The following is a 45482-nucleotide window of genomic DNA, read 5'->3' on the forward strand; positions in this document are numbered from 1 at the left end:
GCCACCGTCGCACCAGCCACCGTCACGGCGGTCCCTCGGGAAGGCGGCTGATGCGGTACCGCCGGACACGAGGCGGCCAATGGTTCGTCCGCCACCTCGCCTTCCATGCATTCGATCATATGTTCGAGTGCTCCCATGCGCAAGGCACGGATCAAGGAATGGCCCGCTGACCTGCGAGGTCATCGGGCGGGAGGCGCGGCGGCGGCTCCGCACCCGGCGCGACACGCGATCCGGCGCATGCCGATCGGGCCCACGGCTCCCCGCGGACAGGCACCGTGCGGCTCGGTGGATGGCCGGGTCGCCCGCGCCGGCCGCCACCCGGCCAGCCGTGGCGGGACGGGTGCCCCTACCAGCCGTGGCGGGACGGGTGCCCCTACCAGCCGTGGCGGGACGGGTGCCCCTACCAGCCGCAGCGGGACGGGTGCCCCTACCAGCCGCAGCGGGACGGGTCCCCCCCACACCGGCCGCGGCGGACGGGTCCCCCCCACCGGCGGCGGCGGGCCGGTGGCCCTCACCGGCCACGGCGACCCCGGTCAGCTGGCCTTGCGCCGGCTGCGCTTCTTCGCCCCGTCGGCTGCGGCGGCCACGGCGTCCGGGTCGAGGATCTTCGCCAGGTACCGGCCGGTGTGGCTCTCCGGCACGGTCGCCACGAACTCCGGCGGGCCCTCGGCGACGACGGTGCCGCCGCGGAAGCCGCCCTCGGGGCCCATGTCGACGACCCAGTCGGCGCTCTTGATCACGTCGAGGTTGTGCTCGATGACGACCACCGAGTTGCCCTTGTCGACGAGGCCCTGGAGCACCAGGAGCAGCTTGCGGATGTCCTCGAAGTGCAGGCCGGTGGTCGGCTCGTCGAGGACGTAGATCGTCCGGCCGGTCGAGCGCCTCTGCAGCTCGCTGGCCAGCTTCACCCGCTGCGCCTCGCCCCCGGAGAGCGTCGGCGCCGGCTGGCCGAGCCGCACGTACCCCAGGCCCACCTGCGTCAGCGTCGTCAGGTGCCGGGCGATCGCCGGGATGGCGGCGAAGAAGTCCGCGGCCTCCTCGATCGGCATGTCGAGGACCTCGGCGATCGTCCTGCCCTTGTAGTGCACCTCCAGGGTCTCCCGGTTGTAGCGGGCCCCCTTGCACACTTCGCACGGCACGTACACGTCCGGCAGGAAGTTCATCTCGATCTTGATCGTGCCGTCGCCGGAGCACGCCTCGCAGCGGCCGCCCTTGACGTTGAACGAGAACCGCCCGGGCTGGTAGCCCCGGATCTTCGCCTCCGACGTGCTGGCGAACAACTTGCGGATGTGGTCGTAGACGCCGGTGTACGTGGCCGGGTTGGACCGCGGCGTGCGGCCGATCGGTGACTGGTCGACGTGCACGACCTTGTCGAGCTGGTCGAGACCGGTGATGGTGCGGTGCCGGCCGGGCACCAGCCGGGCGCGGTTGAGCTCGTTGGCCAGCGACGTGTAGAGGATGTCGTTGACCAGAGTGGACTTGCCCGAGCCCGAGACCCCCGTGACCGCTAGGAAGCAGCCGAGCGGGAAGGTGACGTCGACGCCCTTGAGGTTGTGCTCCCGGGCGCCCTTGACCACCAGCTCCCGCCCCGGCTGCGGCGCCCGGCGGACCGTCGGGACGACGATCTCCTTGCGCCCCGACAGGTACTGGCCGGTGAGCGAGTGCTCGCTGGCCAGCAGCTCCTCGACCGTGCCGCTGATGACGATCTCGCCCCCGTGCTCGCCGGCGCCGGGGCCGATGTCGACCACCCAGTCGGCCACCTTGATGGTGTCCTCGTCGTGCTCGACGACGATCAGCGTGTTGCCCATGTCGCGCAGCCGGACGAGCGTCTCGATCAGCCGGGTGTTGTCGCGCTGGTGCAGCCCGATGGAGGGCTCGTCGAGCACGTACAGGACGCCGACCAGCCCGGAGCCGATCTGCGTGGCCAGCCGGATCCGCTGCGCCTCGCCGCCGGCGAGCGTGGCGGCGGGCCGATCGAGCGACAGGTAGTCCAGCCCGACGTCGACCAAGAAAGAAAGCCGGGCCTGGATCTCGCGGAGCACGCGGTCGGCGATGGCCCGCTCCCGCTCGCCCAGTTCGAGCGCGCCCAGCCAGGTGGCCGCCTCGCCGATGGAGAGGCTGGTGACCTCGGCGATCGACCGGCTGCCGAGCTTGACCGCGAGGATCTCCGGCTTGAGCCGCGTGCCGTGGCACACGGGACAGGGCACGTCGCGCATGTAGCCCTCGTACTTGTCCCGCATGTAATCGCTGTCGGTGTCCTCGTGCCGCCGCTCGAGGAAGGGCAGCACGCCCTCGAAGCTCGCGTAGTAGCTGCGCTCGCGGCCGTACCGGTTCTTGTAGCGGACGTGCACCTGGTCGGGCGACCCGTGCAGCACGGCCTTCTGCACGCGGGCCGGCAGCCGCTCCCACGGCGTGTCCATGGAGAAGCCGAGCTGGTCGGCGAGGCCGCTGAGCAGCCGGGTGAAGTACTCGTTGCTCATCGAACCCGCCCACGGCGCGACCGCGCCCTGGCCCAGGCTCTTCCCCGGGTCGGGGACGACGAGGTCGGGGTCGACCTCCTTGCGGGTGCCGATGCCGGTGCACTCCGGGCAGGCGCCGAAGGGCGAGTTGAAGGAGAACGATCGGGGCTCGAGCGCCTCGAACGACAGGCCGTCGTCGACGCAGGCGAGGTGCTCGGAGTAGGTCCGCTCGCGGTGCGGGTCGTCCTCGGGCAGGTCGACGAAGTCGAGGACGACGAGCCCGCCGGCCAGGCCGAGTGCGGTCTCCACCGAGTCGGTGAGCCGCCGCTTGTTGCTCTCCTTGACGGTGAGCCGGTCGACGATCACCTCGATCGTGTGCTTCTCCTGCTTCTTCAGCTTCGGTGGGTCGGTCAGCTGGTGCACCGTGCCGTCGACCCGGACGCGGGAGAAGCCCTGCGTCTGCAGCGAGCTGAACAGGTCGACGTACTCGCCCTTGCGGGCCCGCACGACGGGGGCGAGCACCTGGAAGCGGGTGCCCTCCGCCATGGCGAGCACCTGGTCGACGATCTGCTGGGGCGTCTGGCGGGCGATCGGCTTGCCGCAGTTCGGGCAGTGCGGCTGCCCGGCGCGGGCGTACAGCAGCCGGAGGTAGTCGTAGACCTCGGTGATGGTGCCGACGGTCGACCGCGGGTTGCGGTTGGTCGACTTCTGGTCGATCGAGACGGCCGGGCTGAGGCCCTCGATGAAGTCGACGTCCGGCTTGTCCATCTGGCCGAGGAACTGGCGGGCGTAGGCCGACAGCGACTCGACGTACCGACGCTGGCCCTCGGCGAAGATCGTGTCGAACGCCAGGCTCGACTTGCCGGACCCGGACAGGCCGGTGAAGACGATCAACGCGTCGCGCGGGAGGTCGAGGTGGACGTCCTTGAGGTTGTGCTCTCGGGCGCCGCGGACGACGAGCCTGTCCATGTGATCCCTGTCGGTCGCTGTGGCTGGTGCGCGGTGGTGCGGTACGGCGGCCGGGACGGCCGGGTCGTGCGCTCCCGGTGCAACACCGGGGCCCGCGACGTCGTCCGCCGTGCGGCGGTGAGCTGGACCCCGCGCCGGGCGGGCGCCCGGCCGGCGGTCGGTCGGGTGCTCAGACGGGTGTTCCGGTCGGTGCCGCGGTGGGGTCGAAGACCGGTGCGTGGCGGCGCCACGGCTGCCGGCGCTCGAGCTCTCCGGCCAGCCAGAGTAGTCGCCCCTCGGCTCCCGGGGGGCCGACGAGCTGGACGGCGACCGGGGCGCCGTCGGGTCGCCGTCCGGCCGGCAGCACGAGCGCGGGCAGGCCGGCGAGGTTCCACGCCGCCGTCCACGGGGCCCACCGGGCGTTGGCGGTGACGTTGGCCAGCCACGAGCGCTCGTGCCACGGGCGCGCGGGAAGCGGCGGGCCGGTGGTGACCGGCGTCAGCAGCACGTCGGAGGCGGCGAAGAAGCCCGTCATGCGGGCCCGGAAGCGCTCGGCGGCGGCGGCGCGCGGCCCGCCGGCCGCCCGGACCAGCCGGCCGAGCCGGGCGTGCGTCCGGATGCGCGGCTCGAGATCGGCCACGGCGACCCCCAGGTGCGCCGCGTCGTCGCGCGCGCCGGCGAACCAGCGCGCCAGCACGGCTGCAGTCGCGCCCGGCCCGGCCGGCGGGTGCCGCCGCACGACGACGTGGCCGGCCGCGGCGAGCGAGCCCGCGGTGGCCTCGACCGCCGCCCGGGTGGGGCCGTCGGCGATCGCGCCGGGGAGCGGCGAGCGCGTCGACACGGCGATCCGGAGCGGCCGCCCGGGCGCGGCCGGCGGCGCCGGCTGCTCGTCCGCCAGCACGGCGTGCGCCAGGGTGAGGTCGGCGACCGTGGTGGCGAGGACGCCGTTCTCGGCCATACCCGACCAGCTGTCGGCACCGATCCCCGCCGGGACGACGCCGCGCCCCGGCTTGAGCGTCACCAGCCCGCAGGCGGCCGCCGGCAGGCGCAGCGAGCCCAGGCCGTCGTTGCCGTGCGCCAGCGGCACGCACCCCGCTGCGACCGCGGCTGCGCTGCCGCCGGAGCTGCCCGCGGGCGAGCGGGCCGTGTCCCACGGGTTGCGGGTGACGGCGCCCGGACCGTCGGTCGCGGCGAAGACGCACAGCTCCGGGACGCGGGTGATGCCGATGACGACGGCACCCGCCCCGCGCAGCCGGGCGACCACCGGGTGGTGGCGGCGCTCGGCGGCACGGCCGGACGCCGGCACGCCGTCGGTGCACTCCTCGCCGGCGACGGCCACGTTGTCCTTGACCGCGACCGGCACCCCGGCCAGCGGGAGCGCGAACCGGGTGAGTGCGGTGTCGACCGCCCGCGCCTCGGCCAACGCGGCCTCGGCGCGCACGACCCGGAAGGCACCGATCCGGCCCTCGACGGCCGCGATGTGGGCCAGGTGGGCCCGGACCACGTCGACCGCCGGGACCTCCCCCGCCCGGACCAGCGCCGCGATGTCCGTGGCCGGCAGGCCGACCAGGTGAGTGCCGTCGGGAGCTCGGCTAGCGTCCACCCCCGGACCGTATCCGCGTCCGACGACACTTTCCGATGGAGGTCGGGATGGCCGGATCCCCCGGCGGCTACACCGGCGACGTCGAGGTCGGTGGCCCGGCCGACGTCCGCGACCTGCCCGGGCTGACCCTCAGCAAGCTCGCCGTGAGCGAGATGGCGAACAACGTCTACCTGCTGCGCTGCACCGCCACGGGCGACGCGCTGCTCGTCGACGCGGCCGCCGAGCCGGACGCCGTCCTGGCCCTGGTCGGCGACGCCCCGCTGCGGACCGTGGTGACCACCCACGGGCACTGGGACCACCACCGCGCGCTGCCCCAGGTCGTGGAGGCCACCGGGGCGACCACCGTGGCGCACCCGGACGACGCCGCGGACCTGCCGGTGCCCGTGCAGCGCCCGGTCGAGCACGGCGACACGGTGACCGTCGGCGAGCAGTCGCTGGAAGTGGTGCACCTGCGGGGCCACACCCCCGGCTCGATCGCGCTGGTCTGGCGCGGCCCGGGCGACGCCGGGGTGCACGTCTTCACGGGCGACAGCCTCTTCCCGGGCGGCGTCGGCAACACCCGTGGGGACGCCGAGCGCTTCACCAGCCTCATCGACGACGTCGAGCAGCGGTTGTTCGACCGGCTCCCGGACGACACCTGGATCTACCCCGGCCACGGCAAGGACACCACGCTCGGCGCCGAGCGTCCCCATCTCGGGGAGTGGCGCGCTCGCGGCTGGTGACCAGGTGACCTTCGGGGCCGACGAGATCGAGTTCCTGCGGTCCCACGGGATCGCGCGGCTGGCGACGGTGGGTGAGCACGACCAGCCCGACGTCGTACCGGTCGCCGTCGAGTTCGACGGTGCCTTCTTCTGGGTCGGCGGCACCGGTGAGAGCGTCCTGCGGACCCGCAAGGTCGGCAACGTGCGGGCCGGACGTCGCAAGGTCGCCCTGGTGGTGGACGACCTGCCGTCCCTCGACCCTTTCGTCGCGCGTGGGATCAGGGTCTACGGCGTGGCCGACGGTCCCGTGGAGCGGGTCGGGATGGTGGGTCCGGGTCCGTACCTACGCATCACCCCCCGGATCTCCTGGAGCTGGAACATGGCCGGCGAGCCGGTCGGCGCGACGTGGTACGAGACGAGACGGGCCGTCCACGACCGCTCCGCGACCGGAGCGGATGGCTGAGATGACCCCTTCGACCCTCCCAGGCGGTCCAGGCGCTGGTCAGCGGGGCCGGGGTCGCCCGACCCCGGCCTCTCCCCCGGACGGTCACGCCATGGCGCCGGCCGGGGCCTCCTGGCGCGGGATCGAGAGGATCAGCTCGCGGCGATCCCGACGCGGGCAACGCAACGCGCTCGTCTAGGAACCCTGCGTGACGGACGGCAGCCGCTGCGGGTCCCGACGTGGGATCCGGCGACGGCTCGACTTGCGCAGGGCGCGAGCAGGGCCATCCTCACCGTGACCGCGCGATGCGGTTCCGGTGGTCACCGTCGCCCACCGGACGACGAGGAGGTCGGCATGGCAGTTCGGCGCACGACGCCCAGGCGGACGACGCCCAGGCGGACGACGCACCGCGCGGTGGCCGCGGGGTCGGGAGCCCTGCTGCTGGCCGCGGTGCTGCCCGGCGCCGCAGCGTCCGCCCAGCCGGAGGCCTGCGCGGACCGGGTCAACGACAGCTACGCGGCGCTCCTCGAGTGCGTCACGGTCGAGGGCGTGCGCGAGCACCAGGCCGAGTTCCAGAAGATCGCCGACAACAACACCGACTCCGACTACCCGGGCAGCCGCAGCGCGGGGACGCCGGGCTACACGGAGAGCGTCCGCTACGTCGCCGACCGGCTCCGCGAGGCCGGCTACGTCGTGACGCTCGACCCCGTCGAGTTCGTGTACAACTTCCCCGCCACCCTCCGGCAGCTGGCCCCCGCCGAGGCCGACCTGGAGACCGGCGTGTTCACCGGGAGCGGCTCGGGCGAGGTCGAGGGGCCCGTCGTCCCGGTCGACATCAACCTGACCGGCGACCGCGCCTCGACCAGCGCCTGCGAGCCGGAGGACTTCGCGGGGCTGGACCTCAGCGGCCCGGCCGACATCGCACTGGTCCAGCGCGGTACCTGCTTCTTCGGCGACAAGGCGCAGAACGCGGCCGAGGCCGGCGCCGAGGCGGTCGTCGTCTTCAACCAGGGCGACGCGCCCGACCGCGAGGGGCTCATCGTCGCCGACGCGAGCTCGGTGACCGGCGTGGACGGGCCGGTGCAGCAGCCGATCCCCGTCGTGGGCGCCAGCTTCGCCGACGGCGAGGCGCTGGCCCAGCCGGGCGCGACCGCCTACGTCAACGTGCTGCCACCGGAGGACCGCACCGACTACAACGTGGTCGCCGAGCTGCCGGGCGAGGACTTCGACAACGTCGTCGTGGCCGGTGCCCACCTGGACAGCGTCCCCGAGGGCCCGGGGATCAACGACAACGCGTCCGGCTCGGCCGCGCTGCTCGAGACGGCGATCGCGCTGGCCGACCTCGAACCGCGGAACACGCTGCGCTTCGCCTGGTGGGCCGTCGAGGAACTCGGCCTGATCGGCTCGACCGACTACGTCGCCGGCCTGCCGCCGTGGGAGCTCGAGCGGATCGCGCTCTACCTCAACTTCGACATGATCGGCTCGCCCAACTACGTCCAGCAGGTCTACGACGCCGACCAGTCGACCTACCCGGCTCCCGAGGGCGTGCCGATCCCGGCGGGATCGGAGGCGATCGAGGACCTGTTCGAGGCCTGGTACACCAGCGTCGGCGAGCCCTACGACGACACCGAGTTCTCCGGACGCAGCGACTACCAGGCGTTCATCGGCGCGGGCATCCCGTCGGGCGGCCTGTTCACCGGGGCCGAGGAGGTCAAGACCGACCAGCAGGTGGCCATCTGGGGTGGCACCGCGGGCGAGCAGTTCGACCCGTGCTACCACGAGGCCTGCGACGGCAACGACAACGTGGCGCTGCACGCGCTCGACGTGAACAGCGACCTCATGGCCTTCGCCCTGCTGACGTACGCGTATTCCACGGAGTCGGTGAACGGCGTCGCGGGCGTGCCCGTGCCCGGCGGGGACGCCGAGCTGCCGGCGCCGGCGGGTCCCGAGGGCACCTTCACCGCCGGGGGCGGCGGCCTGCACCCGTCCGCGGCGTCCTAGCGGACGGCGGACAGCCACCACCGCTGCCACGGCACCTCGACCGCCCGGGGGGCGTAGCAGCGGCGGACCCAGCGGACGGCGTCGCGCGGCGAGGCCCCGTCGAGGACGGCGAGGGCGGCGAGCGCGGTCCCGGTGCGGCCGACGCCCCCGCGGCAGCAGACCTCGACGCGCTGCCCCGCGCCGGCGCGGTCGCGGGTCTCGCGCAGGGCCGCCAGGGCGTCGGCCCGGTCGGTCGGCACCCAGAAATCGGGCCAGCGGACGCGGCGGTGCGGCCACGGCGGGGCCGGGCCCCGGCCGAGCACGAGCGCGAAGTCGACGGCCGGCGCCGGGCGGTCCGTCCGGCGGCCACGAACCCGCACCCCGGAGGGCAGGGTCACGACGCCGTCGCCGTCCCACGGGACGGCAGCCGGGCCGGTCACCCGGCCTCGAACCGGACGTCGGCCGCGCGCTCGGGCGCCAGGAAGGCGAGGAGGACCCGCCCCTCGGCCTCGACGTCCGCCCGCTCCGCCGGGGTGAGCGGGCGGGAGGGGCGCACCGTCAGGACCATCGCCGGGCCACCCGGCCGGGCCGCCCACGTCGCCGAGACCAGCCCGTCGACCAGCACGCTGCCCACCCAGCCACCCGCGCCGCGGCGCAGGGGCCGGTGGTCGCCCTCCACCACCACGCGCGACCGGTCGGCGTGCGAGAGCGTCACGTTGTCGTACTCGGCGAGGAAGCGCACCGGCGCCGGGATGTCCGGATCGGGCAGCGGCGCGTCCGGGACGTCGAGCAGCTCGGCACCGTCCTCGCCGCGCAAGCGCCGCAGCCGGTCGCCCAGCCGGTCGGTCACCTCGCGCAGCCGGGTCAGGCCGCACCAGGCCTGGACGTCGCGCACCGTCGCCGGGTCGAACGCCGCCAGGTACCGCCGCACCAGCTCCTCCGCCGTCATCGGGACCGGCAGGTCCGCCGGATCGGCGGGCACCCAGGAATCCAGCGGGACCATCACGGCCGCGCCGGTGCCCGACCACAGCCCGCGCGGCGGCGGCTGCACCCACGGCACCCGGTAGCTCACGGCGAAGGCGACCGATTCGGCGTCGAGTCCCGGGTGCCGGCCGGCCAGTTCCCGGGCCAGCGCGGCCCGGCCCATCGGCCGCCCGGCCAGCAGGTCCCGCGCCTCGGCGACGACGTCGTCGAGGTCCTGACCGCGGAGCCGCTGCCCCCAGGCGGTGCCGGCGAGCACCCGGTCGAGCACGGGTTGCAGCAGCGGCCGCAGCGCTCGGGCGTCGGCGGTGGTGACCGTGTGGATCGTGGTGCGCATCAGCGGTGTCCGCACCACCGCCCGGCCGGTCATGAGCGCGTCCAGCGAGGCGGGGTCGTAGCCGGCCAGCCGGTTCCACAGCGACAGGTGCGGGATACGCGGCTCCTGCCCCTGCAGGCCGACGACGTGCTCGAGGGCGTCGGGCACCGGCCGCGCCACCCGCTCCAGCAGCAGCTGCCGGGCCAGCGTCGCCCGGCCCAGCGCGCGGCGGCCGAGCACGCGGGTAGGCGGTCCCGCCGTCACCCGGCCCGCCCTCCCGTCGGCAGCCAGCGCGCCCACCAGCGCAGCAGGTGCTCCAACCGGGCGAGCCGGTGCCGGGGCCGGCCGCACCGCGCGAGCCCGCGCCCCTCCCCGGGGAACAGCAGCAGCTCGGCGGGCACGCCGCGCCGCCGCAGTTCGGCGTGCAGCCGGGGACCGAGCTCGGGCGGGCCCGACCAGTCCGCCTCGGCGTGCACGACCAGGGTCGGGGTGCGGATCGGCGCGGTGTCGAGCGGCGCGCCGGCTGCGCCCTCGGGCCCGGGTGCTGCCCGCTCCACGACGGCGGCGGTGAACCGCGTCGTCCGGGTCAGCAGGCGGGCGGTCAGCCAGCCGCCGTGACCGGCGCCGTGGACGCCGACCCGCTCACCGTCCAGGGCCGGGTCGGCGAGGGCGGCGTCGAGGAGGGCGAGGAGGTCGTCGGCGTCCCGTTCGGCGTCCGAGGAGCTCGGGGAGCTGCGGACGACGGCGTAGCCGGCCGAGACGGCGACCTGCGTCTCGTCGAGCAGCCGCCAGCCGGGCTCCGACGGCCCGTCGTGGAGCACGAGCAGCACCGGGTGCGGGCCCGGGCCGTCGGGGAGCGCCACCCAGCCGTCCACGGTCGCGCCGCCGGCGGCGGTCGTCGTCCGCTCCCGCACCGGGTGCAGCCGCCCGGTCTCCCCCAGCGCCCGGCCGAAGCCGGTCAGCAGCCGGCGGCGTCCCGGCGTGATCGCGACCAGCTCGCCGGCGGACCGGTCGTGCGCCACGGTGGCCACCACCACCCCGCCGCCGGCGCCGGTACCGGAGACCGTGAACGGTCCCTCCACCAGCGGCTCGGCCGCTCCGCCGTCCAGGGGGACGCGGACCAGCTGCACCGCACCGCGCCACCGGACCCCGACGAGCACCGCGCCGTCCACGACCACGGGAGCAGGCGTGGGGCAGCCGCGGGAGTGCGGGCCCGGGTCGAGCAGCGGCTCGAGGGCGCCGTCGGCGCCGACGAGGCAGGGCACCGGGCACCCGTCGTCGACGGTGACCAGCAGGCGCCCGTCCGGCGCGTACGCCGGCAGTGCGCATGCCCGGCGGCCGGTGGTGACCCGCCGCGGCCCGCCGCCGCCGGCGGGCACGACGTGCACGGTGCGCGCCGAGTCGTCCTCGGCCCGGACGAAGGCGAGCTCGGCGCCGTCCGGGCTCCAGGCGACGTCGGCGTCGTCGGCGTCGCCATCCGTCCGTTGCACCGGCGCGGGCGGCGGTCCGTCGTCGTCCCCGTGCGGATCGGGCAGGTGGAGGACGAACACGTGGCTGCGCCCGTCGTCCGGGGAGCCGCCGTCGTCGAACGGGTCCGGCAGCGTGGTGATCAGCCGTGGGGCGCCGGCGTCACGGGGAACCGCCCCGGGCACCCGCGCGGTGTAGGCGAGCCGGCCGGAGTCCGGCGCCCAGACCGGGCGGCCGGCCCCCAGCGGGTGGCGGGTCAGCCGGCGGGCGGCCCCGCCGGCGGTGGGCAGGACGGCGATCTGCGGCCGGCCGTCCTCGCCGGCGTCGAGGTAGGCCAGCCAGCGCCCGTCGGGCGAGAACGCCGGCGCGGTGTCGCGGTGCCCGGCGGTCAGCGGACGGGCGGGCGCGGAGCCGTCCGTGGGCACCGCCCACAGCCGGCTGCGGTAGGCGTCGGCCGCCAGGTCGAGCCGGGTGACGGCGACGACGGCGATGCGACCGTCCGGGGAGACCGCCGCCGCACCCGGAGTGCGGAGCAGGGCCAGGTCGTCCGGGCGCATGGCTCGCGACGCTGTCCGGGGCGCCGCGGCGGGACGGGGACGGTGCGGCGCACGGTCCCCGTCCCGCCGGGGCGACGCCGATCAGCGGCGGCTGCGCTCCTCGTCGGAGGGCGTGCCGGGCGCGGCGGCCTCGGCCTCCCGCTCCAGACGGGGCTCGACCTCGGCCTCGGCCTGCGGGCCCAGCGAGGAGGAGGCCCGGGCCTCCTCCGGCGTGACGACCGGCTCCTCGACCGACACCAGCTCGCCGCGGGTCTTGAGCAGGCTCGCGACGGTCGCGACCAGCAGGACGCCGAGGATGATCGACAGCGACAGCCAGATCGGGATCGTGGGCACGGCGTCGATGTGCTCGCCACCGTTGATGAACGGCAGCGTGTTCTCGTGCAGCGCCTCCATGATCAGCTTGACGCCGATGAAGGCCAGGATCACGGCGAGCCCCAGCGACAGGTAGACCAGCCGCTTGAGCAGGCCACCGAGCAGGAAGTACAGCTGCCGCAGGCCCATCAGCGCGAAGACGTTCGCCGTGAAGACGATGAACGGCTCGCGGGTGAGGCCGAAGATGGCCGGGATGCTGTCGAGCGCGAAGATCAGGTCGGTCGTGCCGATGGCGATGAACACGATGATCAGCGGCGTGAACAGCCTCCGGCCGTTCTCCTTCACCCGGATCTTGCTGCCGCGGTAGTCCTGGGTCATCGGCAGGACGCGGCGCATCCGGCGGATGAGGGCGTTCTCCTCGTACTCGTCCTCCTCGTCACGGTGCCGCACGAGGTTGATCGCCGTGTACACCAGGAACGCGCCGAAGATGTAGAAGACCCAGGTGAACCGGCTGATCAGCGCCGCGCCGGCGAGGATGAAGATGCCGCGCAGGACCAGCGCGATGATGATGCCGATCATCAGCACCTCCTGCTGGAGGTACCGGGGCACGCGGAAGCGCGCCATGATGATCACGAAGACGAAGAGGTTGTCGACCGACAGGCTGTACTCGGTCAGCCAGCCCGCGTAGAACTCCGTCGCGAACTGCCCGTTGGTCACCGCGAGCAGGACCAGGCCGAAGACCAGCGCCAGGCTGACGTAGAAGCTCACCCACAGGCTCGCCTCTTTCATCGACGGCTCGTGCGGGCGGCGGACGACGAGCGCGAGATCGGCGAGCAGCAGGACGCTGAGTCCCACGAACGTCGCGATCTCGAACCAGGTGGGGAGCTCCACGGAGCCTCACTCTACGGGGACGGCTCTGGCCCGGCGCGGGCGTCAGAGGGTGGACGGGGCGGGGTGCGCGGCGCTCGCTACCGGATGCGCCACGGGGTCGGCGACGAGGCGCGGACGACCCGGGTGGCGGCGGTGCGGCACGCGGGCATGCAGGCTCCTCCGGACACTGGCGTCGTCAGCACCGGAGGTCTCTCCCGCCGCAGGCACCGGCCCACGACCGGCAGCGCCGGAGCGCGTCGGGCCGCGAGGCCCGCGAGCTCGTACTGACGACGCTGCCGCGGGGGGATACTCCCCTCCCCCGGCGGACCCGCGACCGCGCGCCCGCCGGTGTTGCAGGGGCAGCGTACGGGTCCGCCGGGCGGTTGTCGCCGGGGGCGCCGGGTGTCACCGCGCCATGTGGCCCACCTCACGCTGCAGCTCGGCAGCGTGCTCGCGGCGGTCGCGGCGGACCTTCTCCAGGCTGGCCACCGTGGTGACGACGAGCGTGCCCGCGATGACCAGCAGTGAGAGCCAGGTCGGGACCTCGGGGACGACGGTGATGTGCTGCCCGCCGTTGAGGAACGGCAGCTCGTTGGTGTGCAGCGCGTGGATGATCAACTTCGCGCCGATGAAGCCGAGGATCACGGCCAGCCCGTAGCCCAGGTAGACCAGCCGGTCGAGCAGGCCGTCGATGAGGAAGAACAGCTGCCGCAGGCCGAGCAGCGAGAAGGCGTTGGCGGCGAACACCAGGAAGGTCTCCTGGGTGAGGCCGAAGATCGCCGGGATGGAGTCGACGGCGAAGATGACGTCGGCGGTGCCGATGGCGACCAGCGCGATGGCCAGCGGAGTGAGGTGGCGCCGGCCCCGCAGCCGGACGGTCATGCGGTCGCCGGCGTACTCCTCGGTCGTGCGCAGGTGCCGGCGGGCGAACCGGAGGACGGCGTTCTCGCGGTAGTCCTCCTCGCCGCCGTGCCCGCCGCTGCGGGCCTGGGCGATCGCGGTCCAGACCAGGACGGCGCCGAACAGGTAGAACACCCAGCTGAAGTTCTCGATGGCAGCCGCGCCGACCAGGATGAAGACGGTCCGCAAGGCCAGCGCGAAGGCGATGCCGAACAGCAGCACCTTCTGCTGCAGCTCCCGCGGTACCGCGAACGCGGCCATGATCAGGACGAAGACGAACAGGTTGTCGACCGACAGGCTCTTCTCGGTGAGGTAGCCGGCGAAGTACTCGCCGGCGAAGCCGGCGCCCCACCCCCACCAGAAGAGCAGGCCGAAGACGACCGCGATGCCGACGTAGACCGCCGACCAGGTCGCCGACTCGCGCAGCGACGGCGCGTGCGGCGTGCGCACGTGGCCGACGAAGTCGAACACGAGCATGCCGATGATCGCGCCGACGGTGACAGCCCACACCCAGAAGGGCACGTCCATGCAGGACCTCCGGAGGATCGGCGGCGCGCGGGCGCCGCACGGTGCGTTCCGGAGGTCTCTCCCGCAGCCCGTTCCGGGCCGCCGGCCGCGCCGGAGGTCGGAGGACCTCGTACTGACGACGCCGCCGCGGGGGGTTACTCCCCTCCACGCCGGAGCGCTGGGGCTCCGGGCTCTTCCACGGTAACGCGCAACCCCTCTTGCGTCGAGCCGGGCCGCGGGGGCGGGGCCCGGGTCCTGCGGTCCTAGTCCTGCGCCGGGCGCCGGCTCCTCGGCAGGGCGGCGACGGCCGCGGTGTAGGAGGCGTCGATCAGCTCGCGCACCTCGTCGTCGGGCACCGGACCGGTCCAGTCGACGGCGTTCCAGCCGTAGCGGCCGATGTAGCCGCTGATCGTGACGGCGCCCGGGTAGCGCTCCCGCCACTCGGCCGCCTCGTCGGCGGTGCGGCCGCACTTGACGCCGACCGTGCCGCCGTCGAGGCCGATGAACGCGAACGCCTTGCCGCCGACCTTGGCCACCAGCTCCGCGTCACCCCAGGGATAGGTCTCCTCGGCACCCGGCTTGGCCAGGCAGTAACCGATCAGCTCGTCGCGTCGCACGGGAGGCGGTCCTCGTTCAGGCGTGCGCCGCGTCCATCTGGCGCAGCTCCTTCTTGAGCTCGGTCAGCTCGTCGCGCAGCCGGGCGGCCACCTCGAACTGCAGCTCGCGGGCCGCCGCCAGCATCTGCTCGTTCATCTGCGTGATGAGGTCGGCGAGCTCGGCCCGCGGCAGGCCCTGCACCTCGATGGCGCCCGCCTTGCCCCGCGCCTTGGACGAGAGGCCGGGCACCGGCGCCTTGCCGCGGGACTGCTGCCGCCCGGAGCCGCCGAGCAGCCGGGCCGAGCTCTCGGCGTCCTCCGCCTCCCGGTAGATGCCGTCGAGGATGTCGACGATCTTCTTGCGCAGCGGCTGCGGGTCGATCCCGCGCTCGGCGTTGTAGGCGATCTGCTTCTCGCGCCGGCGGTTGGTCTCGTCGATGGCCATGGCCATCGACGGCGTGATCGTGTCGGCGTACATGTGCACCTGGCCGGACACGTTGCGGGCCGCCCGGCCGATGGTCTGGATGAGCGACCGGTTCGACCGGAGGAAGCCCTCCTTGTCGGCGTCCAGGATCGCCACCAGCGACACCTCGGGCAGGTCGAGGCCCTCGCGCAGCAGGTTGATGCCGACCAGGACGTCGTACTCGCCCTGCCGCAGCTCGCGGAGCAGCTCGACCCGGCGCAGCGTGTCGACCTCCGAGTGCAGGTAGCGGACCTTGATGCCGAGCTCGAGCAGGTAATCGGTGAGGTCCTCGGCCATCTTCTTGGTGAGCGTGGTGACCAGCACCCGCTCGTCCTTCTCGGTGCGCAGCCGGATCTCGTGGACCAGGTCGTCGATCTGCCCCTTGGTGGGCTTGACGACGACCTCCGGGTCGACCAGGCCGGTGGGCCGGATGACCTGCTCGACGACCTCGCCGCCGACCCGGCCCAGCTCGTAGTCGCCCGGGGTGGCCGACAGGTAGACGGTCTGCCCGATCCGGTCGGTGAACTCCTCCCACTTCAGCGGGCGGTTGTCCATCGCCGACGGCAGGCGGAAGCCGTGGTCGACCAGGGTCCGCTTGCGGCTCATGTCGCCCTCGTACATGCCGCCGATCTGCGGCACGGTGACGTGCGACTCGTCGATGACCAGCAGGAAGTCGTCGGGGAAGTAGTCGAGCAGGCAGGAGCCGGCGCTGCCCGGGGACCGCCCGTCGATGTGCCGCGAGTAGTTCTCGATGCCGGAGCAGAAGCCGACCTGCCGCATCATCTCGATGTCGTAGGTCGTGCGCATGCGCAGCCGCTGGGCCTCCAGCAGCTTGCCCTGCTTCTCCAGCTCGGCCAGCCGCTGCTCCAGCTCGGCCTCGATCGAGCGGATCGCCCGCTCCATCCGCTCGGGCCCGGCGACGTAGTGGCTGGCCGGGAAGACGAACAGCTCGTCGACCTCGCGGACCACCTCGCCGGTCAGCGGGTGCAGGTAGTAGAGCCGCTCGACCTCGTCGCCGAACATCTCGACCCGGCAGGCGAGCTCCTCGTACACCGGGAAGATCTCGATGGTGTCGCCGCGGACCCGGAAGGTGCCGCGCGAGAAGGACAGGTCGTTGCGGGTGTACTGCTCGGTGACCAGGGTGCGCAGCAGGTCGTCGCGGTCGCGCTCCTCCCCGACCTTCAGCCGCAGCGCCCGGTCGACGTACTCCTGCGGCGTGCCCAGGCCGTAGATGCAGGAGACGGTGGCGACCACCACGACGTCGCGCCGGGTGAACAAGCTGTTGGTGGCGGAGTGCCGCAGCCGCTCGACCTCCTCGTTGATCGAGGAGTCCTTCTCGATGTAGGTGTCGGTCTGCGGGACGTAGGCCTCGGGCTGGTAGTAGTCGTAGTACGAGACGAAGTACTCGACCGCGTTGTCGGGGAGCAGCTCCCGGAACTCGTTGGCCAGTTGGGCGGCGAGCGTCTTGTTCGGCGCCATCACCAGCGTCGGGCGCTGCACCTGCTCGATCAACCAGGCGGTGGTCGCGGACTTGCCGGTGCCGGTGGCGCCGAGGAGGACGCTGTCCTTCTCGCCGCGCCTGACCCGCTCGGCCAGCTCCCGGATCGCGGCCGGCTGGTCGCCCGAGGGCTCGAACTCGCTGACGACCCGGAAGCGGCCCTCCGTGGGCCGGATGTCGATGCTCGCGGACACGCGGACGACGGTACGTCGGAGGTGTGACAGGACGGTGCCCGTGCGCCCCGCGGGAGGGCTGGTGCCCGGGGGACGGCGGGAGGCCGCGGCCTACTTGTCGCGGACGGGCAGCGGGCCTAGCGTGCTCGGTCGCAGGAGCGGGTCCGGTCGGGGACCAGCGCCACCCGGCGTCGCCGGGCGAGGACGGACCCCGGCCCGCCCGCCCCTACGGCCGGGACGCGGTATCCGTGTCCCGGCCGGACCTGCGCACGACGCCCCCTGCGGTCCCGGCCGCGGGGGGCGTCGTCGTCCGGGGGGCGGCGAGCGGCACCGGCCCGCCCTGCCCGGCCCCCAGGGGTGAGTTCCCTCTCCCGGCGGCCGTCCGAGGTGTGCGGCAGGCTGTCGGCGGGCATGCGGGGTCGGACGCCGGGTGCGACCGAGCCCGGAGCCCGCCCCCGCACCGCCCACGACACCGCTCGACCGCCGCCCGTCCGCGGGCGCGGCGACCACACAGCGGCCACCGGTACACACCGGGTGCCCACGCAGGAGGAACGCGCACGATGACCCAGGTCTGGCCCGGTACCGCCTACCCGCTCGGGGCGACCTACGACGGCACCGGAACCAACTTCGCGCTCTTCAGCGAGGTGGCCGACAAGGTCGAGCTGTGCCTGTTCGACGACGCCGGCCGGGAGACGCGCCACACGCTGCCGGAGATGGACGCGTTCGTCTGGCACGGCTTCCTGCCCGGCATCCAGCCCGGCCAGCGGTACGGGTTCCGGGTCCACGGGCCCTACGACCCGGCCCAGGGGCTGCGCTGCAACCCCAACAAGCTGCTGCTCGACCCGTACGCGAAGGCGGTCGACGGCGGCGTGACGTGGCACCCGTCCGTGTTCGGCTACCACTTCAAGAGCGGCAAGCGCAACGACCAGGACTCGGCGAAGTACATGCCGAAGTCGGTCGTGGTGAACCCCTACTTCGACTGGGGCGTGGACCGCCCGCCACGCACCCCGTACCACAAGACCGTCATCTACGAGGCCCACGTCAAGGGCCTCACGATGACGCACCCGCGGGTCCCCGAGGAGCTGCGCGGCACCTACGCCGGCATCGCCCACCCCGCGATCATCGAGCACCTCACCGACCTGGGCGTGACGGCGATCGAGCTGATGCCGGTGCACCAGTTCGTGCAGGACGACACGCTGCAGCAGAAGGGCCTGCGCAACTACTGGGGTTACAACACGATCGGCTTCTTCGCCCCGCACAACGAGTACGCCAGCAACACGAGCAACGGCATGCACGTGGCCGAGTTCAAGGGCATGGTGCGCACGCTGCACGAGGCGGGCATCGAGGTCATCCTCGACGTCGTCTACAACCACACGGCCGAGGGCAACCACCTCGGCCCGACGCTGTCCTTCAAGGGGATCGACAACCGGGCCTACTACCGCCTGGTCGAGGACGACAAGCAGTACTACATGGACTACACGGGCACCGGGAACTCGCTCAACGTCCGGACGCCCCACTCGCTGCAGCTGATCATGGACTCGCTGCGCTACTGGGTCACCGAGATGCACGTCGACGGCTTCCGGTTCGACCTCGCCTCGACGCTTGCCCGCGAGCTGCACGACGTCGACAAGCTGGCCGCGTTCTTCGACCTCGTGCACCAGGACCCGGTGGTCAGCCAGGTGAAGCTGATCGCCGAGCCGTGGGACGTCGGCGAGGGCGGCTACCAGGTCGGCAACTTCCCGGCGCTGTGGACGGAGTGGAACGGCAAGTACCGCGACACCGTCCGGGACTTCTGGCGCGGCGAGGGCGGCACGGTCGGCGAGTTCGCCAGCCGCATCACCGGCTCCTCCGACCTGTACCAGCACTCCGGGCGGCGTCCGGTCGCCAGCATCAACTTCGTCACCGCCCACGACGGCTTCACGCTCAACGACCTGGTCTCCTACAACGAGAAGCACAACGAGGCCAACGGCGAGGACGGCAACGACGGCGAGAGCCACAACCGCAGCTGGAACCACGGGGTCGAGGGCGAGACCGACGACCCCGAGGTGCTCACCCTGCGCGCCCGGCAGCGCCGCAACTTCATCGCGACGCTGATGCTCAGCCAGGGCGTGCCGATGCTGCTGCACGGCGACGAGCTGGGCCGCACCCAGCAGGGCAACAACAACGGCTACTGCCAGGACTCCCCGCTGACCTGGATCGACTGGGACGACGTCGACGAGGGCCTGCTCGAGTTCACCCGCGCGGTCACCATGCTGCGGCACGACCACCCGACCTTCCGGCGGCGCCGCTTCTTCCACGGCCGCCCGGTGCGCCGTCCGGAGGGTGCCCCCGTCCCGGACATCGCCTGGCTGACGCCGTCCGGTGACCAGATGACCGAGGACGACTGGGACGCCTCGTTCGCCAAGTCGATCGCGATGTACCTCAACGGCCTCGGCATCCGGTCGACCGACGAGCGCGGCGAGGACGTCGTCGACAACCACTTCTACCTGGCCTTCAACGCCCACCACGAGCCGATCGAGTTCACCGTGCCGCCGGCGGACTACGCGACGACCTGGTCGGTCGTGCTCGACACGGCGGAGATGAACCGGGTCGAGCCGATCGAGGTCAAGCACGGCGAGACCATCACCGTGGCCGCCCGCGCCATGGTCGTGCTGAGCGCGGCACCGTGAGCACGGACTCCGTGAGCGGGGACGGCGCCGAGCGGCGGCGGCAGGTGCCGGCGGCCACGTACCGGCTGCAGTTCACCTCCGGGTTCACGCTCGACCACGGCGCGGAGATCGCCGACTACCTGGCCGCCCTCGGGGTGACGCACGCCTACGCGTCCCCCCTGCTGCGCTCCGCGGAGGGCAGCACGCACGGGTACGACACGGTCGACCACGCCCACGTCGACGAGGCCCGCGGCGGACGCGCCGGGCTCGACCGCCTGGTGGCCCGGCTGCACGAGCACGGTCTGGGGCTGGTGCTCGACCTCGTGCCCAACCACATGGGCATCGCCGACCCGGCCGCCGCCCCGTGGTGGTGGGACGTGCTGAGGCACGGGCGGGGCAGCGCGCACGCCGCGGCGTTCGACGTCGATTGGGACGCCGGCGGCGGGCGGGTCCGCATCCCCGTGCTCGGCTCCGCCGACGACGTCGCGCGGCTGGAGCTGGCCGAGGGCGACGACGGTCCGGAGCTGCGCTACTACGACAACCGCTTCCCGGTCGCCCCGGGCACGGAGGGCGGGACGCCGCAGGAGGTGCACGCCCGCCAGCACTACGAGCTGGTCGACTGGCGGCGCGCCGACCGCGACCTCAACTACCGCCGGTTCTTCGCCATCAACACCCTGGCCGGCCTGCGCGTCGAGGACCCGGAGATCTTCGACGCCACCCACGCGCTGGTGCTGGAGCTGGTCCGCGACGGCGCGGTCGACGGGCTGCGCATCGACCACCCCGACGGGCTGGCCGATCCCCGTGGCTACCTCGACCGGCTGGCCGCCGCCTCCGACGGCCGGTGGACGGTCGTCGAGAAGATCCTCGAGCCGGGCGAGGAGCTGCCGGAGAGCTGGGCGGCGGCCGGGACGACGGGGTACGACGCCCTCGCGGAGGTCGACGGCGTGCTGGTCGACCCGGCCGGAGAGGCGGCGTTGACCGCGCTGGACACCGAGCTGTCCGGCCGGGAGGTCGACTACGCGGCGCTGGTGCACGCCTGCAAGCGGGAGATCACCGACGGCATGCTGGGCTCCGAGGTGGCCCGGCTGGTCCGGGTGATCGGGGAGCTGCCCGGCATCGACGCCGCGAGGCAGCGGGAGGCGCTGGCCGAGCTGCTGGCCGCCTTCCCGGTCTACCGCACCTACCTGCCCGACGGCCGCGAGCACCTCGACGCGACCGTCGCCGCCGTGCGGGACCGCCGCCCCGACCTGGTGGCCGCCGTCGACGCGCTGCACCCGGTGCTGGCGCAGGCCGGCACCGAGGCCGCGACGCGGTTCGAGCAGACCAGCGGCCCGGTCATGGCCAAGGGCGTCGAGGACACCGCCTACTACCGGTGGGCGCGGTTCGTCGTCCTCAACGAGGTCGGCGGTGACCCGGCGCGGTTCGGGCTGACCGTCGAGGACTTCCACGAGGCGCAGCGGCGGCGGGCGGCCGGCCGGCCGCGGTCGATGACGACGCTGTCGACGCACGACACCAAGCGCAGCGAGGACACCCGCGCCCGGCTGGCCGTGCTCGCCGAACTGCCCACGGAGTGGGCGCAGCTGGTCCGCCGGCTGCTGGCCACGCACCCGCTCGCCGACCGCCCGCTGGCGCACCAGGTGTGGCAGAACCTGGTCGGGGCGTGGCCGGTGTCGCGCGAGCGGGCGCACGGCTACGCCGAGAAGGCCGCGCGCGAGGCCGGGCTGTCGACGCGGTGGACCGACGTCGACGAGGCGTTCGAGAAGTCGCTGCACGCGATGGTCGACGCCGCGTTCGACGACCCGGACACCGCCGCGGCGATCGAGCGATTCGTCGCCAGGATCGCCCCGTTCGGCTGGTCGAACTCGCTGTCGCAGAAGCTGCTGCAGCTGACCATGCCCGGCGTCCCCGACGTCTACCAGGGCACCGAGCTGTGGGACCACTCGCTGGTCGACCCCGACAACCGCCGTCCGGTCGACTACGGGCTGCGCCGCCGGCTGCTGGCGGACCTCGACGCCGGGGCGGTCCCGGAGGTGGACGGAACGGGGGCGGCCAAGCTGCTGGTGGTCTCGCGGGCGCTGCGCGCCCGGCGCGACTCCCCCGAGCTGTTCACCGGGTACGAGCCCGTGGCGGTGGTGGGCGACGCGGCCGGGTGCCTCGTGGCCTTCGACCGCGGCGGTGCGGTGACCGTGGCCACCCGGCTGCCGGTGGCCCTGGCCGCCGGCGGGTGGGGCGACACGTCGCTGCGGCTGCCGACCGGGGGGTGGCGCGATCTGGTGACCGGCACGCGGGTGGTGTCGACCGCGGAGGGCGCGCGGGTCGGCGAGGTGCTCGCGCACCTGCCCGCGGCCCTGCTCATCCGCGACACTCCGTGACAGGTCTCTAACTATCAGCACTCGGTTCGTCCGCGTGTCGTGACATTGCGCGGCGTGTCGTGATCCGACACGCCGAGGCCGCCCTACGGCACCCCCGCCACCCCTCTACCGTCATGCCCGCGCTCGGGCCCCACCGGACGGGCGCGAGGTGCCGGCCCGCCCAACCCCGTCCGCCGGCACCTGACCTACGCACCAGACATCAGGACGGGGGTGGGGGACCCAACCCGGCGCGCGCCCGCGCGCGCCTCGGGGTGAAGCCGCGCGCCGCGGCCGGGCACACCGATCGCCCGAACCCGACAGCTCACCTCGCCGGCGGCGATCGGAGGAACACGTCCATGTCACAGCCCTCTGCGCCCCGCCATGCCCGGATCCGCCGGCTCGTCCGCGGCGGCACGGTGACCCTCGGGGCCGCTGCCGCCGGTCTCGTCCTGCTGGCCTCCCCCGCCCAGGCCGCGACGCACGACTGGAGCGGCGTCGCCGAATGCGAGTCCGGCGGCAACTGGCACATCAACACCGGCAACGGCTACTACGGCGGCCTGCAGTTCTCCCAGCCCACCTGGGCGGGCTACGGCGGCGGGGAATTCGCGCCGCGCGCCGACCTGGCCACGCCCGCGCAGCAGGTCACCGTCGCCGAGCGGGTGCTCGAGGGCCAGGGCATCGGCGCCTGGCCGCACTGCGGCAAGTACCTGCGGGACGGCGTCACGCCCGCCGCCGCGCCGGCGTCCGCCCCGGCTCCGGCGCCCGCCCCGGCGCCGTCGTCCGGCAGCTACACGGTCCAGACGGGCGACACGCTGGCCAGCATCGCCGCGGCGCAGGGCGTGCCCGGCGGCTGGCAGGCCCTGTGGGAGAAGAACCGCGCCACGGTCGGCGACCCGAACGTGATCTCCGTGGGCCAGCAGCTGGTGCTGTGAGCAGCGGCGGTGCCGGCCGGCCGCGGTCCGGCCGGCACCGCCCCGCCCGCTCAGTAGCGGATCGCGTCGATCACCCTGGCGCGGACGGCGATGATCGCCGGCAGCAGGCCGGCGAGCGCCCCGACCGCGGTCGCGGCCACCAGGCCCTCGACCGCCGCGGCGACCGGGAACCCCGGGTCGTCGGCCAGCGGGATGCCCTGGCCCAGCCAGTCCTGCAGCGGCAGGGCGCGCACCAGCACGATCGACGCGCCGACGGCGGCGACGCCGGCGACCGCGGTGGCGCAGACGCTCTCCAGCATCACCGCGGCGAAGATGCGCCCGGAGCCGGCGCCGAAGCTGCGCCGCACGCCGATCTCCCGGATCCGCTGCCGCACCGTCACCAGCCCGATGTTGAGCACGCCGAGGCCGCCGAGCACGAGCACGACGACGCCCGCTCCGCGGATGGCCAGCCGCAGCACGGCGAGCGTCTCGGCCATCCCCTCGGAGTCCACCCGCCAGGCGTCCACCTGCACCCCCGGCAGGGCGAGCTGCAGGTCGTTGCGCACGGTGGCCACGACCTCGTCGGCCTGCTCCGGCGGCACCCACAGCTCCAGGCTCGGCGGCGCCTGGTACGCGCCCGCACCCGCGGCCGCGGGCTGGTCCCAGGGCCCGCCCGAGCGGTCGATCCGGTAGACCACCAGCTCGTCGCCGTACCCCTCGCGGACCACCCCGACGATGGCGGCGCGGACCGGCCGCGGCCCGCCGAGCACGACGGTGGGCCGGGACGACAGGTCCGGCACGCCCAGGGCGGCCAGGAAGGCCTCGTTCACCACGAGCGCCGGTGACAGGCTGGTCCGGTCGGCCTCGTGCAGCCAGCGGCCCTCGATCGGCACCACGCGGTGCAGCGAGCCGTACGACGGCGTCACCCGCCGGGTGCTGACCAGCCGGGTGCCCGACGGCAGGCGGTACAGCCCGTCGGCCCAGCTGATGGTCGCGGCGGTCGCGATGCCGTGGCGCTCGACCAGCCCGGCGACGGCGGCGTCCCACTCCTCCGGGTCCGGCGGCAGGCCGGTCGCCGGGTCGAAGGCGGAGACGCTCACCGTGGCGGCCCGGCCGCCGGCCCGCTCGGCCTGTTCCTGCTGCACCTGCGCGACGATCAGGCCGAGCGCGGTCACCGTGGTCATCGCGAAGACGGCGAGGAACACGCCGACCAGCGAGAGGACGACGCGGGACTTGTGCACCCGCACCTCGCCCCACGCCTCGGTGAGGACCCCGAGGACGGCGATCACGCGGGCGCCTCGCCCGGCGGCACCGCGCCGACCTGCCCCGTGCCGACCAGCCCCGTGCCGGTCCGCGCCGCCGTCGCCGCGTGCAGGTCGGCGGGCGCGTCCAGCGGTGCCAGGAGCCCGGCCTCCAGCCGGTAGCGGCGGCCGGCCAGCGCGGCCACGGACAGGTCGTGCGTGATGGTCACCAGGGCTGCACCGGTCTCGGCGGTGATCTCGGTGAGCAGCGCCATGACCCGGGCGCCGGTCTCCACGTCGAGCGCCCCGGTCGGCTCGTCGGCCAGCACCACCCGGGGACGGCGGACGAGCGCGCGGGCGATGGCGACCCGCTGCTGCTCCCCGCCGGAGAGCCGCTCCGGGACCTGGTCGGCGCGAGCCCCCAGGCCGACCCGGTCGAGCACCTCCCGGGCTGCGCGGCCGCGGGTCAGGAAGGCGCGGCCGCGGGCGTACAGCAGCGGCGCGGCCACGTTCTCGGCGGCGGTGCGCCGCGGGAGCAGGTTGAACTGCTGGAAGACGAAGCCGAAGACCTCGCCGCGCAGGCGGGCCCGGCGGCGGGCCCGCAGCCGGTCGGTCGGCTCGCCGTCGAGCAGGTAGGCGCCCGCGGTCGGCGTGTCGAGCAGGCCGAGGATGTTGAGCAGCGTCGACTTGCCCGAGCCGGAGCGGCCGACGACGGCCACGTGCTCGCCGGGGGCCACGTCGAGGTCGACACCGGTGAGGACCGGCAGCACCGACCCGTCCGGCAACGGCACCTCGCGGCGGACCCCGGTCAGCGACAGCAGGCTCATCCGAACGGCCCCGCCGTCATCGGCTCCCCCGTGTAGGGGTCGACCGGGGTGTCGTCCGGCAGCGGCACGAACTGCAGCACCTGCTCGCCCTCGGCCAGGCCGTCGCGGACCTCGACCTGCTCGCCGTCGGTCAACCCGAGCGTGACCGGCCGCTCCACGGGCTCGCCGTCCTCGCCGACGACCCACACGTTGCCGGCCTGCACCGAGCCCTGGACGGCGGTGACCGGCACGACGAGCACGTCCTCGGCCGTCCCCGCGGCGATGACCACCGAGGCGGCCATGCCGGCGAAGACGGTGGTCCCGGGAGGCACCGCGCAGCGCGCCGTCGTCCCCCCTCCGGTGCCCGCGCCCGGGTCGCCCGTGCCGGGATCCGCGCCGGCGTCGTCCTGCGGCCGGCCGCCGGGAACCGGCGCGCCGAGCACCAGGCGCTCGCAGGTGAACGGCGCCGGACCGCCCTGCACCTCGACCTGCGCCGTCGACGGCGGGCTGAGCAGCCGGAACTGCTCGGCCTGGGTGAGCGTCGCGGTGACCGACAGGGAGCCCGGGGCCACCGTGCCGATCCGGTCGCCGACGGCGACGATCTGGTCGACGAGGACGTCGGTGGCCAGGGTGCCCGCCGCCGGCGCCGGCACCGCGGCCGACCGGATCCGCGGCTTCTGCGGGGTCACCGTCGGGTTGCCGTCGGCGTCGGTGCCGGCAGCGGGGTCGCGCTCCTCCTCCCAGCGGATCTCGACCAGCGGCTGGCCCGCGGCGACGGGGCCGGGCGCGGCGAGCAGCCGGTGCACCTTCCCGGCGGCGGTCGCCCGGACCGGGACGGCCGCGTCGGCGACGACGGTGCCGGTCACGGTCACCGTGTTGGCCACGCTGCCCCGCCCGACCGGCACGACCGGCTCGGCCAGGTCGAGGGGAGGCGCGCCGGGCCCGGCCGCCGGCTCGCCGCCACCGAGCCCGCCGCCGCTGCCGCCGAAGGCGAGCACGCACAGGGCGACGGCGATGACCCCCCACACCAGCAGGCGCAGGGCGGGGAACACGATGGTGCGCACCGTCGACACGAGAGCCCCCGTACACGATGGGTACCGGCTGGTACCGCTGCGCGCGGAAGGTACCGCCCGGCACCGACGGCGAACCGCCCCCGAGTTGCGGCGCGCCGGTATCCGTGGGCCGAGCGGACCGCGACCAGGATTGGGCACCGCCGCGGTGGGCAGGATGGTCGCGCTCCGAAACCCACCCACCCCGCCCGGAGGCGCCCGCATGTCCGCACCCGTCGAGTTCGCCGTCTGGGCCCCGCTCCCCCAGCGGGTACGCCTGCAGGTCGACGGCGCCCTGCACGACATGCGCCGGGACGACGCCGGCTGGTGGCGGGCCGAGGTCGAGGCCGGGCCGGAGGCCGGCTACGGGTTCCTGCTCGACGACGAGGACGCGCCGCGCCCGGACCCGCGGAGCCGGTGGCAGCCCGACGGGGTGCACGGCCTGTCGCGGCGGTACGACCCGTCGTCGTACGCGTGGGGCGACGGGGCGTGGACGGGCCGGCCGCTGGCCGGCGGCGTCGTCTACGAGATGCACGTCGGCACCTACACACCGGAGGGCACCCTCGACTCGGCGATCGACCGGCTGGACCACCTGGTCGACCTGGGCGTCGACTTCGTCGAGCTGCTCCCGGTGAACGCCTTCGACGGCACCCACAACTGGGGCTACGACGGCGTCGGCTGGTACGCGGTGCAGGACAGCTACGGCGGCCCGGCCGCCTACCAGCGCTTCGTCGACGCCTGCCACGCGCGCGGTCTCGGCGTGATCCAGGACGTCGTCTACAACCACCTGGGCCCGTCGGGGAACTATCTCCCGCTGTTCTTCCCGGTCTTCAGCACCGGCGGCCCGAACCCGTGGGGCAGCTCGATCAACCTCTCCGGCCCGGACTCCGACGAGGTTCGCCGCTACATCATCGACAACGCGCTGATGTGGCTGCGGGACATGCACGTCGACGGGCTGCGGCTCGACGCGGTGCACGCGCTCGTCGACGAGCGGGCCACCCACGTGCTCGAGGAGATGGCGCGGGAGGTCGACGCGCTGTCGGTCGCCGTCGGCCGACCGCTGACCCTGATCGCCGAGAGCGACCTCAACGACCCGCGCACGGTCACCCCCCGCGTGGCCGGGGGCCTCGGGATGACCGCGCAGTGGAGCGACGACTTCCACCACGCGCTGCACGCCGTCCTCACCGGGGAGGGGCAGGGCTACTACGACGACTTCGCCGACGCCGGGCTGCGCGGCCTGGCCAAGACGCTGACCGGGGCGTTCTTCCACGACGGCACCTGGTCGAGCTTCCGCCGCCGGCACCACGGGCGGCCGGTCGACACCGCCCGCCTGCCCGGCTGGAAGTTCCTCGGCTACCTGCAGGACCACGACCAGATCGGCAACCGCGCCGTCGGCGACCGCATCTCCGCGTCCCTCTCCCCCGACCTGCTGGCGGTCGGTGCGACGCTGGTGCTGACCAGCCCGTTCACCCCGATGCTGTTCATGGGCGAGGAGTGGGGCGCGTCGACGCCGTGGCAGTTCTTCACCAGCCACACCGACCCGGAGATCGGCAGGGCCACCGCCGAGGGCCGCAAGGGCGAGTTCGCCGAGCACGGCTGGGACGCCGACGTCGTGCCCGACCCGCAGGACCCGGAGACCTTCACCCGCTCGAAGCTCGACTGGTCCGAGCCCGACCGCGAGCCGCACGCCCGGCTGCTGCAGGTGCACCGGACGCTGCTGGCGCTCCGGCGGGAGCACCCCGAGCTGGTCGACCCCGACCTGCGCGCGGGCACCGTCGCGTTCGACGAGGACCGCCGCTGGCTGGTCGTGCACCGGGGATCGCTGCGGGTCGCGGTCAACCTGGCCGGCGAGGCGCAGGAGATCGAGCTGGACCGGCCGGCCGGTGGCGTCCTGTTCGCCACCGGCGACGCCCCGCGGATCGACGGGTCGACGGTGCGGCTGCCGGCCGGGTCCGCCGCCGTCCTGACCACGCGCTGACGTGCGCCGGCTGTTCCCCGCCCCTGCGGGGCCGGACCTGGACGACGACGTGCTGGCCGCGGCCTACCGGCTGCCGCCGGGGCGTGCGCTGCGGGTCGACTTCGTCGTCTCCCTCGACGGGTCGATCAGCGTCGACGGCCGCAGCGCGGGGCTCGGCTCCCCGGGCGACCGGCGGGTGTTCCGGGTGCTGCGGGCGCTGGCCGACGTGGTGCTCGTCGGGCACGGCACGGCCGCGGCCGAGGGCTACGGCCCGGTCGGCGGGGACTCCCCCGTCGCCCGGCTGCGCGCCCGGCTCGGCCGCCCGCCGGCGCTGCCGATCGCGGTGGTCTCCCGCCGCGCCTCGCTGGCGCCGGGTGACCGGCTGGCGGCGGCGCCGACGCTGCTGGTCACCTGCGCGGCCGCCGACGCCGGCCGCCGGGCCGAGCTGGCCGGGGCCGGGGTCACCGTGCTGGTCTGCGGGGACGACGACGTCGACCTGCCGACGGCGCTCGACGCGCTGGCCGACCGCGGCCTGGCACAGGTGACCTGCGAGGGCGGGCCGCAGCTGCTGCGCGCCGCGCTCGCCGCCGGGGTGGTCGACGAGCTCGACCTGACGATCGCTCCCGCGCTGGTGGGCGGCGCGGCGCGGCTGCTGGACGCCGCCCCGGGTGGGCCGGGCGAGGACACCGTCGTCCGGCCGGAGCTGCGGCAGGTGCTCGAGGAGGACGGCGTCCTGTTCACCCGCTACGCCCTGCCACGGCGGACCTGAACCGGTCCGCGTGCCGCCCGGAGGGCCGGGGTAGGGCCGGGCGACCGACCCCGTCCCGAGGAGCGAGTCCATGAACCCGGCGATCCGCGAGCGGCGCAGCCCGCTGTCCCCGGCCGGCGAGGGCAAGGGTGCGTGGCTGGCCGCGCTCGAGCTGGGCGCCCGGCTGCTGCAGGACACCACCCCGCTGAAGGGCTTCGACGTCTACGTCGTCGGCTTCCACTGCGCGCGCGACGAGCCGGGCATGCAGATGGAGGCCCACCACTACTGCCGGGTGGTCAACGACGACCTGCTGCAGTGCGTGATCTTCGACGGCAACACCCGCGAGGCCAACCTCATCGGCATCGAGTACATCGTCTCCGAGCGGCTGTTCGGCACCCTGCCCGACGACGAGCGCGGGTACTGGCACCCGCACAACTTCGAGATCCTCTCCGGGCAGCTGATCGCCCCCGGGCTGCCCGACGCGGCGGAGAAGGCGTTCCTCGCCCGGCTGGTCAACAGCTACGGCAAGACCTGGCACACGTGGCACACCGGGCGGCACGACGGGCGGCCCGGCGATGCCCTGCCGCTCGGCGAACCGGCGCTGATGTGGTCGTTCAACCGCGAGGGCGAGTGCGACGAGGCGCTCAAGCGCGACCGCGACGCGGCGATGGGCCTGGACCCCGAGCGCAAGCGGGAGCAGCGGCGGTCGCTGATCGGGTCGGCCGACCCGCAGGTCGGGGTGGACCTGCTGCGCGACCGGTTCCCTGGCGCCGTCCCGGTGCCCGGCGTCGTCGACGTGGCGGACGCCGGCCCGGTGACGCCCTGACCGCACGGGGCGGTCCGGCCACACCGTCGCCGCCGGCTGGTTGACTGCCCGGCATGGACCTGCCGCTGCTGCCGCCGGTGAAGCCGATGCTGGCCAAGGCCGCCACGAAGCTGCCGACCGGCGACGGCCTCTTCTACGAGCCGAAGTGGGACGGCTTCCGCTGCATCGTCTTCCGCGACGGCGACGAGGTGGAGCTCGGCAGCCGCAACGAGCGCCCGCTGACCCGCTACTTCCCCGAGGTGGTCGCGGCGGTGAAGGCGGCGCTGCCCGACCGTTGCGTGGTCGACGGCGAGATCGTCGTCCCGCAGGGCGACCGGCTGCACTTCGAGTCCCTGCTGCAGCGCATCCACCCGGCGGAGTCGCGGGTCACCCTGCTGGCCGAACAGACCCCGGCGCACTTCGTCGCCTTCGACCTGCTCGCGCTCGGCGACGAATCGCTGCTCGAGGTGCCCTTCGCCGAGCGGCAGGCCCGGCTCCGGGAGGTGCTCGACACCGGCCGGCACGACCGGGTCCACGTCACCGCGCTCACCCAGGACACCGAGGTCGCCCGGCGCTGGTTCCAGGAGTTCGAAGGCGCCGGGCTGGACGGCGTCGTCGCCAAGGCCGCCGACCTGCCCTACGGCCCCGACCAGCGGCTGATGACCAAGGTCAAGCACGTGCGCACCGCCGACTGCGTCGTCGCCGGGTTCCGCTGGCACAAGAGCGGCCCGATCATCGGCTCGCTGCTGCTCGGCCTCTACGACGACGCGGGCGCGCTCCAGCACATCGGCGTCGCGGCGTCGTTCCCGATGGCCCGCCGGGCCGAGCTGGTCGAGGAGCTCGCCCCCTACCGCACCGACGCCCTGAACACCCACCCGTGGCGGGAGTGGGCGAACGCCGAGCTGCAGGCCGACGGCGAACGCCGGATGCCCGGTGCGCAGAGCCGCTGGAACGCGAAGAAGGACCTGTCCTGGGTGCCGCTGCGGCCCGAGCTCGTGGTGGAGATCAAGTACGACCAGCTAGAGGGGCGGCGGCTCCGGCACACCGGCCAGTTCCTGCGCTGGCGTCCCGACCGGGAGCCCCGCAGCTGCACCTACGACCAGCTCGACGTCCCGGTGCGCTACGACCTCGCCGAGGTGTTCGTGGGCTGAGCGCTGCCGGGCCGGCGTCTGCACGGCCGGCCTCGGGCTCATAGGCTGTTGATCATGCGTTCCCGTCGCGGCCTGGTGGCCGCCCTCTCCGGCGTGCTCCTGGCCGTGTCCGGCTGCGCCTCCTTCGCCGACACGGTCGCCTCCGAGGGGTCGGCACCCGCGGCGCCCTCGACGTCGGAGGCGCCGGCGCCGGAGATCGCCTGGACCGACTGCGACGCCGAGATCGGGGAGCTGCTCGCCGGCCGGCCGGGCGCCGACCGCGACCTGGCCTTCGAGTGCGGGCGCACCGAGGTGCCGATCACCTACGACGAGCCGGACGGCGCCACGCTGCCGCTGTTCCTGGTGCGGGCCCGGCTGGCCGCGCAGACCGACCGGATCGGCTCGCTGCTGGTCAACCCCGGTGGCCCCGGCGCCTCGGGCGCGGACGCGGCCATCGGCCTGGCGCTGACCCTGCCGGAGCAGGTGCTCGGCCGCTTCGACCTGGTCGGCTTCGACCCCCGCGGCGTGGGCCTGTCGACGCCGGTCGAGTGCATCCCCGACGAGCTCAAGGAGGAGCTCGTGGCCGCCGACCCGCGGCCGACCACGGCCGAGCAGCTCGACGCGACCTTCGCCCGGGCCGAGGAGGTCGCCGCCGGGTGCGAGGAGGAGTACGGCGACGCGCTCGGCGCCTTCAACACCGTCGACACCGCCCGCGACATGGACCGGCTGCGCGAGGCGCTGGGCGACGAGCAGCTGACCTACCTGGGCTACTCGTACGGCACCACGCTCGGCTCCACCTACGCCGAGCTGTTCCCCGAGCAGGTCCGGGCGATGGTGCTGGACGCCGCCGTCGACCCCGACGCCGACCAGGTCGCCGACGCCGAGGCCCAGGCGCAGGGCTTCGAGGCCGCCTTCGACGCCTTCGCGGCCGGCTGCACCGGGCTGGTCTCCGGCTGCCCGCTGGGCGCCGATCCGCGCGCCTTCCTCGAGGAGCTGCTGGCCGCGACCGCCGCTTCGCCGATTCCGAGCCTGTCCCCGGAGGAGACGCGGCAGGGCACCGCGGGGGTCGTCATGACCGCGGTCGCCGCGGCGCTCTACGACGACGACGCCTGGCCGCAGCTGGCCCAGGCGCTCGTCTCCGCCCGCAACGGGGAGCCCGCCGGCATCTTCACGCTCGCCGACAGCTACTCGGGCCGGTTGCCCGACGGGAGCTACACGAACCTTTTCGACGCCAACCGGGCGATCAACTGCGCCGACTCCGCCGAGGACGTCGACGAGGCGCAGGTGCGCGACCTGGTCGGCGCGTGGAACGCGCGGTACCCGCTGTTCGGCGCGTTCGCCGCGGCCGGCCTCTACGCCTGCACCCCGTGGGACGCGCCCAGCACGCCGCTGCCCGAGCGCGACGCGCAGGGCGCCGCGCCGATCCTGGTGATCGGGACCGAGGGCGACCCGGCGACCCCGCTCGCCGGTGCGGTCGACCTCGCCGGGGACCTCGAGTCCGGCGTCCTGGTCACCTGGCAGGGCGAGGGGCACACCGCCTACCCCAAGACCGACTGCGTCACCGCCGCGGTCAACGCCTACCTGATCGAGGGAACGGCACCGGTGGACGGGCTGACCTGCCCCGCGTGACACTCGGGCGCCCCCGGACCCGACGAGTGCCCCAGGACGGAGCGTGCGCATGGCCGGCAGCAAGGACGCCAGCCGAGGTGCAGTGACCCTGGACGTCGACGGCATCGAGGTGCGGATCTCCAACCCGGAGAAGCCGTACTTCGCCGACCGCGGCCTCCGCAAGATCGACGTCGTCGAGTACTTCGTCGCCGTCGGCCCGGGCATCCTCGCCGCGCTGCGGGACCGGCCGACGACGCTGGAGCGCTGGCCGGGTGGCGTCTTCGAGGGCGCGCGGCTGTCGACCCGGATGGACAACACCGGTGACGCCTTCTACCAGAAGCGGGTGCCGAAGAACGCCCCGCCGTGGGTGCCGACCGCGCACATCACCTTCCCCAGCGGGCGGACGGCGGACGAGATCGCCCCGGACTCGGTCGCGGTGGTGGCCTGGTGCGCGAACCTCGGCACGCTGACCTTCCACCCCTGGCCGGTCGACAAGACCGACGTCGAGTCGCCCAACCAGATCCGGATCGACCTCGACCCGCAGCCGGGCACCGACTTCGCCGACGCGGTGTGGGTGGCGCCGCACGTGCGCCAGCTGCTCGGCGAGTTCGGCATGCGGGGCTGGCCGAAGACCTCCGGCGGGCGCGGCGTGCACGTGTACGTGCCGATCCAGCCGCGGTGGACCTTCACCGAGGTGCGCCGGGCGGTCATCGCATTCGGCCGGGAGCTGGAGCGCCGGCTGCCCGACCGGGTGACCATGTCGTGGTGGAAGGAGGAGCGCGGCTCGAAGATCTTCCTCGACTACAACCAGATGGCCCGCGACCGCACCATCGCCTCGGCCTACTCCATCCGGCCCAAGCCGCACGCCCCGGTGTCGGCGCCCGTCGACTGGGACGAGCTGCCCGACGTGCACCCGACCGACTTCGACGTCAGGACCATGCCCGCGCGCTTCCGCGAGGTCGGTGACAAGCACGCCGACCTGGCCGAGCACGCCTTCGGCATCGAGCCGCTGCTGGAGCTCGCCGATCGCCAGGCCGTGGACGACGGCATGGGCGACCTGCCCTATCCGCCCGACTACCCGAAGATGCCGGGCGAGCCGATGCGGGTGCAGCCGAGCCGGGCCAGGCGTCCTGCCAGCGGAGACACCTGAGCTCTCGACCCACCCGAACTCGCACCGTGCCGGTCACGGGCGAACCGCGCGGTGAGTGCTCGGCACGAGCGGTTCCTGGCACGCGCGATCGGCAGGTGGGGTCAGACGGTCCACGATCGAGTCGACCGGCCTGTCAGCTGACCGCGACCCGGTGGCCGCTCAGCTGCCGCCAGGATGCGTTCGACGTTGTCCGGCGCGAAGAAGGCCGCCGGTGACTCGACCCCGGCGTTGACCCGCGCGAACTGGTCGGTCGCCTCCTGGTTGCCGTGGACGGCGGCGAGCAGGCGCCGGAGCTCGGGCGGCGGCGATTCCAGGGCCGCGAGCTCCAGGGTGAACTCGTACATCGGGAGGACACGTTCATCCCGTCTGGCCTGGTACTCGCCCAGGGCGGCGTCGAACGGACGCTCCCCGGAGAAGGTCTCGTGCAACGCGGTGGCGCACAGCTCCGCGTCCTGGAAGGCGTCCTGGATGCCCTGCGCCGTCACGAAGTCCTTGTTGTGTCCGGCGTCCCCCACCAGGACCCAGCCCGGTCCGTAGGGCGTGCGCAGGTAGTTGGGCACGACGGCACCGACGAGGCGGGCCTCGCGGGTGGCCGCTCGGAGCCGCCCGGCGAACCGTGGAGCCAGTTCGAGCGTCTGCAGGTAGTTCCCCTCGAGGTCCTTCTTGTTGGCCACGAACTCCCGGTACGGCCACCCGGCGATGACCAGCGTCAGGTCGTCGTTGGTCGGCCATGCGGCGAAAGCACGATCCGGACGGTCGTACGCCTCCCACCGGCCGCCCATCGGCAGGCCGCTCCAGTAGGCGTAGTAGCCGCACAGCAGCGGCGGGTGCTCGTGGTACTGCTCCGGTCGGAGGAGGCGCGCCACGAGGGAGTGCAGGCCGTCCGCGCCGACGACCACGCGGGAGTGCTCGTCCACGGTGCGGCGATCGTCCTTGCCATGGCCGCGGATCCCGACGACCGCGCCGTCCTCGGTGATCAGCTCCTCGACCGTGAAGCCCTCCCGGATCTCGGCGCCCGACTCGGCCGCCGCATCGACCAGCAGCGCGTCCAGCACCGTCCGCCGCGGGGCGTACGCGACGGGGAACTCCGGGGCTGCCGGTGAACCGGCGAGGGTGAAGGGCCCGAAGTCGAATGCGTACGTGTCGATCGGCGGACATCCCGTGGCGAGGACGCGGTCGAGGAGGCCCCAGCGCTGCAGCGCCGCCATCCCCGGGGGATGGATCAGGTGGGTGGAGATCGTGTCGCTGGGGAAGGTCGAACGGTCGACGACCAGAACCCGGTAGCCGTAGCCGGCCAACAGCATCGCGGTGGAGGACCCGGCACACCGCGCGCCGACGACGATGGCGTCGTAGTGGTCCTCGTGCATGGCGCACCGCCCAGGCGGTAGAGCTGGGACTTGCGGGCGACGCGGATCCCCAGCGCGTGTGGAGGTGGAGCGTCCCTGCGGAGCCGTCGTCGTGGCGGCGCCTGGCAGGACGCAGACCTGCGACCTCGGGACCATCCAGGATGACCGGGAGTTCGGTGGTGGCAGCGAGGGCGCATCGTGATCGGTCGTCCGGACGGGTACCGGCCCGGGTCCGGCACCCGCCGTCACGTACCGGCGCTCATCCGCAGTCGCAGTCGCACGACTCGTCGTAGTCGGGGTCGCAGACGCAGGTCAGCAGGAACATGTGGGGTCACCTCCCTCCGTCGACGGGCACCAGGTGCCGGGGCTCGGCGGAGGGCACTCGCTCACCGGCAACGCGGCGGCCATCGCGGCCATCTCCGCTCGAAGTGCGGTCAGCCGTGCGATCTCTGCGTCCACCTCCGCGAGCCGGCGCCGGAGGAGCTGCTCGGCGGGTTCGCAGGGGCAAACCCCCGTGTCCCGGACCGCCAGCAGGTGCCGGATGTCCACGAGGCGCAGACCGAGTCGCTGCGCACCCCGGATGAACCGGAGGCGGTCGACGGCGGCGGCCTCGTAGGCCCGGTAGCCGCCCGGAGTGCGGCGCGGGGGCGGCAGGAGCCCCACCCGCTCGTAATAGCGGATGGTGTCGGGCCGCACCCCGACGGCCGTCGCCAGGTCCGACACGCGCAGCGCCTGCACAGCGGTGGGAGACACGGCGCGGACGCTAGACCTTGGAGCGGGCTCCAAGGTCAAGCTCGGGCCGGCTCGGCGCACCCTCCGGGTGGGAGACGGCACGAGGCGGAACTCCGCCCTTCGCCCCACGAAGGGCATCGCGATCCAGCGGTGCCCACCGGCGAGCTGCCGGACGCAACCGGGACCCGCGTTCCGTCGATCGGCCTGCGGGGAAGCGGGCGCCGACCCCGCAGGCGGTGCTCAGGACGGCTGTGGAGAGTGACCCTGACCGCGCGACGGGGTCGGAGCCGTCCTCGGTGCGAGCCGGAATCCCGTCGCCTCGGCTCCTGAGCGCAGCCGCTGGTCCCAGGCTGCGAACAGGAGCTCGTCGATGCCGACGGCGAGTGCGCTGGCCAGGTGGACTGCGTCGCCTCCGCGCAAGGCGTGCTCGCCGGCCAGCCGGCCCGCGCGGGCGGCGACCTCCTCGGTGAGCTCCACGGCCCGGGTGGCCGCCCAGTACTCCTCCCAGGCCGCCTCGGCCTGCCGTTGCGCGTCCGCCTCCAGTCGGTGGTCCCGGCCGGCGGCGGCCAGCGCGGCACGCACCTCCGGATAGGCCAGCCGGCTGGAGACCGCCGCGTCGCAACCGTCCCACAACGCCGCCGCGAGGTCGCTGGAGTCCTCCTCCACCACGAGCTTGACGAAGGCACTGGAGTCGAAATAGACGATCGCCACCGGGCCGCGTCACCGGCGCTGTTCGCCGACCAGCTCGGACACCGGCCGATCGGCGCGCGCTCGCGGTGCTCCACTGGCGGTGGGTCGTGCCGTGCGCCGCGGTCGACCGAGCACCCCTTCGCGGGTCAGCCGCTCCAGCAGCGGGGTCGAGTCCACCGCTATCAGGCGGGCCACCGGCGTTCCCCGATCGGTCACCACGACCTCTTCACCACGGCGGACCCGGTCGATCCAGTCCGCGAGCTCGGCCCGCAACGTGCTCACCGGGACGTCCACGCCGGAAATGTACAACAGCAACCGTCCAGAGTTGTACACGAGTTGATCGCCGGGGGGTGCAGAGCGGCCCGCATGACCCGCCTCCGCACCGATCCGCCCCGACGACCTGTCCAGCGATGCCGTCGGATGCGCGGCCGTGGTGATGACCGCCTCGGGGTCCTTGCACCAGGTGAGGGGAAGATGGCATTCGTTCCTGCTTCCGACGCAGGGGCGTCCTTCCCGGATACGGGTGGAGGCGCTGAGACATGAGCCAAGCGGTTGTGTTCGGGTGCGAGGAGGCGCAACGGTTACTCGCCACGCCTACGGACGGCCCGAGGAGGCACCATGTCCAGCATCCGTCGTCAGATGACCGGCCCCACCGCCACGAAGGCGAGCGTCACCGGCGCGCTGGCTGTCGGTGCCCGCGTTCTCGGGCCGTCGGCGATGGGTCCGCTCGCTCTCGCCGTCACCGCGGTCGGCGCGATGGCCGTCGGCCGGCTCGCCATCGCCGACGCCGTGATCCGGAGATTGCGCGCCGAGGAGATCGAGATCCGCTCGCTGAAGGTACGCGAGCTGGAAGTGGCCGGCCAGCGCTGGACCGGCTCCACCATCCCGTCGAGCCCGACGGCCGCTCAGCAGACGTAGCGGGTCGGATCACCCGACGATCGAGGGCGATCTCCTCGAGGTCGTCGATGCTGTCGCTGAGGTGACGCACCGACCGGATGCCGACCGCGGGTCGCTGGTGACGTCCGTGCCGGTGTGCCGCACCGCCGTGCGTGACGTGGGGAACCGGCGGGTGTCACGGAGCTCGGCCCCTCCGCAGGACGTGCGGTGACCGTCATCCAACACCTCGTCCGAGGACCACGGTCAGGGCTGCCCCTCCAGGGCCGGGGCAGGGGTCAGTCCTCCACGGCGGTCATCGAGGTGCTCCGCCGAGGCCACCGCCGTGCAGCTCCACGCAGGTCCGGGATCGGAGGGAGCCGCAGGGATCCGGCGCCGTCTCGGTCGACTCCGCCTCGACCCCTCTCGCCGTCGTGCCCGCCCTCGATCGTCGGCAGTTGCGGCAAGATCCCCGGTCACTGGCGTTCGAGGGCGCCGAGCGGGCGTTCCAGCTGCTCGACGAGGTGGTCCGCGAGGCGCGGCGCAAGGGTGCGACCGTGCGGTGCAGCGCCAGCACGCCGTAGCTGAACACCATCCCGCCAGACCGGGAGGCCCCGCACCCCGGCGACCGCGCGATCGAGCACAGGATCCGCTCGTCCATCCGCGGGAACGCCCTGGCCATCGTCCTGCGGAGCAACAAGGATCCCTCCGAGCTCGGCGGCCACATCGCGAGCCTCCAGTCGGCGGCAACGCTCTACGACGTCGGCTTCCAGCACTTCCTCCACGCGCCGACCGACACCCACGACGGCGCCCACCGGATGCCGATTGCCTCCACGACGCTGCCAGCGCTGCACCGGAGGAGCAACGGGCCTCCCACTCCCCCGGGCGGCTGCCGGCCCGGCGCTGCGCGAGGAGCGGCGCGAGCGCCAGCGGGTGGTCGTCTGTCTGACGCAATCGTGCCGCTTCTGCCCACGGGTCGAGGTGCCCCGTTGCCTCTCCCCCGTCGGCGCAGGTGTTCGCCTCGTCGAGCGTCGTGCCGCAGACAGCGGGGATGCCGCGGCGGTGGCCGTAGTGCCACGGTCAGTGGCTCCATGAGCGGGGATGCGGGGCGGTGAACTCGCCCCACGACCCACCGACCGACGCTTACGAGCCACAGGCGGTTTCGCCGCCGTGAACAGCGCTTCCGGTGAGCGCTACCCGCAGATGCCGGGCGAGCCGACGCGGGTGCGACCCAGCCGCGCCAGGCGCCCCACCGGCGAGAACGCCTGATCCGACCCGCCGCGAGCGGGCGCCGACCCCGCAGCCGGCGATCAGGTCGGCTGTGGACGGTGGACCTGACCGCGCGACGTGATCGGCCCTGCCTCGGGCGTCCCTGGGACGCGGCGTCGTCCAACGCGCCGCGGAGGAGCTCGCGCGCGATGCCCCTGCCGCTGCGCCGTCGCACCGGTACGGCCTGAGGACCGTGCTCGATGCCGCGCTGTGCGCCGCCTGCTCGCTCAGCCGGTGAAGGACTCCGGACCGAAGCGACCCCACGCCACGAAGCCGGCCAGGGCGAGATACACCAGGTCCGCCATCATGAAGGTGAACTCGCGCCGCCGGATCCGCGTGATGACCGCACCCACCATGATCATCATCAGGCCCGATGCGGCCAGCGGCACCAGGACCGGCGCGATGTCGAGCGCGGCCGGCAGGAGCAGACCCACCGCACCCAAGATCTCGAGGGCTCCGATGGCCTTGACGCTGCCAGCACTGAAGCCTTCCACCCACCTGGCACTGGCGCCGGTGGCGGCGATCTTCTCCTTGCTCATCAGCAGCTTGCCGCCGCCGCCGACCAGGTAGGCGAGGGCAAGCAGTCCGGCAACGATCCACAGAGCGACGTTCATCGACTTCTCCTCGCAAGTCGTGGGCGATGCCCGGGGGGCCCGTCGAACACGAGACGCCGGCGACCCCGTCCTCGTGACACGCCAGATGTGTGACCTCCTCCACACGTGCGCCGAACAGCGGGTCGCAGCGGCAACGCGGGCCGTTGGAGCAGGCCTGACCAGGCTGCTACCCGGCTCTGGTTCTGCGGCTCGACGGGGAGATCGCACGGGAGACCCCGGTGGGCCGCTGACCCTGCGCCCACCGAGGTCCCGCTGACCACGACGCCGTCCCGGCTACCGGGACTGCCGCCACAGCGCGAGCAGGGCGTCGTTGATGGGTGCGCCGGTGAACTGGATCTCGTGCCCGGCGCCTTCGACCACCGCCCGCGAGCCGCCGATCCGCTCCGCCAGGTCGTCGCAGATGGCGTCGAAGCCGGCGCTGTGCCCGCCGGAGACGACCAGCTTGGGGAACGACGCGCCGGCGAGCTCGTCGAGCGGCAGGTCGGCGTACCAGAGCGGCCGGCCGCGGCGGAACACCGGCACCAGGGGCAGGGCGAGGGCGAGGAAGTCCGGGGGGAACTCGTCGGGATCGCTGCCGACCGCCTTGAGGAACCCGACGACCCACTGCTCGTCCGGGACGTCGGCGTCCCACATCCTCCGCACCTCGCCGACGAGGGCGCGCGCCGCGGGGTCGTGCTGGCCCAGTGCGAAGGCACCGGGCTCGAGGAGTGCCAGGGACAGGGTCGCCTCGGGGTTGCGTGCGGCGGCGAGCAGGACGCCGAGGCCGCCGTACGAGTGGCCGACCAGGTGGGCGCCGTCGCCCATGAGCCCGACGATGTCCTCGGCGTCGCGCAGGAAGTCCTCCCCCGCGGCGGCCGGGCTGCGCCCGTAGCCGCGGCGGTCCGGTGCCAGCAGTCGGAACCCCTGGTCCGCGAGGGGGCGTTGGGCGTCCCACTCCTCGGCGGCGGTCGCCAGGGAGCCGTGCACGAGCACGACGGGGGTGCCGGCGCCCCATGCCTCCACGTGCAGGTCCGTGCCGGCCCGGGTGCGCGTCGTCGTTCCGGTCGTCGCCATCGCTGTCTCCTCCGGTGAGCGGACCGCCCTGTTGCGGTCGTCACCGGACAGGCGGGAGGTCCGGCCTCCCGGCGGGAGGCGGCACCTCGCCCCCCGGCACGCGACGGAGCCGGATCGGCGTCCCCTACCCCGCGTCGACGTCCCACCGCACGGCGGCCTCCGGCCGGTAGGAGCACCACGTCCCGGTCCGGACGGCGTTCTTCAGGTGACGCCCGAGCTCGGGGTGCATCTGCGCCGCATGGCGGAGGGCGGCGCGGACCCGCCAGCCCACCGCCGAGCGTGCCCGCTCGGCCGCCGATCCCGTGGCCCGGACCCGACCGGACAGCCCGAACGCCTCGGCCAGCCGCTGCACGAGGGCGTCGAGCTCGGCCTCGGCCCGCTCGGCGCGGACCGGGTCGTTCGCCGCCCGCGCGTCGTCGGCCTCCTCCTGGAGCTCCCGGATCCGGCCCTCGTAGGCCCGCCGGGCCTGCCGGTCGAGCAGCGGCCCGGGCTCGCCCCCGACGTCGGCGCCGCCCACGAGCTCCAGGCAGTGGACGTCCCGGTCGGGCCGCGAGAGGAGGACGGCGATGTCGCGCAGGCCCTTGCTGTCGCGCAGCCGGACGGTCCGCCCGGCGTACGACGCGGCCCAGGTCAGGCCCTCGCGCACGAGCGACGCCGGCGCCTCCGGCGCCGCGGGAGGCGCGGCCCGCTGACCGGGCTGCGACGCCGCGAGGGGTGGGGGGTCACCGACGAGGCCGACCCGCCGATGCGCCGCCCGCGCCTGGAGCTCGTGGGCGCGTGCCTCGGCGTCGGAGCCGAGGAAACCGGCCAGCACGGCCAGGTACCAGGACACCGAGCCGGGGACCGCGGCGCCGATCCCCTCGACGCAGAAGAGGTGCGCGTAGGGCCGGAGCTGCCCGTACAGGACCTCGGCCTCGTCGCGCGCGCCGACCAGCACGGCGGCCTCGGCCAGCTGGGCGGACTCCGGGAGCCACTCGGAGTCCCCGCTCCGCCCACGGGGTGGCGCGGACCGCCACTGCCGCAGGAGGACGCGCGCCTTGTCGCGGTCGCCGAGCTGGGCCGCGGCGACCGCTCCGCGGCCGGCGGTGACGGGGGGCGCGGACGCCGCCTCCCGCGCCAGCACATCGGCCATCGCCGCGCCGGCGTCGGTGAACCGCCCCTCGTACCGCTGCTGCACCCACCGCTGGGTGAAGGTGAGCACGGCGGCGTTGCCGCTCCCGGCCCGCGCCCCGAGGTCCTCCGCCTCGGCGCGCCGGCGGGCCGCGTCGTCGAGCTCACGCCGCATGAGGGCCCGCATGCCCTTCCAGAGGGGCACGTACCAGCGGTAGAGCGGCTGGCGCAGCCGGTCGGCCACCCGGGCGAACCGCTCGATCTCGGCGTCGGCCTCGCCGACCTCGCCCGTCTCGAGCAGCGCCACCAGCCGGTGCCGGCGGCCGAGCAGCTCCAGCCGGGGGTCGGCCGCGCGCAGACCGAGCCGGATGACCTCCTCGGCCTCCGCGCGACGGGTCGCGCAGGAGTCCGGGCCGGCGATGACGTCGCAGTGGCCGGCCAGCGCGTAGCCCAGAGCCCGCGGGTCGTCCACCTGCCGCGCCATCGCGACGGCGTCCTCGCTGAGCCCTCGGCGGCGGGCCTCCGAGTCCATGAACGACAGGGCCACCGACAGCCGGGCGAGCACCCACGTGCGCAGCACGGACGGCCCCGGGTCGAGCGCGGCGAGGGCTCGCTCGAGCAGCTCGACCTGCACCACGTCGAGCAACTGCACCTCGAAGCCGCCGAGGCCGGCGCCGAGGCCGAGCGCTGCGCGGGCCAGCTGCTCGGGCATCCGGTCCCGCTGCGCGAGAGCGGCCGCCCGCCGGTAGGCCTCCCGCGCCCGCGCCAGGTCCCCCGCGGCGAGGGACGCCTCTCCCAGCGCCAGGAGGAGGTCGATCCGCCGGGCGTCGTCGGCACCGTCGTCCCCGAGCGCGTCCAGCGCCCGGGTGAACCAGCCCGCCGCCTCCTCGTAGGCCAGCAGCCCGAGGTCGTGCTCGCCGGCGCGGACGGCGTGGTCGACGGCGCGTCTGCGGTCGTCGGCGGCCACGGCTCCCCGGAGGAGGTGATGAGCCAGCCGCGGCAGGCGGTCGACGCCGCCGCCCGCCTCGAGCAGCGCGGCCACCCGGCGGTGGAGCCCGGCCCGGGCCGGATGGGCCAGCCCGTCGTAGAGGACCTCCCGCACGACGGCGTGCACGAAACCGAAGCCGGCCCCGTCGCCGGTCCGGTGCACCAGACCCACCGACCCGGCCTCGCCGACGGCCGCGAGCACCTCGTCCAGCGTGCCGGTCGTCAGCGCGGTCAGCGTGCCGACGTCGAACTCCGCGCCGACGACCGCGGCGGCGCAGAGCACCTCGTGGGTCCGCGCCGAGAGGCGGGCGAGTCGCTGGGCGACCACGGCACGGACGCTGGACGGCACCAGCGGCGGGTCGCCGCCACCGAGCGCGTCGACGGCATCGTCGCCGTCGAGGAGCCGGAGCAGCTCGCGGAGGAACAGCGGGTTGCCACCGGTCCTCCGGTGGAGGCGCGAGACCGCGCTCGCGGTCAGCGCCGTCCCGCCCGCCAGCGCGCCGGCGAGCGCGGCGACGTCGCGCTCGCCGAGGCCCCCGAGGGAGACGTGGAGCCCGCTGTCGGCCAGGTCGGCGAAGCAGCGCACCAGCGGATGACCGGCATCGAGCTCGGTGTCCCGGTAGGTCCCGATCACCGTGATCCGGCGGGCCCGCGGATCGCGTCCCAGGAACTGCAGCAGCCGCAGCGACGGCTCGTCGGCCCAGTGGAGGTCGTCGAGGACGAGGGCGAGGGGCCGGGGCCCGGCGGCAGCGGCGAGCACGTCGACCGCCGCGTCGAACAGGCGGAACCGCGCGCCCTCGGTCGCGCCGACCGTCCCGGTCTCCCCGAGCAGGCGACCCAGCTCCGCACGGTCGGTCCGGGCGGGTGCGCGCCGGTCGCCCGCTCCTCCGCCGGCTCGTCCGCCGGCCACGGCAGCGCGGAGCAGCTGCTGCCACGGCCAGAACGCGGGCGCCCCGTCACCCTGCCAGCAGCGCGCCCACAGCACCGGGCACGGGACGCGCGCCGCGACCTCGGTGACGAGCCGGGTCTTGCCTATGCCGGGCTCGCCGCCGACGAACGCCACCCTCCCGTCGCCGCGCCCGGCCGCCGCCACGGCCGACACCAGGGCACCGAGCTGCGCCTCCCGACCGACGAACGGCTCCGGCCCGTCCACGGTCCCCGATGCTCGCCCCCCGCCGGCGGGCGGTCCAGCCCGCCCGGCGCCGCGTCCCGGCGCCCGCGGACGGCCGGGTCACCCGCCGATGAGGTCGCGCTCCTCGCGCAGCGCGCGGAACACCTGGAGGCGCAGCCGCTCCACGGCGTCGTCCGGCACGTCGTGGAACTGGACGGCGACCAGCCACGTGCCACCGCCCACGTCTCGCCAGACCACCTCGCCCTGCAGCGCCAGCACGCCCTCGTCGAGCCCGAGCCGCAGTTCGGTCCGGGTGCCCGGCCCGGGCGCCTGGCCGCGCGGCTCCAGCAGCGACCGCATCCCGCTCTCGCTGACGTCGACGGTCGTGCCACGCAGGTTCCCGCCGTCCCAGGCGATCTCGACCGGCACGGTCATCCGGGCGCGCACGGCCCGGCGGCGCAGGCTGGCCTCGGGGGCGCCGGTGACTTCGAGCCGCCAGCGCGTCTCCGCCGCGCCGTCGACGGCGACGACCCGGGCCGGCAGGGCGCGTTCCTCGTACTCGCTGACCCAGAAGACCTGCACCTCGTCGCCGACCGCGAGCCGGGACGTCGCCTCGCCGGCCGGGCGGACGACGAGGTCGACGTCCGACGAGTCGACCACCCGCGCGACCACCGTGACGGCGCGGCCGACCAGCGTCACGTCGGCGTGCGCACGGGCCTGCGGCCGGTCTCGGCGCGGTCCGGTCATGGTCGTCTCCGCTCCCGTGTGCCCGGCCCTGGATGCCCGGATACGTCGGCGGACGCTAGCCGATGGAACCGACCACGCCGGTGCACCGGGGACGGCGTGCCGCCTCCGCGGCCCGGGACGAGCGGGCGGATCGCGTGGCCGCGTCCGTGTCCCGCGAGGGTCCCGCGTGGGTCCCGCGTGACCGGGGTGCTCGGCGCCGTCCTCCGACGACTAGGGTTGTCGCGTCGGGAAGGCCCTGCGCGATGGCAGGACCCCGATGCACGACCTCAGCTAGGAGCGAGAGCAATGCCCGAAGGAACAGTGAAGTGGTTCAACGCGGAGAAGGGGTTCGGCTTCGCCACCCCTGACGGTGGTGGACCGGACGTCTTCGTCCACTACTCGTCCATCCAGACCAGCGGATACCGCTCCCTCGACGAGGGGCAGCGCATCTCGTTCGACATCGAGCAGGGCCAGAAGGGCCCGCAGGCGGCGAACGTCCACCCGCTCTGATCCCCTGGACCCGCAGCGCCCCCGCCCGGTCCGCCGGGCGGGGGCGCTGTCGCGTGCGCACCCCTCGCCGTCAGCGGGCGCGGGGGACGTAGCCGCCGATGAGCGCCGCCATGAGCAGCGCGCCGTCGTGCTCGCCGATCGCCGACGCCGCCTCGGCGAACGCCCGCCACCGGGCCCGTTCCACCTCGGTGGGCGCCTTCTCGGCCCGGGCGGCCAACTGCTCCCGCAGCCGCTCCCACTCGCCCTGCGGCGTCGGCCACAGCCCGGCCAGCCGGCGGGCCTCGGCGGAGATCCCGGTGAAGCGCACCACCTCGCCGGCCACGTTCGTCAGCGCCTCGACGTAGCCGGCCGACACCAGCGCCCGCGCGGCCGCGGTCACCTCCGGCTTGGGCAGCCCGCTGGCCGGCACCACCTGCCCCAGGTAGGGCGCGCCGCCGGAGGACGGCGAGTCGACCAGGCGGGCGATCGCCCGCAGCACCGGCAGGTCGCGGGGGAACCAGACGTCGTCCAGCGGCCGGTCGCTCACCACTCCATCCAACACACGGCGGCGGCCCCCTCCTCCGCCGGGAGAGGGCCGCCGCCGTGCGCGGGCAGGGACGCGGATCAGTCGCGCGCTCCCGTCAGCTCCGGCCGCAGCACCAGCACCAGGCCGAGCGCCACGTAGCCGAGCAGCAGGTGGGCGGCGCCGACGTACTGGGTGACGGTCGGCAGCAGGAAGGCCGTGGGGACGACGACCGGCCCCCAGCTCTCGGCCACCGCCGGCCAGAACCGGGCGGCACCGCGCCACCGGCCGGCGATCGCGATGCGGACGCCGATGGCGGCCATGCCGAGCATGGACAGCGGCCAGAACACGTCCAGGACCAGGAAGGCGGTGGTGTCGTACAGCCCGGGCGTCAGCGCCCACATGAGCGAGGACACCATGGCCACCGCGAGCAGCCCGTGCTCGACGTGCAGCAGGCCCCGGGCGAGCCTCCCGGTCCCGATGGCACCGGTGCGCAGCTGCGCGGTCACCAGGAACGCCAGGCCGACCTGGAAGGCGAGCGCGGTCAGGTTGACCACGGTGGCCGGCCAGGTGCCCGCCGGCGGGGTGGTCCCCAGGGCGGCGCAGGCGACCGCCCAGGAACCGGCGCCGGCGACGACGGCGAACCCGGCCCGGCGGACCAGCGGGGTCGTGCCGCCGGCGACGACGCCGGAGCCGGCCGGGGCGTCGGTGCGGGCAGGGGCGTCGGTGCGGGCAGCGGCGTCGGTGCGGGCAGCGGCGTCGGTGCGGGCAGCGGCGTCGGT

At 74.4% G+C, this 45482-nt stretch carries 37 protein-coding genes and 1 riboswitch; of the genes, 15 read left to right on the top strand and 22 right to left on the bottom strand.

What is annotated here, in order from left to right; translation table 11 throughout:
* Nucleotides 1-533: 533 nt before the first annotated feature.
* Nucleotides 534-3428, bottom strand: a complete 2895-nt coding sequence (gene uvrA, locus OF117_RS01485; RefSeq protein ID WP_263551017.1) for an excinuclease ABC subunit UvrA — start codon at nt 3426-3428, stop codon at nt 534-536.
* A 169-nt stretch (nt 3429-3597) separates the two neighbouring features.
* On the bottom strand, nt 3598-5010 hold the full coding sequence (locus OF117_RS01490; RefSeq protein WP_263551018.1) for an amidase: 1413 nt from the start codon (nt 5008-5010) through the stop codon (nt 3598-3600).
* A gap of 47 nt (nt 5011-5057) precedes the next feature.
* Here OF117_RS01490 and OF117_RS01495 point away from each other — a divergent pair, with 47 nt between their 5' ends.
* The 3 genes from OF117_RS01495 (at nt 5058) to OF117_RS01505 (ending at nt 8154) form a co-directional block, all read left to right on the top strand.
* On the top strand, nt 5058-5732 hold the full coding sequence (locus OF117_RS01495; RefSeq protein ID WP_263551019.1) for an MBL fold metallo-hydrolase: 675 nt from the start codon (nt 5058-5060) through the stop codon (nt 5730-5732).
* A 4-nt stretch (nt 5733-5736) separates the two neighbouring features.
* On the top strand, nt 5737-6174 hold the full coding sequence (locus OF117_RS01500) for a PPOX class F420-dependent oxidoreductase (RefSeq protein WP_263551020.1): 438 nt from the start codon (nt 5737-5739) through the stop codon (nt 6172-6174).
* Nucleotides 6175-6507: 333 nt separating this feature from the next.
* Nucleotides 6508-8154: a M28 family peptidase gene (locus tag OF117_RS01505; protein ID WP_263551021.1), complete on the top strand. Its 1647-nt coding sequence runs from the start codon at nt 6508-6510 to the stop codon at nt 8152-8154.
* Here OF117_RS01505 and OF117_RS01510 read toward each other — a convergent pair.
* From OF117_RS01510 to uvrB, 7 genes are all read right to left on the bottom strand, one after another.
* Nucleotides 8151-8573: a protein-tyrosine phosphatase family protein gene (locus OF117_RS01510; RefSeq protein WP_263551022.1), complete on the bottom strand. Its 423-nt coding sequence runs from the start codon at nt 8571-8573 to the stop codon at nt 8151-8153. The genes OF117_RS01505 and OF117_RS01510 overlap by 4 nt on opposite strands.
* Entirely contained in the window at nt 8570-9670 is a 1101-nt protein-coding gene (locus OF117_RS01515; protein ID WP_263551023.1) for a winged helix DNA-binding domain-containing protein, read from the bottom strand. Before OF117_RS01515 ends, OF117_RS01510 begins: the two co-directional genes overlap by 4 nt.
* A 20-nt stretch (nt 9671-9690) precedes the next feature.
* A complete protein-coding gene (locus OF117_RS01520; RefSeq protein WP_263551024.1) occupies nt 9691-11454 on the bottom strand; it encodes a prolyl oligopeptidase family serine peptidase in 1764 nt (587 codons plus the stop codon).
* 81 nt (nt 11455-11535) lie between these two features.
* Nucleotides 11536-12657, bottom strand: coding sequence for a TerC family protein (locus tag OF117_RS01525; RefSeq protein WP_263551025.1), 1122 nt, complete (start codon nt 12655-12657; stop codon nt 11536-11538).
* A gap of 384 nt (nt 12658-13041) precedes the next feature.
* Nucleotides 13042-14064, bottom strand: coding sequence for a TerC family protein (locus OF117_RS01530; protein WP_263551026.1), 1023 nt, complete (start codon nt 14062-14064; stop codon nt 13042-13044).
* Between the two features lie 242 nt (nt 14065-14306).
* Nucleotides 14307-14660, bottom strand: a complete 354-nt coding sequence (locus OF117_RS01535) for an MmcQ/YjbR family DNA-binding protein (RefSeq protein WP_263551027.1) — start codon at nt 14658-14660, stop codon at nt 14307-14309.
* 16 nt (nt 14661-14676) lie between these two features.
* Nucleotides 14677-16794 carry an excinuclease ABC subunit UvrB gene (gene uvrB, locus OF117_RS01540; RefSeq protein WP_263551028.1) on the bottom strand — a complete coding sequence of 706 codons (2118 nt, stop codon included), beginning with the start codon at nt 16792-16794 and terminating at the stop codon, nt 14677-14679.
* Nucleotides 16795-17333: 539 nt separating this feature from the next.
* On the opposite strand from uvrB, the gene glgX reads away from it, so the two are divergent.
* From glgX to OF117_RS22120, 3 genes are all read left to right on the top strand, one after another.
* Nucleotides 17334-19442, top strand: coding sequence for a glycogen debranching protein GlgX (gene glgX, locus OF117_RS01545; RefSeq protein ID WP_263551029.1), 2109 nt, complete (start codon nt 17334-17336; stop codon nt 19440-19442).
* Nucleotides 19439-21793, top strand: coding sequence for a malto-oligosyltrehalose synthase (gene treY, locus OF117_RS01550; RefSeq protein ID WP_263551030.1), 2355 nt, complete (start codon nt 19439-19441; stop codon nt 21791-21793). Before glgX ends, treY begins: the two co-directional genes overlap by 4 nt.
* 180 nt (nt 21794-21973) lie before the next feature.
* Nucleotides 21974-22123, top strand: a riboswitch (cyclic di-AMP (ydaO/yuaA leader).
* 5 nt (nt 22124-22128) lie between these two features.
* Nucleotides 22129-22704, top strand: coding sequence for a transglycosylase family protein (locus OF117_RS22120; RefSeq protein ID WP_318014205.1), 576 nt, complete (start codon nt 22129-22131; stop codon nt 22702-22704).
* 50 nt (nt 22705-22754) lie between these two features.
* Here OF117_RS22120 and OF117_RS01565 read toward each other — a convergent pair whose 3' ends face one another.
* The 3 genes from OF117_RS01565 to OF117_RS01575 are packed head-to-tail and all read right to left on the bottom strand — an operon-like array spanning nt 22755 to nt 25794.
* The gene (locus OF117_RS01565) at nt 22755-23972 is read right to left on the bottom strand and encodes an ABC transporter permease (protein ID WP_263551031.1); all 1218 of its coding nucleotides are present in this window, start codon (nt 23970-23972) and stop codon (nt 22755-22757) included.
* The gene (locus tag OF117_RS01570) at nt 23969-24751 is read right to left on the bottom strand and encodes an ABC transporter ATP-binding protein (RefSeq protein WP_263551032.1); all 783 of its coding nucleotides are present in this window, start codon (nt 24749-24751) and stop codon (nt 23969-23971) included. The genes OF117_RS01565 and OF117_RS01570 overlap by 4 nt, the downstream gene beginning before the upstream one ends.
* Nucleotides 24748-25794 carry a hypothetical protein gene (locus OF117_RS01575; RefSeq protein WP_263551033.1) on the bottom strand — a complete coding sequence of 349 codons (1047 nt, stop codon included), beginning with the start codon at nt 25792-25794 and terminating at the stop codon, nt 24748-24750. The genes OF117_RS01570 and OF117_RS01575 overlap by 4 nt, the downstream gene beginning before the upstream one ends.
* 208 nt (nt 25795-26002) lie before the next feature.
* Between OF117_RS01575 and treZ the strand changes: the two genes are divergently transcribed.
* The 6 genes from treZ to OF117_RS01605 all read left to right on the top strand — a co-directional run bounded on the left by treZ (nt 26003) and on the right by OF117_RS01605 (nt 33177).
* Nucleotides 26003-27757, top strand: coding sequence for a malto-oligosyltrehalose trehalohydrolase (gene treZ / locus OF117_RS01580; RefSeq protein WP_263551034.1), 1755 nt, complete (start codon nt 26003-26005; stop codon nt 27755-27757).
* 1 nt (nt 27758) lies between these two features.
* Complete coding sequence (locus tag OF117_RS01585) at nt 27759-28505, top strand: dihydrofolate reductase family protein (RefSeq protein WP_263551035.1); 747 nt, start codon at nt 27759-27761, stop codon at nt 28503-28505.
* A 70-nt stretch (nt 28506-28575) separates the two neighbouring features.
* On the top strand, nt 28576-29310 hold the full coding sequence (locus tag OF117_RS01590) for an OBAP family protein (protein WP_263551036.1): 735 nt from the start codon (nt 28576-28578) through the stop codon (nt 29308-29310).
* 53 nt (nt 29311-29363) lie between these two features.
* On the top strand, nt 29364-30440 hold the full coding sequence (locus OF117_RS01595) for an ATP-dependent DNA ligase (RefSeq protein ID WP_263551037.1): 1077 nt from the start codon (nt 29364-29366) through the stop codon (nt 30438-30440).
* Between the two features lie 54 nt (nt 30441-30494).
* Nucleotides 30495-32048 (top strand): alpha/beta hydrolase, encoded by a 1554-nt coding sequence (locus tag OF117_RS01600; RefSeq protein WP_263551038.1) that lies wholly within the window; start codon nt 30495-30497, stop codon nt 32046-32048.
* A 49-nt stretch (nt 32049-32097) separates the two neighbouring features.
* Nucleotides 32098-33177, top strand: a complete 1080-nt coding sequence (locus OF117_RS01605) for a DNA polymerase domain-containing protein (RefSeq protein ID WP_263551039.1) — start codon at nt 32098-32100, stop codon at nt 33175-33177.
* A 101-nt stretch (nt 33178-33278) separates the two neighbouring features.
* Here the strand turns inward: OF117_RS01605 and OF117_RS01610 are convergent, their stop codons facing one another.
* The 4 genes from OF117_RS01610 to OF117_RS01625 form a co-directional block, all read right to left on the bottom strand.
* Nucleotides 33279-34544 (bottom strand): NAD(P)/FAD-dependent oxidoreductase, encoded by a 1266-nt coding sequence (locus OF117_RS01610; protein WP_263551040.1) that lies wholly within the window; start codon nt 34542-34544, stop codon nt 33279-33281.
* A gap of 291 nt (nt 34545-34835) precedes the next feature.
* Entirely contained in the window at nt 34836-35276 is a 441-nt protein-coding gene (locus OF117_RS01615) for a MerR family transcriptional regulator (RefSeq protein WP_263551041.1), read from the bottom strand.
* Nucleotides 35277-35495: 219 nt separating this feature from the next.
* Nucleotides 35496-35966 (bottom strand): type II toxin-antitoxin system VapC family toxin, encoded by a 471-nt coding sequence (locus tag OF117_RS01620; RefSeq protein WP_263551042.1) that lies wholly within the window; start codon nt 35964-35966, stop codon nt 35496-35498.
* A gap of 9 nt (nt 35967-35975) precedes the next feature.
* Nucleotides 35976-36239, bottom strand: coding sequence for a type II toxin-antitoxin system Phd/YefM family antitoxin (locus OF117_RS01625; RefSeq protein ID WP_263551043.1), 264 nt, complete (start codon nt 36237-36239; stop codon nt 35976-35978).
* A 345-nt stretch (nt 36240-36584) separates the two neighbouring features.
* Between OF117_RS01625 and OF117_RS01630 the strand changes: the two genes are divergently transcribed.
* Both OF117_RS01630 and OF117_RS01635 read left to right on the top strand, forming a co-directional pair.
* Nucleotides 36585-36863, top strand: a complete 279-nt coding sequence (locus OF117_RS01630; protein WP_263551044.1) for a hypothetical protein — start codon at nt 36585-36587, stop codon at nt 36861-36863.
* A gap of 413 nt (nt 36864-37276) precedes the next feature.
* Nucleotides 37277-37402: a hypothetical protein gene (locus tag OF117_RS01635; protein ID WP_263551045.1), complete on the top strand. Its 126-nt coding sequence runs from the start codon at nt 37277-37279 to the stop codon at nt 37400-37402.
* A gap of 912 nt (nt 37403-38314) precedes the next feature.
* On the opposite strand, the gene OF117_RS01640 is transcribed toward OF117_RS01635, so the two are convergent.
* The 4 genes from OF117_RS01640 to OF117_RS01655 all read right to left on the bottom strand — a co-directional run bounded on the left by OF117_RS01640 (nt 38315) and on the right by OF117_RS01655 (nt 43709).
* Nucleotides 38315-38701 carry a DoxX family protein gene (locus OF117_RS01640; RefSeq protein ID WP_263551046.1) on the bottom strand — a complete coding sequence of 129 codons (387 nt, stop codon included), beginning with the start codon at nt 38699-38701 and terminating at the stop codon, nt 38315-38317.
* A gap of 273 nt (nt 38702-38974) precedes the next feature.
* Nucleotides 38975-39754 (bottom strand): alpha/beta fold hydrolase, encoded by a 780-nt coding sequence (locus tag OF117_RS01645; RefSeq protein ID WP_263551047.1) that lies wholly within the window; start codon nt 39752-39754, stop codon nt 38975-38977.
* A 124-nt stretch (nt 39755-39878) separates the two neighbouring features.
* On the bottom strand, nt 39879-43004 hold the full coding sequence (locus OF117_RS01650) for an ATP-binding protein (RefSeq protein WP_263551048.1): 3126 nt from the start codon (nt 43002-43004) through the stop codon (nt 39879-39881).
* A gap of 78 nt (nt 43005-43082) precedes the next feature.
* Nucleotides 43083-43709, bottom strand: a complete 627-nt coding sequence (locus OF117_RS01655; protein WP_263551049.1) for a PilZ domain-containing protein — start codon at nt 43707-43709, stop codon at nt 43083-43085.
* Nucleotides 43710-43994: 285 nt separating this feature from the next.
* On the opposite strand from OF117_RS01655, the gene OF117_RS01660 reads away from it, so the two are divergent.
* Nucleotides 43995-44198 (top strand): cold-shock protein, encoded by a 204-nt coding sequence (locus tag OF117_RS01660; RefSeq protein ID WP_263551050.1) that lies wholly within the window; start codon nt 43995-43997, stop codon nt 44196-44198.
* A 70-nt stretch (nt 44199-44268) separates the two neighbouring features.
* Here OF117_RS01660 and OF117_RS01665 read toward each other — a convergent pair whose 3' ends face one another.
* A complete protein-coding gene (locus OF117_RS01665) occupies nt 44269-44724 on the bottom strand; it encodes a hypothetical protein (RefSeq protein ID WP_263551051.1) in 456 nt (151 codons plus the stop codon).
* Nucleotides 44725-44801: 77 nt separating this feature from the next.
* On the bottom strand, nt 44802-45482 hold a 681-nt coding region (locus tag OF117_RS01670), incomplete at its 5' end, for a hypothetical protein (protein ID WP_263551052.1).

This window comes from Geodermatophilus sp. YIM 151500, from assembly GCF_025716945.1.
Taxonomy (GTDB): domain Bacteria; phylum Actinomycetota; class Actinomycetes; order Mycobacteriales; family Geodermatophilaceae; genus YIM-151500.

Coding starts and splice junctions, on each gene's coding strand:
- glgX (WP_263551029.1), top strand. CDS start 17,334: ATGACCCAGGTCTGGCCCGGTACCGCCTACCCGCTCGGGGCGACCTAC.
- OF117_RS01595 (WP_263551037.1), top strand. CDS start 29,364: ATGGACCTGCCGCTGCTGCCGCCGGTGAAGCCGATGCTGGCCAAGGCC.
- OF117_RS01590 (WP_263551036.1), top strand. CDS start 28,576: ATGAACCCGGCGATCCGCGAGCGGCGCAGCCCGCTGTCCCCGGCCGGC.
- OF117_RS01630 (WP_263551044.1), top strand. CDS start 36,585: ATGACCGGCCCCACCGCCACGAAGGCGAGCGTCACCGGCGCGCTGGCT.
- OF117_RS01645 (WP_263551047.1), bottom strand. CDS start 39,754: ATGGCGACGACCGGAACGACGACGCGCACCCGGGCCGGCACGGACCTG.
- OF117_RS01570 (WP_263551032.1), bottom strand. CDS start 24,751: ATGAGCCTGCTGTCGCTGACCGGGGTCCGCCGCGAGGTGCCGTTGCCG.
- OF117_RS01530 (WP_263551026.1), bottom strand. CDS start 14,064: ATGGACGTGCCCTTCTGGGTGTGGGCTGTCACCGTCGGCGCGATCATC.
- OF117_RS01605 (WP_263551039.1), top strand. CDS start 32,098: ATGGCCGGCAGCAAGGACGCCAGCCGAGGTGCAGTGACCCTGGACGTC.
- OF117_RS01660 (WP_263551050.1), top strand. CDS start 43,995: ATGCCCGAAGGAACAGTGAAGTGGTTCAACGCGGAGAAGGGGTTCGGC.
- OF117_RS01520 (WP_263551024.1), bottom strand. CDS start 11,454: ATGCGCCCGGACGACCTGGCCCTGCTCCGCACTCCGGGTGCGGCGGCG.
- OF117_RS01505 (WP_263551021.1), top strand. CDS start 6,508: ATGGCAGTTCGGCGCACGACGCCCAGGCGGACGACGCCCAGGCGGACG.
- OF117_RS01495 (WP_263551019.1), top strand. CDS start 5,058: ATGGCCGGATCCCCCGGCGGCTACACCGGCGACGTCGAGGTCGGTGGC.
- uvrA (WP_263551017.1), bottom strand. CDS start 3,428: ATGGACAGGCTCGTCGTCCGCGGCGCCCGAGAGCACAACCTCAAGGAC.
- OF117_RS01640 (WP_263551046.1), bottom strand. CDS start 38,701: ATGAACGTCGCTCTGTGGATCGTTGCCGGACTGCTTGCCCTCGCCTAC.
- OF117_RS01610 (WP_263551040.1), bottom strand. CDS start 34,544: ATGCACGAGGACCACTACGACGCCATCGTCGTCGGCGCGCGGTGTGCC.
- treZ (WP_263551034.1), top strand. CDS start 26,003: ATGTCCGCACCCGTCGAGTTCGCCGTCTGGGCCCCGCTCCCCCAGCGG.
- OF117_RS01655 (WP_263551049.1), bottom strand. CDS start 43,709: ATGACCGGACCGCGCCGAGACCGGCCGCAGGCCCGTGCGCACGCCGAC.
- OF117_RS01600 (WP_263551038.1), top strand. CDS start 30,495: ATGCGTTCCCGTCGCGGCCTGGTGGCCGCCCTCTCCGGCGTGCTCCTG.
- OF117_RS22120 (WP_318014205.1), top strand. CDS start 22,129: ATGTCACAGCCCTCTGCGCCCCGCCATGCCCGGATCCGCCGGCTCGTC.